This is a genomic window from Variovorax sp. PBL-E5, from assembly GCF_901827185.1.
Lineage (GTDB): Bacteria > Pseudomonadota > Gammaproteobacteria > Burkholderiales > Burkholderiaceae_C > Variovorax.
Genome location: NZ_LR594673.1, coordinates 277212 through 332028, shown reverse-complemented (window position 1 = coordinate 332028; position 54817 = coordinate 277212). Strand labels below are relative to the sequence as shown.

The following is a 54817-nucleotide window of genomic DNA, read 5'->3' as shown; positions in this document are numbered from 1 at the left end:
CGCCCGGCCGCAGCGCGCCCTTGCGCGCGGCGATGTCGAAGATGCGCGCTGGTGCCTCGCACACCAGCTGGCAGATGCGGCGCAGCGACAGCCCGCGCCGGTGGTAGCCCTCGTGCAGCAGCACGGGCAGGATGGTCGCGGTGCCCGGGAAGCCCTGCGAGGCGAGCCACAGCGTCTTGTCCTTGGTCGCGCGCTTGCGCGGGCAATGGTCGGAGGCGACGACGTCGATCGAACCGTCGGCCAGGCCTTCCCAGAGCGCGTCCTGGTCGTCTTTGCTGCGGAAGGGCGGGTTCGCCTTGCCCATGCCGCCGAGGTCCATGTCGGCGGTGTGGGTCAGGTAGTGCGGACAGGTCTCGACGAACACCTGGTCGTAGCGCCGGCGCCATTGGCGCACCTCGTCCAGGCCCATGCGCGAGCTCATGTGCGGGATGTAGATCTTCGCGCCGGCCTTCTCGGCCAGGAACATCGCGCGCACGCAGGCTTCGGCCTCGGTGATCGGCGGCTTGATGTCGGCCCACTGTTGCAGGTTGTCGAGGCCGATCTCCAACTGCGCGTTGCGGCGGCGATTGACGATCTCGATGTTCTCGGTGTGGCAGACCACCGTCACGTCGCCGATCGCCGCGGCACGTTCGAGCAGCGCCTGGAAGTAGCCGTCGTCGGTGCCGTCGAGGCCGAGGTAGCGGCCTTCCTCGCCCTTGAAGTTCATGAAGTACTTGAAGGAGGTGACGCCGTAGTCGCGCACGTAGCTCTCGAGTTCCTGCAGGTGCAGCTCGGAGGCGGTGCTGAAGTGGAAGCCGTAGTCGATGTGCGCGCGCGGCTTCGCATAGGCCTGCTCGCGCTTGAACACGTCGCTGTAGGCCTCGTTGTTGAGGAAGTAGCCGAGCACGGTGGTGAAGCCGCCGATGGCCGCGTGTGCGGTCTCGGTGCTGTACTCGGTGATCTTCTCGCCGAAGCCGAAATGCAGATGGGCCTCGATCAGGCCGGGGAACACGTGCAGGCCGTCGATGCGGCGCTCGCGCACGTGCGCCGCCACAGGCGTGCCGGGCGCGAGCAGGGCGCCGATGCGGCCGTCCTCGACCAGGATGTCCTGCGGCTCGGGGTCGCGCTCGGCGCTGACCATGGTGCCGCCGCGAAGAATGAAGGTATCGGGCATGGTGTGTGTTGCTTCAGGGGAGGGAGTGCGCGGGCGCGACGATGGCGTCGAGCTCCGCGCGATGGATGGATTCGCCGATGCACACGAGGAAGCCTTGCGGCACCGACGGCGGCCAGGCGGCCAGGCGTTCGGGCGGCGCGAAGAAGCCCTGCACGCCTTGCACGACCCATGGCGTGGCGCCGTTGTCGCCGAGCGCAAGCAGGCCCTTGCAGCGCAGCAGGCGCGCGCCAAGCCGTGCACTCAGGGCTTGCGTCCACGCGGCGTAGGTCGGCCAGTCGATGGGGCCGGGCACTTCGAGCACGTGCGTGCTGACCTGGCGAAAGGCGGTGCCGTGGTCATGCTCCACAGCGGCCGTATCGACGCCATCGCCGGCCTGCGCGTACTGCGGCCGCAGCGGGCCGCGCAGCCACGCCTCGGCGTGCACGGCCGTCGCGCGTGGCGCGGCACTGGCAGCCGGCGCGAAATAGCGCGACGGCGAATCGCCACGCTGCCGGCGCTCGACCTCGGCCGCGGGATTGAGCTCGCGAATCCGAGATGCCAGATCGCTCGCTTGCGCGGGTTCGGCGATGTCCGTCTTGCTGATCAACACGCGGTCGGCGAAGGCCACCTGCCGCTGCGCTTCGGCATAGCGCGCCAGCGTCGCGGCGCCATTCACCGCATCGACCAGCGTCAGCACCTGCGCCAGGACGCAGCGCGGCTTCAGCGCCGAATCGCCCAGCAGCGAGGCCACCAGCGGACCGGGATGGGCCAGGCCGCTGGTCTCGACGATGATGCGGTCGAAGGGCGGCACGCCGCCGCTGCTGCGGCGCGCGAACAGATCGATCAGCGTGTCGCGCAGCGTGCCCGATGCGACGCAGCACAGGCAGCCCGAGTCGAGCAGCAGCACCTGGTCGTCGGCGGCGGACATCAGCACGTGGTCCAGCCCGACTTCGCCGAATTCGTTGACGATGACCATCGCGCCGGCGAAGGACGCATCGCGCAGCACGGCATTGATCAGCGTGGTCTTGCCGCTGCCGAGGAAGCCGGTGACGAGGTCGACCGGAATGCGCGCTGCCGCCGTCATCGCTATCCTGCGTTCAATCGGCCGCCGTGCGCAGCGCGCGTTGCAGCGTGTCGAGGCTGCCGCCTTGCATCACCGCATCCCAGGCCGTGTCGCGCGCGGTCGCGCCGAGCACGGGCGCGACGTTGGCCGCGAACTTGGCGCGCACGGCGTCTTCGCCGGCCGGGCGCTGCGGGCTGCCGAACACCTGATCGACCGCATGGTGCAACTGCGTGCCGTCGGCCAGCATGATGCGCAGGTCGGCATCGAACTTCGCCGGGAAGCCGCTGTCCTCGCGTGGCGTCCATTGGATGCGTGCGGCCAGTGCGATCGCGTCCGCGTCGACGCCCGCGGCCGTCATCGAGGGGATGTCCACCGGGCGCCCGAGCAGCACGCGGGCGATGCAGTAGGGCAGGCTGTACTTGGCCTCGTTGCCGCTCGCGACCTGCTGCTTCGACGACCAGGGTTCGCAGATCACCGTGGCCGCGCCCGGCGCGACGCGGCAATGCACCTCGGCGATGTCGGCGACCGTGGCGATTCGTGCCGACAAGGCCTGTGCGCATTCGAGGAAGGGATGGATGTAGTGGCAGCAGGGAAAGAACTTGAAGGCGGCATCGGCCAGCCGCCATTGCGTGCCGAGATCGCGCAGGCCAACGGCCAGGCGACCGCCCGCGGCCGGGTCGTCGGCATAGGCGGCGAACAGGCCGTAGCGGCCTTCGATCACCGTGGTCGGCCCGGTCATGCCTGCGGCTGCGCAGCGCGCGGCCCACAGGCCTGCATGCGCGGCCCAGCCCGGATGCAGCGCCTTCACGTTGGAGCCGTTGCTCAGGAATTCGAAGATGCCGCCGGCCTGGCTCCCGGCGATGCCCATCGCGGCCACGCTCTGCGCCGGGCTCGCGCCGCGCGCCACCGAGGCGAGCAGCGCCGCGACCCCCACGCCGCCCACCGAGGTCACCTGGAAGCCGCGGCGCTGGAAGCCGCCGGGGCTCGCCTCGCCGAGGCGCACCAGCAACTCCCAGCCGATCACCACCAGGCGCACGGCTTCGTCGAGCGACAGCGCGTGCGTCTCGACCGTGGCCAGCACAGCCGGCACGATCACCGCGCTGCCGTGCACGATGGAGCCCATGTGCGTGTCGTCGTACTCGAGCGAGTGGATGGACGTGCCGTTGAGCAAGGCGGCCACCGGTGCCGATGCACCCGTCGAATAGCCCAGCACCGTGGCGCGGCCGCCGGTGTCCGACTCCTCGTGCAGGCCTTGCAGGAAACGGCGATGCGAGGGCACGGCCGAGGCGCCGAGCCCGACGCCGAGCGCATCGATCAGGTGAAGACGCGCGAGGCGCTGCACCGGCGCAGGCACATCCGCCAGCCGAAGCCCGTCCGCAAAGCTTGCAAACTGTTCAGCCAGCGTCATGCCGCGGCTCCGGCGCGGACCTTGGCCGCTGCGTCGCGGCCTGCGAGGTAGCCGAGCCCGACCGCAGTCAGCAGGCCATTGCCCGAGGCATAGCCGCCGGCACCCGCGCGCCCGCTGATGCCGGCCGCCGCGCCGCCGCCGGCATAGAGACCGGCGATGACCGAACCATCCTCGCGCAGCACGCGGCCTTCGGTATCGACCGCGAGCCCGCCCTGCGTATGGAACAGGCCCGGAGTGACGCGACAGATCCAGAGCCGGCCCGTCAATGGCGCCATGCCGAAGCGCGCGCGGCCTTGCGGATCGGGCGCGCGGCCGGCCGCGGCCTCGTTGAATGCGGCCAGCGTCGCGGCCAGCGTTTGCGGCGGCAGCTTGAACAGCGCCGCGAGTTCTTCCGCCGACGCCGCCTGCTTGAGCCCGCCATGCTCGACCAGCTCGCGGAACTCGTCCTCCTTCGAGGCCAGCGTCATGATGCGTTCGTCGAACACCGCATAGACGTTCGTGTCTTCGGCCAGCACATGGCGCGCATAGGCGGAGTAGCCGAGGTCCTCGTTGCCGAAGCGTTCGCCGCGCGCGTTGACGAGCACACCGCCTTTCTCGATCGTGGTCCACGACAGCAGCGAGCCATGCGGATAGGCCACGGCTGCGTAGCCCTGGTAGGCCTGCATGTTGGCCAGCCGCGCGCCGAGCGCGCGGCCCCACAGCACGGCCTCGCCTTCGCTGCCGAGCGCGCCGAAATACTCGGCGCCGGCAATCTCGCCGCAGTGCTGCTTGACGAGCTCGCGGTTCGCCGCGAAGCCGTTGGATGCCAGGATGACGCTGCGCGCGCCGATGCGCGAGGTCTGCACACCGGCGCCGCCGACCGCCACGCCGACCACCGCGCCCTCGGCGGACAGATAGAGCACCTGCACCGGGTTGTTCGTCGCCAGCGGGATCTCGCGCGTGGCCACCGCGGCCAGCAGATCGTCGACCAGGTCCTGGCCGCGGCGCGACACCGGCGCGTGCAGGCGCGCAATCGTGTGGCCGACATGGCAGTAGTCGGTGATCAACGCCATGCGTGCGCCGACGCTATCGACCAGCCATTCGCAGAGCTCGGCCGAGATCGCGGCCATGCGCCGCGTGAGTTGCGGCAGCTCGCCTTCGCCCGACAGGCGCAGCAGGTCGGCCACCATCACCTCGGGCGAATCGACGATGCCGGCCTCGCGCTGGAAGCGGCTGCCGGCGCCCGGCACGGAGCCGGTGCTGAGCGAGGAGTTGCCGCCCGGCCGCTCGCGTTTCTCGAGGATCGCGACCTGCGCGCCGGCATCGTGCGCGGCGATCGCGGCGGCCATGCCGCAGGCGCCGGCGCCGACCACCAGCACGTCCACTTCCAGGTCCCAGACCTGGCCTTCTTCGAGCTGTTGCACCAGGGCTTGCATCTCAGTGTTCCTTTGTTCGAGGGGTGAGGGCCGCCGCGTTCGCGGGCGCGTCCTCTGCAAAACATGCGTCGAGCCAATCGCGCCACGGCCTTCCGATGTCGGCATCGCCATCGCGCGATGCGGCGGCATCGGCCATGCGGCGCATCGCGGGCGCGAACGCGGGCGCATGCGGCGCGGCCAGCGTCGCCACCTTGTCCCACAGTGCCGCCGCGGGGAAGGGGCGGTCGGGACCGCCTTGCGCGCTCCAGCACAGGGCATCGAAGGACGCGCCGTCGTCGGCCGTCAGCGTCACGCGCGACGGCCGATCGTCGGGCCACGGCCGCAGTTCGGGGAAGGGCCGCAGCGTGGTGGCATTGCGCAGGCGTGCGATGCGCGCATCGTCCAGCGATGCGGCATCGAAGGACGTCGCGCCGCCGTTGCCGTGCACCAGCGCGGCCGCGGCCGCATGCGGCACCGAGAACTTGGCGCCGAGCGTGGTCCGCGGCGCGCGGTCGTCGAGCGCGTACGCCAGTGGATGCGCTTCGACGGTGATCGCCGTCACGCGCTCGCCGCCGCGCAGCGAGGGCTCGTTCGCGAGCAGCGTCTGGATCGCCTCGATCGTCGAGTGCGCGTACTGGCAGCAGGCATTCATCTTCTGATAGCCGGACTCCACCGCCCAGCCCTCGTCGGCGTGCGGCGCCAGCACGGCGAGCTCGGCCGTGGCGCCCAGCGCGACGGCATAGACATCGTGCGGGCTCGCGGCCCGGCCGCCGATGCCGCACTGCGCCCACTCGACCGCGTTCAGGCCGGCGACAGCGGCCTGCGGTGCCCAGGTGTTGCGCGCGAGGACGCCCTTCAATGCGTGGTCGAAGGGCCCGGCCATGCCCATCGTCGCGGCGCTCGCGACGGCCGAGAGGATCTGGTCCGCCGGCAGCCTTCGCAGGAAGGCGACGCCGGCTGCGGCGCCGACCGGCGCGAGCAGTGCATGCGGATGGATGCGCAGCGCCGGGAACTGCCAGGTGCGCGCGACGCGGGTCACGACTTCGTAGCCGAGCGCGAGGGCGCGCAGCAGGTCGCGCAGCGAAGCGTCCTCGGCCTCGGCCGTCGCGAGCAGCGCGGGCAGCACGTAGAGCCCGGCATGGCACACCGCCTTGCGAAAGCCTTCGTCCAGCTCGTTCCATCCCATTGCGAGCCCGTTGCCCATCGCGGCCTGCAGGATCGGCATGCGCGGCCGGCCCGCGGCGATCAGCGAGGCCGGGCCGCCTTGCAGCGCGGCCTCGCGCAGCCGCTGCTGCGCGAGCGCGACCTGCGGTTCATCGAGCGCGCTGAAGGTGGCCGCCATGTCGTCGGCCAGCACCCCCACCGTGCGCTCGCGCGCGCTCGGCGACAGATCGCTCCATTCGAGCGCCGCGACCCAGCGCACGAAGCGCGCGAAGGCGGCGCCGGCTTCCTCGGTTGAGGGCGATGTCAGAACAGTTCCCACAGGCTCTCCTGTGCCAGCAGTTCGCTGCTGGCGCCGTCGAAGATGATCCGGCCCGCCTTGATGACCACCGCGCGGTCGACGTTTTCCAGCGTGGCCTGCACGTTCTGTTCGACGATGACCAGCGTGGTGCCCTGCGTGCGGTTGATCTGCGTCACGCTGCGCAGTACGTCGCGCACGATCACGGGCGCCAGGCCGATGGTCGGCTCGTCGAGCAGCAGGATCGAAGGGCGCGTCATCAGCGCCATGCCGAGCGCGAGCATCTGCTGCTGGCCGCCGCTGAGCGAGCTGGCGATCTGCTGCGTGCGTTCCTGCAGCAGCGGGAACAGCGCATAGACCTCGCCCTGCGCCTGCTGCGCGTTGCGCAGGCCCGCGATCTCGAGGTTCTCCGCCACCGACAGATCGCGAAACACGTTGTGCCCCTGCGGCACGAAGCCCATGCCGTGGACCACGTTGCGGTGCGCCTCGCCGGGCGCGAGGTCCTGGCCGCGGTAGCTCACGCGGCCTTGGCATTCGTCGAGGTCGCCGACGCAGGCGCGCAGCAGCGTGGTCTTGCCGGCGCCGTTGTGGCCGAAGATGCCGACGCGCTCGCCGTCGTGGATCGACAGCGAGAAGTCGTGCAGCACGTGCAGCTTGCCGTAGTGGGCGTTGATTCCGTGGAGTTGCAGCATGGAGGGGTGCGGTGCGGCGGGTGCCGTCACTTTCCGAAATAGAGTTCGGCCAGCGCCTTGCTCTCGAGCAGGGTGCCGACATCGCCGCGCTCCACGATGCGTCCCTGCACCATGAAGACGGCGCTGGTGCAGAGGTCGCGGATGAAGGAGACGTTGTGCTCGACCACGCAGACGGCGCGGCCGGCCTGCGCCTCCTCGCGGACGATGGTCCGCATGGTCTCGTAGGCGCTGCCTTCGACGCCGCCCATCGGTTCGTCGAGCAGCAGGCAGGGCGCATCGCTCATCAGTGCGCGGGCCAGGCCGACCAGCTTCTGCTGGCCGAAGGTGATGTCGTTGACGCTGGCGGCGGCGAGCGATTCCATGTTCATGCGTTGCAGCACCTGCATCGCGTGCTCGCGCGCCGCTTGCTCGGCACGGCGCACCGCGCCACCGGCGAAGACCACGCGCAGCAGCGATTCGCCCGGATAGTGAGAGGGCCCGACCAGCATGTTCTCGAGCACGCTCATCGAACCGAACAGCCGCATGTGCTGCCAGGTGCGCGCGACGCCCAGGCGCGCGCGGCGGTACAGCGGCAGCGCATGGAGCCCGCGGCCGGTCAAGGCGATCTCGCCCGCATCGGGCATCACGACGCCGGAGATCAGGTTGAACAGCGTGGTCTTGCCGGCGCCGTTCGGGCCGATCAGGCCCATGATCTCGCCGGCGTGCAGCTCGAGGTCGATGTGGTCGGCCACGACCACGCCGCCGAATTTCTTGCAGACGTTCTGAAGGGAAAGCACGGTGCTCATCGAGGCTTCCTTCAGCGGGCACGCGCCGGCGCGACCAGACCCTGCGGCCGCAGGAACAGGAACACGATCACCAGCAGCGTGAAGATCACGCCCTGCAGCGGGCCCATGATCTCGGAGGGCAGGTTGAGGAAGGTGATGGCTTCGGGCAGCGCGATCAGCAGCACCGCGCCGACCACCGGCCCGTAGACCGAGCCCATGCCGCCGACCACCACCATCGTCAGGATCATCGCGGACTGCAGGATCTGGAACTGGTCGGGCGTGATGTACTGGTAGTAATAGGCGTAGATGCCGCCTGCGACGCCGGCCATGCCGGAGCCGATCGCGAAGATCGTCATCTTGATGTTCATCGCGTTGCGGCCGAGGGCGGAGAAGGCGAGCTCGTCGTCGCGCATGGCCTGGATCGCGCGGCCGTAGGGCCCGCGCACCAGCGCGCGGATGAAGAGCACGCTGGCGAGCGCCAGGCCCAGCGCGATCGCGGCGAAGGTCGCGCTGCGATGTTGTTCCACCACGTTCGGGATGCCGCTCAGGCCGCCGGCGCCGCCGATGAAATCGAGGTTCTTGATGATCTCGATCAGGCCGAGCTGGAAGCCGATGCTGGTGATCAGCAGGTAGTCGCCCGAGATGCGCAGCGAGGGCAGCGACAGCATGAACGAAGCCAGCAGCGCCACCAGCCCTCCGGCCGCGACGGCGAGGACGGGGTTGAGGTCGAACTGCACGCTCAGCGCACCGACCGTGTAGGCGCCGAGCGCGAAGAAGATCGGATGCGCGATGCTGATCAAACCGCCGAAGCCGATGATCAGGTTGAAGCTCGCGCTGAGGATCACGTAGAGGCCGATCAGCACCAGCAGCGAGATGACGTATTCCATGGCAAGGGTCCGTGTGGCTTCGGTGGCGGCGCCTCAGGCGGCGGGTTCGGCCGCGGGCGTGGCGGCGACCGGCTGCACCTTGGCGCGGCGCCGCAGGCGCACACCGTTCGGGAACAGCAGGATGGTGATGAAGAGCAGCGCGTAGAGGATCAGCCCCTGCCATGCCGAAGGAATGACGAGGATGCTGAACGCGCGCAGCAGCGTGAGGAACAGCGCCGCGCCGGCCGCGCCGAAGACGTTGCCCATGCCGCCGAGCAGCGCCGCGATGACGGCGAACAGCATCATCTCGAGCGGCGTGTTGGGCACCATCGAGGCCCGCGTGCCGAACAGGTACATGGCGGCCACGACCAGCACCGAGGCGATCGCGAAGGTGGCGGCATAGACCGGGCGCACGTTGATGCCGTACAGGCGCGACAGGTGCGGGTTGTCGGCGACGGCGACCATGAACTTGCCGTAGCGCGACTTCTTCAGCAGCAGGTAGAGCGCCGCCATCACCACCACGGCGACGCCCAGAGCCGTCAGGTCCCAGCGGCTGATCACGATGCCGCCGACCAGCGTCGAGGACGACATCAGATTGCCGGCCAGCGACACCGGCTCGGTGCCGAACACCATCGCCAGCATGTACTGCACGAACTCCGACACCACCAGCGTGAAGATGAAATAGGTGAGCGACGGCGAATGGCGCCGCCGGAAAGTCTGCAGTCCCCAGACCTCCATCGCGAGTGCCGCCGCGATGGTGATCACCAGGCTGGCGGCGATGCCCGCCAAGGCAGGCCAGCCGAGCCGGAAGATCACCACGTACATCGTGTAGTAGGCGATGCCCATCATCCCGGCCTGCGCGAAGTTCCAGACCTTGACCACCTTGAGCACGAGCGAGAACGCGGCGGCGAGCAGCACGCCGTAGGTGGCGGTGGCGATGCCGGTCCAGAGGATCTGGAGCAGCGTCTGTATGTCGACCATGGATCGATGACCTTTGCGGGCGCAGCGGCGGAGGGCCGCCGCGGCGGGTTGGCTACTTGACGGTCGCGACCGGCACGAACTTGCCGCCCTTGACCTCGAACAGGTAGACCGGCTTGTTCACGCGATGGTCCTTGGTGAATTCGAGCAGGCCGGTCAGCGGCAGGTCGAACTTGCCGACCTCGACCAGCGCCTTCTTCATGTTGGGACCGGTCAGCGGCTGATTCGTCTTGATCAGGTGCGCGTAGAGCTGGCCGATGAGGAAGGGCATGTCGTAGAGGTACTGCGTGTAGGGCAGGCCGTTGGGCACGCGCTTCTCGGTCTGCTGCCAGCGGTCCACGAACTTCGCCACATCGGCGTTCTGCTCGGCCGACGGCGCGAGCGCGGAGACCAGCATGCCTTCGGCCGCGGCACCCAGCTGCTCGACCACCTTCGGGTTGTAGCCCGCGGAGTAGGTCGACACCGGCTGCTTCAGGCCGAGCTGGCGCAGCTGCGCCACGACCTGCGGCAGGTCGGCCACCAGGCCCTGGATATGGATGATGTCCGGGTTGGCCGCACGCACCTTCAGGATCGCGCCGGTGTAGTCGGTCGCCTGGGCGTCGTAGGCTTCGTAGGCCACCACCTTGCCGCCCGCTTCCTGGAACGCATCGCGGTAGATGCGCGCACCTTCGATGCCGCTGTCGTTGTGGATGTAGAGCACCGCGGCCGTGGCCTTCTTCAGCGTGTCGTGTGCATAGCGGGCCTGCGCGCGCACGTCGACGTCGGCGAGCGGGTAGGTGGTGTAGACGTAGTCGCCCAGCTTTGCGATGTCGGGCGAGTTCGCGCCGACGCTCAGTTCCAGCACCTGGCTGCGGTTGGCGATCGGCGCCACCGACTTGACCACCGCGCTCCATGCGGTGCCGAAGACCGGCACCTTGTCGACGTTGACCAGGCGATTGACTGCGTTGATGCCCAGCCGCGGATCCGCCTGCGTGTCGAGCAGCACCATCTCGAGCGGATGGCCCTCGATGCCGCCCTTGGCATTGATGTCCTGCACGGCCCATTGCGCGGCCTTGACCTGGTCGGCGCCGAACAGCGCCTGCGAGCCGGTGAGCGGCATGGCCAGGCCGAACTTGAGCGGCTCCTTGGTGGGCGCGGGCGCGCCCTGGGCATGGGCCAGCAGCCCGCTGGCCAGCAACACGGCGGAGACGACGACGCAACGGCGGAGATGTTTCATTGGCAGGGTCCTCGGAGTTTTTGAAGGGGTCGACGGGCCATCGCGCCGCTGTCTGCAAAAGCGATGTTGTTACGTCAGACGATATACGATATCGCATAGCATTCCAGATGACAAGCGATTACGATGAACGTAACGTCGCATTTAAAGGCCAAACTCCATGCCCCGTTCCCCTGCTGCACGTCCTTCGCCGCCGAAACCGTCGACCCGGAAGTCGTTGCTGCCCGGCGAGAAAAAGCTCAACTCGGTGGAAGCGGTCAAGGTCGCAGTGCGCGTGCTGGACGAGCTCGCCCTCGCACAGCGCGCGATGGGCGTGACCGAGCTGGCCGAGGCGCTCGGCGAAACCAAGCCGCGCGTGCACCGCCATCTCTCGACCTTGCGCGAGGTCGGCCTGATCGAGCAGGACCAGGCCACCGATCGCTACCGCCTCGGATGGCGCGTGTTCCAGCTCGGCGAAGCGGCCGGCACGCAGTTCGACCTGCGCAGCCGCGCCGAGCCCTACCTGCTGCGGCTGCGCGACGAACTCAAGGAAACCTCCGTGCTCGCGGTGCCGATCAACGGCAGTCCGATGGTGATCGCGACCATGGACAACATCTATGCGCGCATCTGCATCAGCGTGAAGCCCGGCAACCGGCCGCTGCCGCATTGCTCGGCGCTGGGCCGGCTGACACTCGCGTTCTCGCCGGCCGTGGTGCAGGAGGAAATGCTGTCGGCCCCGATGACCTCGGAGACGCCGCAATCGATGACCGACCCGGCGCGCATCCGCAAGCGGCTCGGCCTGATCCACGAGCAGTTCTACGAAGTCTGCAACGGCGAGATGATGCTCGGCGTGAACACCATCGCCGTGCCCATCTTCCGCAACGGCGACGTGCTGGCCGGCGCGCTGTCGATCGTCGGCTCGATCCAGAACGTGCCCAATCCGCCGCGCCGCAAGCAGGTCGAGACGCTGCAGGCCTGCGCGGCCGAGCTGTCGGCCCAGCTCAACAGCGATGCCTACCAGCGCTGGCAGCTGCGCCGCAAGGCGCACGACATGCTCAATGCGCTGGTCTGAACCGGCGCGCGGGCAGGGCGCTCAGAGCGGCGCCAGGCCTTCCACCAGCCGCGCCTTCACGACCTTGCCGAGCGAATTGCGCGGCAGGTCGTCGACGAAGAAGATCTGCCGCGGCACCTTGTAGGGCGCGAGCCGCTCTCTGCACAGCGCGAGCAGCTCGCCGGCTTGCACGTCCTTGCTGCGCACGACGAAGGCCGCGACCTCCTCGTCGAATTCGCGCGAGGGCCAGCCCACCACCGAGGCTTCGGAGACGGCTGCGTGGCTCATCAGGGTGCTCTCGACTTCCATCGGGTAGATGTTGATGCCGCCGCGGATGATCATGTCCTTGGACCGGCCCTTGAGGAACAGGTAGCCTTCGTCGTTGAAAGTGCCGAGGTCGCCCGGATAGAAGAAGCCGTCGCGGAAGGCTTCGCGGCTGGCCTCGGGATCGCGATAGAAACCATCGGCGACCGCGGGCCCGCGGTAGCGGATGCGCCCGATGCTGCCGGGCGGTTGCAGCCGGTCGGCGTCGTCGACGATCTGCACTTCGACGCCGAACACCGGCCTTCCCACCGACTCGCCGTGGCGCAGCTGGTCCTGCGACGACAGCACCGAGACACCGCCGCCTTCGGTCGAGCTGTAGTACTCGATGAAGTTCGGGCAGACCGTCTCGCGGATGCGCACGCGTTCCTCGGCGGTGAGTGCGGAGCCGGAAGAGACCAGCGTCCTGAGCCGCTTGAGCGGCGCCAGCGTGGCAACGTCGCATTCGAGCAGCCGGCGCAGCAGCGTGGGCACGAGGAACAGCACGGTCGATCCGGTGCGCGCGACTTCGGCCGCGAGTTCTTCCGGCGTGTAAGGCGGCGGGCAGAGCACCACGGTGCCGCCGCAACAGAGCGTCGACAGGCTGAAGGCGCGGCCGCCGCCGAAGTAGAGCGGCGTCGCGTTGATGTAGGTCTCGCGGCTGCCGAAGCCGAGGTCCACCCAGTGCGTCCAGAAGCGGCTGGCGAACTTGCGGTGCGACACCAGCGGTCCCTTGGGCCGCCCCGTCGTGCCCGAGGACAGCGACATCACGAGGCCGCGGTCGCCATCGGGAAACGCGCGATCGGCATCGGCCGTCGCGACGCCGGCCAGCCAGGCTTCGTCGACCGCGATGCAGCGTGCGCCTTCGAATGCGCCGCCGGGCTCGACGATCGCCGCTGCCGGCTCGAAGTGCGCGGCCAGGCGCTGCTTCTCGAATTCCTTCCAGCGGCAATCCATCGGCAGGATCACAGCGCCGGCGCGCGCCACCGCGAAGAGCATGAGCACATGCTCGATGGAATCGCGCAGCGCGATGCCGACGATGCCGCCGGGTTCCACGCCCAGGTCCTGCAGCCGCGCGGCGCGCCGGCGCACCGCGAGATCGAGTTCGCGATAGTCCAGCACCGTACCGCCGTGCACGAGCGCCGGCTGGGTCGGCCGCTGGCGCGCATGCAGCGCCAACGGGTCGGCCAGGTTCGGGACGGCGGCCTCGTTCATCGCTTCGCGGCCCGCGAGCCGTCCTCGTTCAGCCCGTAGATGCGCAGCACGTTGTCGCGCAGCAGCTTGCGCTTGGGCACCGGGCGCAGGCCCAGCGCCTCGATCTCGTCGCGCGTGCGCTCGAAGTCGAGCACCGGGAAGTCGGTGCCGAAGATCACCTTGTCCTGCCCGAAGCTGTCGATGTACTTGACGAAAGCCTCCGGCCAGTACTTGGGGCTGTGGGCGTCGGTGCCGATGTACACGTTCGGATGTTTCCATGCCATCGCGATCATCTCGTCGGTCCATGGAATGCCGACATGGATGCCGATGAGCTTGAGTTCCGGGAAGTCGCAGGCCACCGCATCGAGCGAGATCGGGCGGCCCACGCTGCGCAGCCGGTGCTTCGGGTCGTAGAGCATCGACTGGCCGACCTGCAGCTGCACCGGCACGTCGAGCTCCACGCACTTGGCATAGAAGGGATACCACTTCGCATGGTCGGGCGCGAGCTCGAACCAGTGCGGATAGAAGTGCGCGCCGATGAAGCCGTGGTCCTTCACCGCGCGCTCGAGCTGGCGCACGCCGTCCATGCCTTCGGTCGGGTCGAGGCCGGCGAGTCCGTGGAAACGGTCGGGATGGCGCTCGACGGCTTCGGCCACCATCTCGTAGGGGATGTGGTAGCTCGACTTGTGCAGCAGCGGCCCGACCTTGGACGCGATCAGGAAGGCGCGCTCGATGCCGGCCGCGTCCATGCGGCGCAGCATTTCCTCGTGCGTGATGCCGGCGAGCGTGTCGTCCTTGACCTTCATCTTGCCGCCGAAGAAGGCGTCGCGATTGGGTCGGATGGCGTGCGTCTCGGGCGTCCAGATGTTGACCACCGCGTCGATGGCCTGGATGTCGTGCTTTGTCATGGGGAGCTTTCGTTCAGGAAGGCTTCGAAATGCCGCGCCGTCTCGGCCAGCGCATCGGGCGTCGCGGTGCCGCGGGTGATCAGCGGCCGGGCGTCGGGCATCAGGGCCTGCACGCGTTCGAAGTAGGCCAGCAGCATGTCGCCGGCGCCGCATGCCAGCAGCGTCGGCACGCGGACCAGCGGCAGCCGCGGCGCCTTGTCGTAGCCGATCGCCGACCGGTAGGCGTAGTGGTAGGTCCGCGTGGCCTTCAGCACCTCGACCACCTTGTCGTGCAGTTCGTCCGCCGGCGGCAGGCCGACCGAACGCGCATGGGCCGCATCGCGCCGGTACCAGGGCCAGAAGAGGTAGACGTCGCGCACGAAATTCCAGATCCAGTGCAGCTGGCTTCCGGCCTGGTCGATCTTCACGCCGGGCGCGTAGTGCTTGAGCATGTCCTCGCGCTCCTCGGCGCTGTAGAGCGACACGCCGTCGAGCACGAGCCGGCCGACGCGCTGCGGATGCGCGATGGCGATCTCGCAGGCGATGTTGGCGCCGGTGTGGCTGCCATAGAGATCGAAGGCCGCGATGCCCAGCGCGTCGAGCGCGCGCACATGGGCATCGGCGAAGTAGGCGATCGACGGCATGCCGCCCTCCGCGGGCAGGCGCGGCGCGGAGGAATCGCCGTTGCCCAGCGTGTCGGTGGCGATCACGTGCCGGTGCCGCCCCAGCTGCGCGACGAGGGGCTCCAGCATCCGGGCCGAGCCGGGCGATGCATGGAGCATCACCAGCGGCCGGCGCGCGCGGCTGCGCCGGCCGGCCTCGCGGAAGTGCACCTGGCCTTCCGCGACATCGGCGAAGCCGCGCCGCACGGTCGCCGGTGCTTGCACCGTATGCGGCGGACCGGGGGAAAGCAGTTCAGGCGTGGCGAGGGCCAGCGTCGTCATGCGCTCATTCCTTGATGCCCGCCGCCTTCACGGTGGCGGCCCAGCGCACGATGTCTTCCTTGATCTTCTGGCCGTACGCTTCGGGCGTGGTGCCTTCGATGTCGAGGCCGTTCTCGCGCATGCGGGCCGCGACCTCGGGCATCTTCAGGATCTGCGCGGTCTCGGATTGCAGCTTGTGGATGATCGCGGGCGGCGTGTGGGCCGGCGCCATCAGGCCGTACCACGAGTTGACCTCGAAGCCCGGCATCGTCTCGGCCACCGCCGGCACATCGGGCAGCACGGCCGTGCGCTTAAGCGTGCTCACCGCGAGCGCACGCAGCTGGCCGTCCTTGATCAGCGGCACGACGCCCGCGATGTTCACGAACGCCATCTGGATCTGGCCGGCGAGCAGGTCGGTGTTGATCTGCGCCGAGCCGCGGTAGGGCACATGCGTCATCTCGACGTGTCCCAGCTGCGAGAGCATGACGCCGGCCAGGTGCGTCGTGCTGCCGACGCCGACGGAGCCGTACGCGACCTTGCCCGGGTTGGCCTTGGCATACGCCATGAGCTGCGCCAGCGTCTTGGCCGGGAAGTCGGAGCGGACCACGAGCACCGTTCCGCTCGAGACCAGCTGAGTGATCGGCTCGAAGTCCTTGATGGGGTCGTAGGGCAGCTTCTGCGGCAGCGCGGGACTGATCGCGATCGGACCCACGTGCGAGAACAGCAGCGTGTAGCCGTCGGGCCGTGCGCGCGCCACGGCGGCGGCACCGATGGTGCCGTTCGCGCCGCTGCGGTTGTCGACGATGAAAGCCTGACCCAGGCGCTTGGCGAGCTGGTCCGTGATGGGCCGGATGATGGTGTCCGACGGACCGCCCGCGGCCCAGGGGTTGATCACCGTCACGGGCCGGTTCGGCCAGGGATCTTCGGCATGCGCGATGCAGGTCGCGACCATCGCGATGCCGATCAGCAGATGACGCGCCAGGCGCGCGGGGAACTTCAGGAACGAGGGCTGCATGGCGTCTCTCCGTGGCACGTGTGGCCAGCCAGTGGCGGAACATTCCGCCGATACCGTTTCCCTTCGGGTCGACGGTGCATAGAGATCAGGGGTCGGCCGCCGGCGCTATGCCAGGAGCTCGCGCGCGATCAGCATCCGCTGGATCTCCGACGAACCTTCGCCGATGCGGTAGTGCCGCACGTCGCGGTAGAAGCGCTCCACCGGCACACCGCGGATCAGCCCGCCGCCGCCGAAGATCTGCACCACGCGGTCGGCCACCCGGCCTACCATCTCGGAGCAATGCAGCTTGACCATGCTGGTCGCCGTGCCGGTGTCTTCGCCGGCGTCGATGCGGCGCAGGGCCTCGTAGGCCAGCGCGCGTGCCAGCGCGAGCTCGGTGGCGGAATCGGCCAGCATCCACTGGATGGCCTGGCGCTCGGACAGCGCGCTGCCGAAAGTCTGTCGCGTTTTGGCATGGTCCACCGCGAGTTCGATCAGCCGGTCGGCGGTGCCGATGCAGGCTGCCGACACGCCCATGCGTCCGCTCGCGAGCGAGCCCATCGCGATCGCAAAGCCGTGGCCCACCTCGCCGAGCACCGCGTCGTCGGGCACGAAGCAGTCGTCGAAGCGCAGCTCCGACAGCTGGATCGGATCCGAGCCGATGGTCTTGTCGACACGATCGATCGTCATGCCCGGCGTGTTCGCATCGACCAGGAAAGCCGTGATGCCGCCGCGCGCGCGCCGGGCCGCATCGTTGACTGCGAACACCAGGATCACCTGCGCCTTGTGCGCGCCACTGATGTAGTGCTTGAGCCCCGTGATCGACCAGCCGCCCTCGCGCTTCTCGGCCCGCGTGTGCAACGCGGACGCATCCGACCCGGCCTCGGGCTCGGTGAGGCCGAAGGACGCGAGCCAGCTGCCGTCCGCCAGCCGGGGCAGGTACTTCGTCCGCTGCGTTGCCGTGCCGTGGCGCGCGATGCCGATCGGCGTCAGGCCGCTGGAGGCATCGAGCATCAGCGTGAAGACGCGGTGCGAGCGCGCCACCTCTTCCATCACCAGGCAGTAGGTCGAGAGATCGAAGCCGCCGCCACCGGCCTCGGCCGGCAGGCGCATGCCGAGATAACCCTGCGAGCGAAGCTCGGCGAGCGCGGCCGCCGGTATTTCGCCGGTGGCATCGATCTGCCGCGCGAGCGGTTCCAGGCGCCGGGTGACGAAGCGACGGACGGCGGGCCGCATCTCGGCGAGATCGGGTGTGCAGTTCAGTTCCATCCAGGGTGAGGGTTTTGCTGTCTATTCGTTATACGGATAACAAATCCGTAGAATGGATTTATTGTGAATCCGCCCGGCACGTGCGTCAAGGGGCGCCCCTTAAACTCGTTCGCGATGGACAAGACCGACATGCAGGAAGAAGACACGAAGCATCCGATGTTCGTGACCGCGCTCGCGCGCGGGCTCGAGATCCTCAAGTGCTTCACCGCCGATCGCCAGGAACTCGGCACCACGGAGATCGCGCGCGAGACCGGCCTCGCGCAATCGACCGTCTGGCGCCTGTGCTACACGCTGACCACGCTGGGCTACCTGGTGCCGGGGCGCACGCCGGACCGCCTGCGCATCGGCGCGGGCGTGCTGCTGCTCGGGCACGCGGCGATCACGCACACCGGCATCGCGGAGTTCGCGCAACCGCTGATGAAGGAACTGGCCGACAGCTTCGAGGTCTCCGTCTCGCTCGGCGAGCGCTACCGCGACGGCATGGTCATCGTCCAGCGCAGCGAGGCGCGCGGCATCCTCAGCGTGAACCTGCATGTCGGCTCGTCGCTCGACCTTGCCAATTCGTCGCTGGGCTGGGCCTATCTGGCGGCCATCGGCGACGAGGCACGCGAGGCATTGATGGCCAAGCTGCAGGCGAGCGCGCCCGACGAATGGGAAGCGAAGTCGCGCGACATCGCCGAGGCGATCCGCAACTACCGGCGCAGCGGCTTCGTGTTCAATCTGGGCAAGTCGCACCGCGACATCAATGCCATCGGCGTGCCGGTGATTTCGGCCGACGGCAAGCGCGTCATGGCGCTGACTTGCGGCGGCGCGCGTTCCCACATGACGCGGGAGCGGCTGGTCAGCGTGCTGGTGCCCGAACTCCAGGCCCTGGCGCAGCGGATCGCGCCGCTGATCCCGGTCGACGAGCCGGGCGGCGCACGCCGCAAGAGATAGCGGCGCGCGCTATTCGAGCCGCGCGCCCACCGACTTGGCGACCCCGGCCCAGAGCTTGATTTGCGCCGCAAGGAAGGCGGCGAACTCCTGCGGCGTATCGCCGGCAGGTTCGGTGCCCACGGCCTTGAGCTTGTCCGAGATGTCCGGCGTGTCGAGCGCCTTGCGGACCTCGCTGTTGAGTTTCTGGACGATGGCCGGCGGCGTGCCGGCAGGCGCCATCAGGCCGTACCACTGCGTGACCACGGTGTCGGGGTAGCCGGACTCCGCGAAGGTCGGAACGTCCGCCGCCATCGACAGCCGCTTCGGCGCCGCAACCGCAAGCGCGCGCAGGTTGCCGGTGCCAAGATTGCCGCCGGCGCCCTGCAGGCTGATGAAGAGCGCGTCCACCTGCCCGCCGATCACGTCGGCCAGCGCCGGCCCGGCACCCTTGTACGGCACATGCAGCGCCTTGATGCCGGCCTGCCGGCTGAAGAGTTCCATCGCCAGATGCTGCAGGCCGCCCTTGCCGTTCGACGCATAGGTCAGCGCGCCGGGACGCTTCTTCGCCTCGGCGACAAAGTCGGCCAGCGTACGCGCCGGCATGTGCCGGCCCACGGCCAGCACCATCGGCTGCGTGGCCAGCAGCGAGATCGGCGCGAAGTCCTTCTGCGGGTCGTAGGGCAGGTTCGCCATCACCGCGGGATTGATCGCATGCGTGTCGGAGATCGCCACCAGCAGCGTGTAGCCGTCGGCCGGCGCGCGGCTCACGAAGTCGCTGCCGATCGAGCCCGAGCCGCCGCCCTTGTTGTCGACCACCACCGTCTGGCCGAGGCTCTTGCCGAGCTTGTCGGCCACCATGCGGCCGACCAGATCCGCCGAGCCGCCCGGCGGGTAGGGGATGACCAGCCGGATCGGCTTGCTGGGATAGTCGCTGGCGTCCGGTCCGGCGGCCGATGCCGCCAGCGCGAACAGGAGGGAAAGGACAAGGAGCAGTGATTTCTTGATCATGGTGATGTCTCTTTGTTGCAATGGAAGTCCGCGTCCTCGCGCGGCCAGGTTTCAGCCGCGTCGAAGCACGGCCTTCTGTTGCCGCAGCACCGACTGGATCGCTGCGCTGTCCAGCGCCGAAGGCGGCAGCTTGTCGCGTGCCGACAGCGCCGCGATCACGCCGGCGGCGTGGCCTGTCGCCATGCACACCGGCTGACCGCGCGCGGAGCCTGCGGCCTCGTGCGTGGCCGACAGCGCGCGACCCGCGACCACGAGGTTGTTCACGCCGCGCGCGATCAGGCAGCGCGCGGGGATGCCGTAGGAACGGCGGACCATCGACAGGTCGGTGCCGCCGCCCTCGACCTGGCCGCCGGCCGAGGCCGCGGCCGCGGCCTGGCCCACGTCGTGGATGTCGAGCGGGTAGGCGCCGCGCGCGACCTGATCGTCGAAGTCGCGGCCGGCGCGCACGTCGTCGGGCGTCAGCACGTAGCTGCCCCGGATGCGGCGCGTCTCGCGGATGCCGACCTGGAACGGGCTGGAGACGACGTAGCAGGCCTCGAAGCCCGGCACGTACTTGCGCAGGAAGCGCAGCGCTTCGAGGATCTGCAGCTGGGTCTCGATTTCCGCGCGCGTCAGGTCGTCCGGGTCCGTGCCGTCGATGCCGTGCACGCGCGTGATGTTGATGGTCGCCTCGCGCCGTCCGACCAGCGGATTGAAGCCCATGTCGTCGCGCGGGATGTGGTAGTCGCCGGCCGCGCGTGCCTTGCGGATCAGCGACTTGAAGCCCGCCATGCCGACGCCCGGCTTGCTGCGGAAGGCCGCGACGCTGTAGGCGTCGCCGACATAGCCGGGCGGCGCTTCGCCGTCTTCCGGATGCGCCTCGAGGTAGGCCCAGGTCTGGTCGAGATCGATGCCGCCGACCCTGAAGATCGCGGACACCGGCTGCAGCCGGCCGTCGGCCTCGCGGCCATGGACGACGTCGGCACCCGCGGCCTCGGCCAGATCGCCGTCGCCGGTGCAGTCGACGAAGCAGTGCGCGGGAATGATCTCGAGGCCGGCCTTGTTGGCGACGCGGACGGCCTGGATCGATCCGCGGTCCACCAGCGCGTCCGCCAGGAAGCTGTGCAGCAGGAGGTGAAGGCCAGACTCCTTCACCATCTCGATGAGCGTGAGCTTCATGGCTTCGGGATCCTGGCCCATGATCGAACCGTGACGCGGATGCTGCGAGACCACGGTCGTGCCGCCGAGCGCGCGCGCCCGCTCGATCAGCTCCTCGCCGATGCCGCCGAGCGCCTTGAAGCCCTCGCCGTCGTTGACGCCCTTGAGCGACATGCCCAGCGTCAGAACGCCGCCCAGGCTGCCGTACTGTTCCACCAGCAGCGTGCGGGCGCCGGTGCGTGCCGCCGCGATGCCGGCGATCGCGCCCGCCGTGCCGCCGCCTACCACGACAACGTCGTGGCCTTCTCGAATTCTCATGCGCTGTCTCCTGGTTGCGCCTCCGCCGGCCGTATGCAGCGGATGCCTCGAATCGTAGGAAGCCGGTGCGCCGGCGAAGGCGCCGGAACACAGCTTTGTCTCACAATATGGGCATGTCTTCGGCCTCGAATGCCGCTGCCGGCAACACGGAAGGCGCGCAAAGCGTGCGCCGCGCGGTCGCCGTGCTGCGCGCATTGGCCGCCGGCCAGGATCGCGGCGCGCGCGCGAGCGAAGTCGCGCTGCAGTGCGGCCTCACCCGCGCGACGGCGCACCGCATGCTGCAGGTGCTGGTCGAGGAAGGCCTGGCGGAGCGCACGCCATCGCCGCCGCGCTACGTGATCGGCAGGGAGGCTTCGCTGCTGGGCATCGCGCGTTCGTCGCCGCTGCCGATCCGCACCGCGGCAGCCCCTTTCCTGGAGAAGGTCTGCAGGGAGACCGGCGATTCGACCGTGCTGACCCTGCGCAGCGGGACCGATTCGATCTGCATCGAGCGGCTGACGGGCAGCTATCCGATCCAGGTCATCGGCGTCTCGATCGGCGCGCGACTGCCGCTCGGCGTCGGTGTGGGCGGCGTGGTGCTGCTCGCGTTCCTGCCGCGCGGCGAGCGCGAGGAACTGATCGCCCGGATCGCGCCCCGGCTCGCACGCCATCGCACGACGGTCACCGTGCTGCGCGAGCGCATCCGCCGCGCGCGCGAGCAGGGCCATGCATTCACCGACGCCGGCGTCATCCCCGGCACGCATGTGCTGGCGGTGCCGGTGCTGTCGCCGGACGGGCGCCCGCTCGCGGCGCTCAGCATCAATGCGATGGCCAACCGGCTGCCCGCGGCGCGCGCGAAACGGCTGGTGCCCTTGCTGCGGCAGCAGGCTGATGGCATCGGCGCGCGCTGGACGGCGCTCGGATGAATCGATCCAGGCGGTGGAAGCGCTTTGCCCTGTGGACATCGGCGGCTTTGAAGCGGTCGACGGCCGCCCGCCACAACGACCTCTTTTTGCCATTGTTCTAAGTATTTCAAAAATGTTTACAAAATTGATTCCAAAAATGATGACGTAAAGATATCATCGCGCTTCAACGGAGATTCACATGTCCAGTTCGCGCACCCAGGGTTCCGCTGGTCCGTCCAAATCAGGCATCAAGCTGGTCAAGCCGACCGTCAAGCAGGCTGTCAAACCGGCCGTCGTGCGCGTCGACGTGGCACAGGAACTGCGACGCCGCATCGCCAACCACGACCTCCCGCCCGGCAGCAAGTTGAAAGAGGTGGATCTGTCGATCGAGTTCGGCGTCCCCAGGCCCCGGATTCGCGAAGCGCTGTCCACCCTCGAAGAGCGCGGGCTGGTCGAGCGGATTCCCAACAAGGGCGCTGTCGTGATGCGCCTGGATCTCGCGCAGGTGATGTCGATCTACGAGGCGCGCGAGGCCCTCGAAGGACTGTGCGTGCGGCTGGCGACCGAGCGCAGCCCGAAGGGCCACTGGGATGAACTCTGCGTGCTCTTCGGTGACCCGATGATCGGGTATCTGCGAGCGGGCGACTTCGATGCGTTCATGGCCGGGTACGAGATGTTCCGGGCCCGCGTGTTCGACGCTGCGAAGAGCGAGGTTGCGCAGGACATGCTCGACAGCATTCTCGAGCGCACCCAGATGATCATTCGCCGATCGATCATGCTGTCCGGGCGCGCCGAGCGCGGTCTGGAGCAACACCGCGCGGTGCTGCAGGCCATGCAGCGCGGCGATGCCGCCGAGGCCGAACGGCTGCGGAAACTGAGCCTGCGCGACGCGGCCGAGTGCATTCGCCAGTACCACAAGGTCGTCATCTGAGCCTGCATTGCTCAATTTGCAAAGGGACAAGGATGAGTTCGAGAATCTATTCGGTGGTCAAGGCATTCGCCGCCTTGCTGATGGCATCCGCCTTCTGTCTTGCGCAGGCACAAGGCGCCTATCCATCCAAGCCGATCACCATGTATGTCGGTTTCGCCGCCGGGAGTGCCACCGATATCGTGGCGAGGGTCATTGCGCAGAAGCTTTCCGAGCGCCTCGGCCAGCCCATCGTTGTCCAGAACCTCACCGGCGCGGCATCGACCATCGCCACCGCCGCGGTCGCCCGAGCCGCCCCCGATGGCTACACGCTGATGACCGTCTCCGGTGCGCTGGCGATCGGTCCTGCCGTCTATCACAACCTCAAATTCGACGTCGAGAAAGATCTCACGTCCGTCGGCCTCATCGGCTCGCTGCCCACGGTACTGCTGATCAACGAGTCGCTTCCGCCACGGTCGTTGAGCGAGTTCGTGGCGTACGCAAAGACGCGACCGGGCCAGTTGAACTTCGGCTCCTCGGGCAATGGCGGATCGACGCACTTGTCTGCCGAACTCTTCAGCCATGCAGTCGGCATCAAGATGACCCATGTGCCCTATCGCGGCAACTCTCCGGCCGCTGCGGCACTGATGGCCGGCGAAGTCCAGGTGCTCATGGACACCGTCCTGCTGGCGTCGCAGTCGGTGAAGACCAGCCGGGTGCGCGCGCTGGCCGTGACGGGAAAGACCCGATCGCCCGTGCTCCCCGACGTGCCCACCTTCGCCGAGGCCGGCCTGCCGAACTTCGATGCATCGATCTTCTTCGGCCTCATGGGTCCCGCACAGCTGCCGAAGGACGTTGTTGACAAGCTCAACAAGGAACTGAACGAGGTGCTCAAGGATGCGAGCGTGCGAACGAGCCTGGCCACCCATGGGGGGCTCCAGCTTTCGGGTGGAACGCCTGATCAGATGGCGCAGGTGGTGCACGACGAAGTGGCGAAGTGGAAAAAAGTGGCCCAGCAAGCCGGAATCAAGGCCGAGTGATGACGAGTTGCTCAGAGCGAGAGAAGAGCGGCGGCCGCGGCCCCCTGAGCAGCTATCGGGTCCTGGAACTCGGCTCCACCGTCGCGGGTCCTTTCTGCGGACGCCTCTTCGCCGATTTCGGGGCCGAGGTCATCAAGGTCGAGATGCCCGAAGGCGATCCGGTCCGGACGATGGGCAGCGTCGAAGGCTCGGCGTCGCTGTACGCCGCCAGCATCTTTCGCAACAAGTCCTTGATCGCTGTCGACATGCGCACGGCACACGGCCAGGACATCGTTCGACGGCTGGCCGAGAAGTGCGACGTCGTGATCGAGAACTTCAGGCCTGGCACCCTGGAAAAATGGGCCCTTGGCTACGAGGATCTCCGCGCCGTCAATCCGGGCATCGTGATGGTCCGGATCAGCGGCTTCGGCCAGACCGGCCCCTACAGCGCCCGTCCGGGCTATGGCGTCATCGGCGAAGCCATGAGTGGTCTGCGCAATCTGACCGGCGATCCCGACCGTCCGCCGGCGCGCATGAACACATCGCTGGGCGACTATGTCGCCGGCCTCTACGCGGCATTCGGTGCCATGGTCGCGCTGGATGCGCGCGGGAGGTCGGGCAAGGGTCAGGTCGTCGACGCCGCCTTGTACGAGTGCGCATTCAGCTTCATGGAGCCGCATGTGCCGGCCTACAACCGGCTCGGCGTCATCGCGCAGCGAACGGGATCCGAGCTGCCCGGCTCGGTGCCGAACAATCTCTACACCTCGAAGGAGGGGCGGCACATCCATATCACCGCCATGGCCGACTCGGTCTTCAAGCGGCTGTGCCATGCGATGGGTCGACCGGAACTCGCAGCCGAGGGCATGTACAAGGCGGCCAAGGCGCGTGTCCTCGATGCCGCCGAAGTGGACCGGCACATACAGACCTGGGTCGGCGCCCACGCGCTGGAGGAGGTCGAAGCCGCGCTGGTGGAGGCCGACGTGCCGGCAACCCGCATCTTCACCATCGCCGATGTCTTCGCGGACCCGCACTTTCGCGCGCGCGAGATGCTCGCCTCGGTGCCATCGAGCGAACTTCGGGCCAATGTCACCGTTGCCAACGTCGTACCGAAGCTGAGTGACACGCCCGGGAATATCCGGCACGCGGGTCATCGCGTCGGCGAGGACACCAGGCAAGTGCTCGCGCAGTGGCTGGACCTTCACGACGACGAAATCGACAACCTGATCCGCGACTGCGCGGTGATGGCGGCGTAGCTTTTTGGAAATCACATGTCTCATCAGAACGAAATCACCGGCACCCTGGATTGGAGTCAGGAACTTGAGGAACTTGCGCAACGCGCGGCCTACGCCACGCAGATGGGCGGCGCTGCCGCGGTCGAGCGTCACCATGCAGCCGGGCGCCTGACGGTCCGGGAGCGGATCGGCAATCTGACGGATGCGGATTCGTTCCAGGAAGTCGGCAAGCTGACCGGCCAGGGCCACTACGAGCAAGGCGTTCTCACCGGCGTGACGCCCGCGCCCTATGTGATGGGCCTGGCGGCGATCGATGGTCGCTCGGTCGCGGTCGGCGGCGAGGACTTCACGATCCGCGGCGGCTCCAGCTGGAGCGGTGACCGGAAGAAGGGCGGGCAGGGCGGCTTCGTCGAAGAACTGGCGCTTCAATACCGGATTCCGCTGGTCAACCTGATCGACGGCGCCGGCGGCAGCGTCACCTCGCAGAAGAAGCGCGGCCATACGGTGTTCCCCGGCGTGTACGGGTTCGAAACCTCCGTCGCATTGATGGGGACCGTGCCGGTCGTCAGTGCCGTTCTGGGTACCGCAGCAGGCGGCCCTGCCGGCCGCGCGATCCTGTCGCACTGGTCGGTCATGGTGCAGAACACGAGCCACATCTTTGCGGCCGGCCCGCCGGTCGTCGAGCGGTCGCTTGGCCAGAAGATCACCAAGGAAGAACTGGGCGGGCCCAAGACGGCCGTCGACCAGGCCGGACTGGTCGACAACGTCGCCATCGACGAAGCGCAGTGCTTCGAGATGATCCGGCGCTATCTCTCCTACATGCCGTCCAACGTCTGGGAGTTGCCGCCGATGCTCGCCGGCACGGATCCGATCGGCCGGCGAGAGGAAGAGCTCGCGTCCATCGTGCCGAGGGATCGGCGCAAGCCCTACAACATGCGCAAGCTGATCGGACTGATCGTCGACACGGGTTCCGTGTTCGAGATCCAGCCGTCGTTCGGCAAGGCGGTCATCACCTCGCTCGCGCGCCTCAACGGCAAGGTGGTCGGCATCGTCGCGAACAATCCGATGGTCTATGGCGGCGCCATGGACATGAAAGCTGCACGCAAGCAGACCCATTTCATCGAGCTTTGCGACACCTTCCACATTCCGCTCATCTTCCTCGTCGATGTCCCCGGCTTCATGGTCGGCAAGGACGCGGAGATGGCCGGCACGCTGAGGGAAGGCATGCGCAGCGTCTATGTCAGCCTGCAGGCGACCGTGCCGATGGTGACCGTCGTCATCCGCAAGTGCTATGGCATGGCGGGCATGGCCACCACCGACAAGAACGGCATCGGGCTCAAGCTCGCGTGGCCATCCGCGGAGTGGGGCTCCTTGCCGATCGAAGGCGGCGTGGCGGCGGCATTCCGGCGTGAGATCGCCGAGGCGGCCGACCCGAAGATGAGGGAGCGCGAACTCGAGAACGAATTGCGCGCGCTGTCCTCGCCGATGCGCACCGCCGAGGCTTTCGGTGTGGAGGACGTCATCGATCCGCGGGACACCCGCGGCTACCTGTGCCGGTTCATCGATGCCGCGCAGTTGCGGCTGAAGACGAGCCTCGGACCCAAGCTGAGGGGCGGCGTGCGTCCCTGATTCGTCCGAGCGCGTGGCGTGATGGTGCGGCCGGTCGACGGGTCTTGATGGCCGGTGTCTTACGCCCTTCGCGGCGCCGCGAAAGGAAGCTCGAATCGTTGCGCCAGCGCCGTCAGGTCGTCCTGCACGGGTGCCGACAGCGCGATGCCGTGTTTGCGCGCTTGTTCTTCGAGCGTGGCGCCGCGCTGCCCAGGCAGCCGCGCGGCGCCGCGCGTACTCGACCCGATGAAGTAGCCGGTCCAGTCCGACATGCTCTCGTCGAATGCAGCACGGCTCCCGAAGGCATCCGGGTCGACGAACCAGAAGAACGCGCCGACCCGGCTGGTGCCGCCGCCCTCGCGCAACGACGGCGCGGCGCGTGCGTTCGACGCTTCGGTGGCCGACAGCGATGCAGCGAGCACCTGGACCATCATTGCGAGGCCCAGGCCTTTCGCGTCGCCGACCGGCAGCAAGGCGCCGTGCAGCGCCCGGCTCGCGTCGGTGGTGGGAGCGCCCTCGTCATCGACAGCCCATCCCGGTGGGATCGACCGGCCTTCGCGTGCAGCGAGCAGGATGTGTCCCCGCGCGGCCTTGCTGCATGCCATATCGAAAACGAGCGGCGGTGCGTCGGGCAGCGGGCAACCGAATGCCAGCGGGTTGTTGCCGATGGCGCGGCGCTCGAAACCCTCGAGCGCAAGCAGCCTCGGCGTCTGTTGCCCGGCCATGCAGAACAGGCCTGACTCCGCCGCCGCAAGGACGTGGACGCCGAGCGCGCCGAGGTGGCCGACGTCGCGCGCAACGACCAGCACGCTCGCGCTGTCGCGCAGCGCATGGCGGGCCGCACCCAGGATATCTCGCGCCGCTACCGCGCCCATGGCGCCGTCGGCATCGAAGACCACACCGCCGCGCAGCACCGTGTGATGCATGGCAGGCACGGGGTTGAAAAGTCCTTCGTCGAGCATGTCGACGTACGACTTGACGCGCGAGAGCCCGTGCGTCTTCCATCCACGCGCTTCGCTTCGAACCAGCGAAGCGGCGACGCAGCGCGCATCGTCGGAAGGCATGTCCTTGCGCTGCAGGATCGAGGCGACGAATTCCTCGAGCGCGGCCATGGCGAAATAGCCTTCGCTAAAGCATCCAGGGTTCATCGAGTCCTCTGATATCGAGATCGGTCGGCAAAGCCCTCGCGCCGACTCAATCCATCCGGATGTTGGCGACGCGCGCCACCTCGGCCCACTTGGCCGTGTCATTGCGCACGAAATCGGTGGTTGCGCGCGGTGAACTCGGGTCGGCGATGGCGCCGCGATCGACGATGCGCTTCTGCATCTCGGGCGCCTTGAGCACGGCCTGCACATCGGCGCTGATCTTTTCGACCAGACTTGCCGGCGCACCGGCCGGCATGAAGAGGCCTGCCCAGCCGATACCCGAGAAACCCGGATAGCCCAGTTCGGCGATGGTCGGCACGTCGGGCAACTGCGGCACGCGCTGGGGTGTCGTGACGGCCAGCGGACGAATCTTGCCCGAGATGACGTGTGGCAGCGACGAAGCCAGGCCGTCGAGCATGATCTTGATCTGGCCACCGAGCAGATCCGTCATCGCCGGTCCGCTTCCGCGATAGGGCACGTGCACCATGTTGATGTTGGCGACATGGCAGAAGAGCTCGGCCGTCATGTGCTGCGAAGTGCCGGTGCCCGCGGACGCGTAGCTCAATTGGCCGGGCGACTTCCTGGCGGCTGCGACCAGCTCACCCAGGCTCGAGATGCCGCTGTCCGGATTGGCCACCAGAATCAGCGGTGCCACGTAAAGACCTGTGATCGCCGAGAAATCCTTCAAGGGCTCATAGGGCATCTTGGAATAGATGTTCGGATTCACGGTCATGGCCTGGCTGCCGCCGACCAGCAGCGTGTAGCCGTCGGGCGGGGCAAGCTTGACCGACATCACACCCGGCACACCGCCGCCGCCGCCCTTGTTGTCGACGACCACGCCGTGGGTCCAATTCCGCGAGAGGCTCTCGGCGACGATGCGCCCGAAGATGTCGGCCCCCTGGCCCGGCGGATAGGGCACGACGAGCCTGACGGGCCGCGAAGGAAAGACGTCCTGCGCGAACGCCGCGCGAGTAAGGATCGTGGAGAACGCGCCGAGCGCGGCGATGGAGTGGCGACGATTGATCATGAACCGACTTCCTGGTGTGGATTGCAAAAAGTCCGGCTACATCGATATGCCGAAGCGACTGATGGCTGACTCACGCGTATCGAGCAGTTCCGAAGTCGTCATCTCGCCATTCGCGACCGAGATCGCGTAGTCGAGCAAGCGGGTGCCGATGTCCTTGATCGATTCGTTGCGCTCCAGCACGCCTGATACATCGAAGTCGATGTTGTCCGGCATGGCTGCGAGCGTATTGCGATTGCCGCTGACCTTGATGACGGTCGTCACCTGGTGACCGATCGGATTGCCGACGCCGGTCGAGAACAGGCACAACTGGCATCCTCCCGATGCGAGCCCAGTGATCGATTCGACCGCCGGCGCCGGACCGGCCATGAAATGCAGGCCGGTCTGCGTCGGCGTCTGGCCGTAGTTCAGCACGTCGATGACCTGGGATTTGCCCGATTTCGCGATGGCGCCGAGCGCCTTCTCTTCGATCGTGGTCAGGCCGCCACGTATGTTGTCGGGCGACGGGTTCGATCCGCGCAGGTCGATGCCCAGCGCCATGATGTCCTTCTCGTGGCCTTGGATGGTGTCGAGGATCTTCTGCCTGACCTCGGGCGTCGCGGCGCGTTCGGCAAACAAGGCCTCGGCACCGAAGAACTCGGACGTTTCCGTGATCGTCGCGGTGCCGCCTGCCATGATGATCGCGTCGGCCACCACGCCGATCGCGGGATTCGACGCCAGGCCCGAGGTCGTGTCCGAGCCGCCGCATTCGAGTCCGATGTGAAGACGCGACAGCGGAAACTCCTGGCGCCGCTGCTTCGATGCCTCGCGCGCCAGATGCAGCGCCGCCTGCGTGCCCGCGGCGATCGAATGGATCGTCCCGCCGGCGAGTTGCATGTCGACCGAGACGACCGGTTTGCCCGAGGGCTTGAGGAGCTCTACCAGTTCTGTCGTGGTGCGCGGCTCGAGGCCGATCACGACGACGCCTGCGATGTTCGGATTGCGGCAAAGTCCGGCCGTGACGTGCAGCGTGATCTCGCGATCCTTGCCGAGCTGCCCGCGGATAAAGGAACCCGGAAGGTAGACGGTGCCCTGCACTGCCTGCGCAACGGCACGTGTCACCGGATTGCAGTTGTCCATGACCGAGATCACCGCGATCAGGTTGCGAATCCCCACCGAGCCGTCGGGCCGTGCGTAGCCCCAGAATGTGTTGCGACTCATGCTGCCTCCTTGTCGCCGCGGCCGCGCAGCGCCTCGACGTTGTGCAGGTGCACGTGCTGACCCGTCCGGATGGACTGCGTCGCGCGCCCGATGACGATGCCGTATTTGAGAATCGGATCGCCTTTGCCGATATCGCGCGTGGCGACCTTGTGTCCGTAGTCGACTGGTGCGACAAGCCGGACGCTTCCTTTGCCTTCCCCACTCAGTGCGACCTCATCGCCTTCGCTGCCCGGGTCCACGAGCGTCGCGACGTTGTCGTCGGGATTCAAGATGATGGCTCTGGCCATTGATGTCTCCTTCCATGTGTTCACTTCGAAGCGCTTCACTGCTATGTAGCAGTTGAGATAGTATAGGTACGGATGGCAGCGGATGTACAGCCCCTGCATCACGAAATCGAGACCGCCCGATATCGGCACAACCAAAGAGCATTCACCATGGACCCATCCACGCAGCGCAGGAAAGACATCGATACCCGACGCAAGACTGTCGCCCTGATCGGCGAGATCTACCATTCCACGGCGCTTGACCTGCTGCGCGAACACGTCGACGTCGTAGTGCTCGACAACCCGAGTTCGTCCGAGATCGCCGAGGCGTTCATGAACGCTCAGGGTGCAATCGTCCGATACCCGTTTCCGGTCAATGACCTCGTGCTGGCCCAGGCGTCTCGTCTCGTCGTGGTCGCGTCCTCCGGCCGGGGGACTGACTCGATCGACATCGATGCGTGCACGCGCCATGGCGTGGCGGTGGTCAACAATCCCGGGCTCGGAACTCTCCCTGTCTCCGAACATGCGATGGGCGCAATGCTCGCGCTGGCGCGACGGCTGTTCGAATGCGCGCGCGCCGTGCGCGAACCGCAAGCCTGGCCACGGCGAACGCAGCTCGACATCATGGATCTGCACGGCCGAACGCTGGGCATCGTCGGGCTGGGACTCATCGGATCGGAAATGGCACGCAAGTGCAGGGCGGCGTTCGACATGAACGTCATTGCCTACGATCCGCATGTCTCGCCGCAGCTTGCTGAACATCTTGGCGTCACGCTGCTGCCCGATCTCCACGAGTTGCTCCGCCGATCCGACGTCGTGTCGCTTCATTGCGAGCTCAATGCGCAGTCGCGCGGAATGATCGGCGAAGCCGAACTGCGCCAGATGCAAGCGCGTGCGTTTCTCGTCAATACCTCGCGCGGCAAGGTCGTGCAGCAGGCGGCTCTCGTGCGCGCGCTCCAGGAGGGATGGATCGCAGGCGCAGCACTCGACGTCTATGAAGACGAGCCGCTGTCTTCGACAACGCCGCTTTTCGCCTTGCCGAATCTTCTGCTGTCGCCGCACATCGCAGGACTCTCCGGCGACGCGCTGTATCAGCTCGCGCATTCGGCTGTGCGGCAAGTGCTCGATGCGCTTTCTGCAAGGCGGCCTGCGCACCTGGTGAACCCGAACGTCTGGGACGAAGCCCGAACCAGGCTCGAACCGATTCACTGACCGACACGAGCCAGGCCGGCGTGGTGGCGAGGGTCTTATAGTCGGGGCCATCCTTCGATTCCGACATGGCAGATTCTCCTCCCGTCATCTCCAAAGCCCGCGCCATCGTAGATATCATCATTTCGGACATCGCCGCCGGAAGGCTCAAGAGCGGCGACCGCCTTCCCTCGGAGAGGGTGCTCGCTTCGAAATACGACATCAGTCTTGGCACGGTCCAGCGTGCGATGCAGGTGCTTGCACAGCGCGGTGCGATCACGCGAGAGCATGGGCGCGGCAGCTTCGTGCGCGGCCTCGGCGCGTCGATCGACACCCGCTATCTGCGTTTTCGCGACGCCAAGGATCGCAATCTTCCGCTGTACTGGCATCTGATCGACTGGCACGTTGGCACGGCCGCCGACGGCGTGGCGCAGTTCTTCGGTGCCGCGTGCTCCATCGTCTGCATCGAGCGCTGGGTCGATGTGGATGGCCGCTTCGCGCTGCTCAGCAAGCTCTTTCTTCGCCGCAAGGACTTCGATGCACTCTTTCGCGATGACGAACCGCGCGACGACACCAATCTGCGCGAGCTGATTTCACAGCGCCTTTCCCTGCCAACCATGCGCATCGAGCAGCGCATGGCGTTCGAGCCGCTCGACGCCGACGTTGGCCGATTCATCGGCAGCCGGGCGGGCGCCAAGGGATTCATGCTCGAACTGCGAGGTTACACAGTGCGCGATCGGCCCTTGTCGCTGCAACGCATCTACGGCGCATTGTTCTCGGAGCTCACTCTGGTGGTCGACGTGAAGGTGATCTAAAGGGGGCTCGAAGTGCGCGCAGTGCCGAGTGCGGCCGGCGCCTGGACGCGGTGCGCCGCCGGGTGAAGCGACGTCAAGGAGATGGTGGCAACGGCGTTCATGTCGGCGCCAGCAACTCAGCCCTCGATCACCGCGACGACCTGCCCATCCTCGACGGAGTCACCTTCCTTGACTCGAATTTCGACGACCCGGCCTGCAGCGGTGCTGACGACGGGGATTTCCATCTTCATGGATTCCACGATCAGGATCGAGTCATCGACAGCGACTTGAGATCCTTCGGGCATCTGGATCTTCCAGACCTTGCCGGTGATTTCCGATACGACTTCGGTGCGTGCCATGTGTTGTTTCCTTGGAGTTAAGCAGATTTCCGGGCCGCACGGGCCAGGATGTCGGCGCCGAGTCCGGTATGGACATGGCCTGCACGGAATTCCTCGCTGTCGACGACCCTGCGCACGAACGGAATGTTGTGCTTGACCCCTTCGATGGTCGTGGCGTCGAGCGCGCCGATCAGGCGCTCGATGGCCGAGGCGCGGTCGTCGGCATGCACGATCAGCTTGGCGATCATGGGGTCGTAGTAAGGCGTCACCTTGCAGCCCTCGGCGAAGCCGGTCTCGACACGGATGCCTTCGCCGGCCGGAAACCGAAGGGTCTTGAGCGTGCCGGGCGAGGGGAAGAAGCGCACCGGGTCTTCGGCGTAGATGCGGGCTTCGATCGCATGGCCTCTGGTCGCGATGACAGGTGGCAGCACCTCATCGAGCCCTTCCCCTGCGGCCAGGCAAACCTGTGCAACCACCAGATCGATGCCCGTGATTTCTTCGGTGACCGCGTGTTCGACCTGCAGGCGTGTGTTCATCTCTAGAAACTGGAAATCGGCGCCTCCGCCGAACAGCGTTTCCACCGTGCCGATCACGTCGTAGCGCAGCTTGCGCAGCACCTCGACGATGTCGTCGCCGGCACGGGTTGCGACCGGACGCGGAAGCAGCGGTGCGGGCGATTCCTCGATGACCTTCTGATGGCGCCGCTGGATCGAGCAGTCGCGCTCGAACAGATGCCGCACATTGCCATGGCGGTCCGCCAGGATCTGGAATTCGATGTGGCGCGGCTGGAGCATCAGGCGCTCGAGGTAGATCTCCGCATTGCCGAAGCTGCGCTCCGAGAGTGACCCGGCCCGCTCGATGGCCTGTACCAGCTCGGCCGCGTCATGGGCCGCCACCATGCCGATGCCACCGCCACCCGCCGCGGGTTTCACGAGCACCGGGAATCCGATGGCTTCGGCTGCTTTCAGCGCGGCGGCCGGGTCGCCGTTCAGCAGGCCGGAACTCGGCGCCATCGTCAGCCCGTGCCGGGCCATCAGATCGCGCGCGCGGGTCTTGTGCCCCATGGCTTCGATCCATTCCGGGCTCGGACCGATGAAGCGCGCGTCGCTGGCATTGACGCGCTGTGCGAAGCCGGCGTTCTCCGACAGGAAGCCATAGCCGGGATGCAGGCCATCCGCACCGGACTTCTTCAGCACGTCGAGCAGCGCATCCTGGTTCAGGTAGCTGGCCTTGGGCTCGGCCGGCCCGATGCAGAAGGTCTCGTCCGCTTCGGCCAGATAGGGCAAGCCTGCGTCGGCTTCCGAATAGACGGCGACCGATCGGATGCCGAGCTTCTTCAATGCGCGAATCACACGTGCCGCGACGGCGCCGCGGTTGGCGATGACGACCTTGTTGAACATGCGCTCCTCTGTGCGTGGTGCTTGGGTGGATGGCCGATGCCCTGTCGCGTGATGCCGTGGCAGATGGCTCCGGGAATTCTCATCGGGCTCGAATGATAACTTCGTTGCTTCATTTATGTAGTCATTATTGTAAACAAAGATGCTGCCAATTTCTGACATGCTCATTCTCCGAGGGAAGGCCGCGCTCGCGCACCGGCACCGCTTGCGGCTGCATCGTCTCGTGCGTTCGAAATGAGATGAGGCGCCGGTGCCCTCGGGCCGGCGGACGGCAAAACGGGCAAAGCCGCTATCCTTGAGGCATGAATTCTTCGAAGCAGCAGCCAACATGCAAGGGGCTTGCATGAGACATCCGGTGTCAACCCTCTTGAGAGATTTCGATGCGACAAGCGCTGGAATGGATGGCCGGGTCGTAGAGAGTGCCGTTGGTCCAGATGCGCCAGAGCACACGGGTCCAGGCGCGAGCCAATATGCGCACTGCGTGCGGATGATCGCAACCGCGCTTGCGCGCGGCGTTGTAGACGCTGGCAGCCCATGGGCTGGCATGACGAGAGTTGTCTGCAAGGCAGGTAATGGCTCGACGCAGGCGATGGTTGCAAGCCCATCGGAAGGTGACGGCGCGACTCTTGCCGGACTCGTAGGTGACCGGTACGACGCCTGCCTCGGAGCACAGCTGCTGGGCGCTGGCAAAGCGCTCAGGTACGTCACCCAATTCGGCCAGGATCTGGGCGGCGCAGATGCAACCGGCGCGCGGCAGCGACATCACCGAGATGGCCTGCGGCAGCGCGGTCATGGCTTGGGCAATGTGTGCATCCAGGGCCTTGATCTGGACGCTCAGGGGCTTGAGCACGGCCACCAAGGCCAAGGCGGCCGTAGCGTGGGCCTGGGCGAGCGTGGGTTCGCACAGGCTTGGCGCGGCAGCCTGAAGGCGCTCGAGCAAGACACCGGCCGAACGCCGGCCGCTGTAGCCATGGCGCTTGCAAAAGGCGGCGATCTGGCGGGCGGTGAGTTTGCGCGCGGTAGGCCACTGCTCGATGAAGGCCAGTGCAATGGGCGAATCGACGGCGGCAAAGATGCAGGCGGCGCCAGGCCAATAGGCATCAAGCAGTGCGGTGAGCTGGTTGGCCAGGCGAACGCGCGTGGTCACCAAATCGTCGCGTGTGCGCACCAGGGCGCGCAAGCCGCGGATAGCCGCCGACTGGGGCTGCAAAGCGTGCCAGCGATGACCGTCGGTACGCAGCAAGTCAGCCAGCATGAAGGCATCTCCCGCATCGCTCTTGGCGTTGGTGCTGCGGTAGCGTGGGCGGCTGGCCTTGACGGCGTTGGGGTGGATTGCAAAGACCTGATGGCCGGCTTCAACCAGGGCATCGACGATCAGGCCCGAAGGCCGTTCAATGGCGATGGGCAAGGCCTTGCCGAAGGCAGCGAGCGCGTGCCGCAGCTCGCCCAGTCCTTGGGCGTCGTGGCTGATGGTCAAGTGCTTGAGCACGCTGCCCTGAGCATCGATCACGCACACCGCGTGCGAGCGGTAGGCCCAATCCAGGCCGACAAAGACACTACGAGTCATGGACAACCTCCATCGGTTTGGGTTAAGACTGTCCGTGTCGGAAGGCATGGCGGGACGCTCATAAATTGGCGCTCTGGCTGGGTAGGCGTAGCGCTACATCCGGTGGCCCGTCGTGGCCTTCCGGCACCTCGGGTGCTGCAGGTCTCATGCGGGCTGTCGAACAGCCAGCGCCGCGGGCAGTCACCACGAGGGCACGGAAGTCGGATCGCCACCTCAGCACCTGTCCAAGGCAGCGTCAAGCAGGAGGTTGCCTTATGAGCGCCGCGCCGGGCCGCCCCAAGCAAGCTCGCACCGCAGCCCGCAGGGCGGAGGTTGCCTTATGAGCGCCGGCGAACGATTGCCCGGGACGCCGCAGCCCATGCACTACTGGACCGGCATGCAAGGCGTTCGCCTCGCCGGCGACTCGTGGGGCGATCCCTCCGGCCCGCTGGTGGTGCTTCAGCATGGCGGCGGCCAGACTCGCCACGCATGGAAGCGCACGGGCGAAGTCCTGGGCGCCGCGGGCTATCGTGCAGTCGCCTTCGACGCCCGGGGCCATGGCGACTCCGACTGGGCGGCGGACGGCGCCTACGGCCAGGACGTGATGGTGCAGGACCTGCAATGCGTGCTGGCCCAACTGGGCAACCAGCGCCCCGTGCTGGTCGGCGCTTCCATGGGCGGCGGCACCAGCCTGGTCGCGGCCGGCGAGCATTTCGTCGATGCCAGGGCGCTGGTGCTGGTCGACATCGCGCCGCGCATCGAGGCGGCGGGCGTCCAGAACATCAACGCCTTCATGTCGCGCAATCCCGAGGGCTTCGACTCGCTGGAGCAGGTGGCGGATGCCATCGCCAGCTACCAGCCTCATCGCGAGCGCCCCACGCACCTGCAGGGCCTGGCCAAGAACGTGCGGCTCGGCGCCGACGGCAAATACCACTGGCATTGGGATCCGCGGTTCAGGCAGGGACATCGCGACCTGAAGCTCAGGCAGACCCGGCTGGAGGCCTGTGCGCGTGCGCTCAAGGTGCCCTCGCTGCTGGTGCGCGGCGGCCAGTCCGACGTGTTGACGGACCAGGGCGTGCGCGAATTCCTGGAGATGGCGCCGGACAGCGAGTTCGTCAATGTCGGCTCCGCCGGCCACATGGTCGCGGGCGACCGGAACGATGCTTTCGGCAAGGCGGTCGTCGAATTCCTGACCCGCGTGGTGCCGGCCGCGGGCGCGAACCTCCAACCGCTGCAGCGCATGGAACTGATCGGCCGCCTCGATGCGACCGGCCTGAACGACGTGCCGTAGCGCCCGCCGCGCCGTTTGCATCCAAGGAGAACGCCATGCCGCCCGACGACCCGAAGACACCGTCCCAGCTCGCGCAGGAAGCGCAAAGAACCCGCCGCGAAGCCCTCGAGGCGCTGCAGGGCTATGCCCAGGAAAGCAAGCGGATCGGCCAGGACACGTTGCGCTCGCTCGGTGCCAACGCCGAGGACGCGAAGGCGACGGCGGCCGAGGCGCTCGACACGGTCAGAGGCCTCTCGAACGATGCGAAGGACATCGGCAAGGATGCCGCCGCGATCGGCAAGACCTATGCGAGGAATGCGGTGAACGCGGCCGGCGGAAAGATCAGGAGCTTCAGGGAGCGCGTGGACGACGCCAAGGCCGACTGCGCCCGCTACATCGCCGACGAGCCGGTGCGCGCCGCGCTCTGTGCGGCCGCCGCAGGTGCGGCACTCACCGCATTGCTGATCACGGCACTGCGCAGCGGCCGGCGATAGGCCTGGGCGCCGCGCGGATTCATCCCGGCGCGGGCCCGAGTTCGGGCGCGTTGCCGACCATCATCACGCTCAGCAGCCGGGCCAGGGCCGCGCGTTCCTGCGGCTCGAACATGCGCAGCAGGCGAAGCTCGGCGGCGGCGTGGCGGGGCATCGCCTCGTCGGCCAGCCGCTGACCCCTGGCGGTCAGCCTGACCAGCACGCCGCGTCCGTCCCTCGGATCCGTGGATCGCCGCACGAGGCCATCGCGCTCCAGCCGCTTGAGCAGGTTCGACAGGCCGCCGGAGGTGAACAGCAAGGTGGCCTGCAGACGCGACGGCGTCAGGCGATAGGGCGGTCCCGACACGCGCAGCGTCGCCAGCACCGCGTATTCCTGGTACTTCAATCCGAAGGGCTGCAGGACGGCGTTGAGCGACCGAAGCACGACTTCTTCCAGGCGGATCAGGCGGCCCACCACGGCCTTGCCGCTGCTGTCGAGGTCCGGCCGCTCGCTGGCCCAGAGCGCAATGCCGCGACCCACCAGATCGTTCTTCTCGTGTTCCATCCGCAGACCTTTCTCGGGCCGTCGCGGCGCCGATCCCGGATGCGGCGCGGCGTAACAACCCAGCGCGATCATAAATGTCTTGCACTTATCTTTTGCGAAAGATAAAGTTTGTCCCGCCGACCCGATTCCGGGCCGGCGCGTTCACATCGAAGCGGCCTGCGCTTCGACGGCGTCTTCACCAGGAGCTTCCATGAACCACGGGTTTTCACGTACGCTGGCCTTCGGGCTCGTCACCGCCTTTCTTTGCTGCGCAGCCCAGGCCGAGGATCTGGTGGTGGGCATCTTCGGCGGCTCCTTCGCCGACAACTCCAAGATCTGCCACATCGCTCCCTTCGAGAAGAAGACGGGCGCGAAGGTCACGTTGAAGCTCGGCAATTCGTCGCAGTTCGCGGCGGCCGTGCGCGCGACGGGCGGCAAGTCGGACTTCGACGTGGTCTACATCGACAACTCGCTGGCCGCGCAGCTCAAGAACGAAAAGCTGCTGGAGACCCTCGACAAGTCCAAGCTGAGCAATGCGCCCGACATCTCGCCCAAGGCCTTCGACAAGGACAACCAGTACGTGGCCTTCGAGACCAGCGCCACGCTGATCGTCTACGACCCGACGCAGATCAAGACGCCGCCCACGTCCTGGAACGACCTGTACAAGCCCGAGTACGCCGGCAAGCTTGCGATCGGCGACATCAGCGGCACCTCGGGCGCGCAGCTGCTGATCGCGCTCAACCGCATGAAGGGCGGCACGCTCACCAACATGGACCCGGGCTTCGAAGCGATCAAGCCGCTCGCCAAGGCTTCGGTCACGCTCTATACCCAGGCCGATCAGCTGGTGTCGATGTTCGAGCGCAAGGAAATCGCGATCGCCGTCTGGTATCCCGATCGCGCCGGCGCGGCCATGGACAAGGGCCTGCCGCTCGCGGTCGCCTATCCGAAGGAGGGCGCGGTCGGCATTCTTCCGGCGCTGGTGATCCCGAAGGGCGCGAAGTCGCCGGAGCTGGCGTTGAAGTACATCGACGAGGTGTTGTCGCGCGACGGCCAGGCCTGCTTCGCCGAGAAGAGCTATGCCGGCCCGGTCAACACCAAGGCGACGGTGTCGGACAAGGCGGCCAAGATCGTTCCCTACCGCGAGACCTTCGACAAGCTCTACCTGCCCGAACCGGAAGCGGTCGCCAAGGGCCTGCCGGAATGGTCCAAGCGCTGGCAGCGCGAAGTGGCGCGCTGAACATGCCATCTCTCACGCTGGACCGGCTTGAAAAACGATACGGCGAACAGCTGGCCGTCGCGTCTGTCTCGCTCTCGGTGCAGGACGGCGAATTCATCTCGCTGCTCGGGCCCTCGGGCTGTGGCAAGACGACGGTGCTGCGCATGGTGGCAGGGCTGATCCAGCCCACCAGCGGCCGCATCCTCATCGACGGCCAGGACGTGACGGCGCTGCCGACCAACAAGCGACGCATCGGGCTGGTGTTCCAGTCGTATGCGCTGTTCCCGCACATGAGCGTGTTCGAGAACGTGGCCTTCGGCCTGCGTCGTCAGGGCGTCGACGGCAGCGACCTGAAGCGGCGCGTCGAAGAGGCGCTCGCGAGCGTGCGGCTGGTGGGCTATGGCGCACGCCTGCCGCGCCAGCTCTCGGGCGGGCAGCAGCAGCGCGTCGCGGTCGCGCGCTCGATCGCGCCGCGGCCCAGCATCCTGCTGTTCGACGAGCCGCTGTCCAACCTCGATGCCTCGCTGCGCGACGAGATGCAGATCGAGCTCAAGCGGCTGCAGAAGGAAGTCGGCATCACCACGCTCTTCGTCACACACGACCAGGGCGAAGCGATGTCGATGTCGGACCGCGTCTGCGTGCTGGCGCATGGCGTGGTGCAGCAGTTCGCCAAGCCCGAGGAGATCTACCACCGTCCGGCCACCGGCTTCGTCGCCAGCTTCATCGGACGGCCGAACCGGCTGTCGGGTTCCCTCAAGCGGGTCGGCGCCGCGGGCGCGATGGTGGAACTGGCGGACGGCATCCGGCTGCCGACCGCCTTGTCCGATGGCATGGCCGACGGCGCTGCGGTGGACGTCGTGGTGCGCCAGGAGGACATTCGCTTCGCCGGCACCGGCGAGCCCGCCGCGCTCGAGGGAAGGGTTGCGCTGCGTTCCTTCGTCGGCGCGCGCGTGCAGTACGTGGTGTCGCTCGGCACCGTCGAGCTGATCGCCGAGGCGCCATCCAGCGGCATCCATGCCGCGCTCGATGTCGGCATGCCGGTGCGCCTCGCGGTCGATCCGATGCACGTGTACGTGAACGAGAAGCGCGCGGAGGCCGCATGAATCGGTCGAGACTCCCGGGCCTGCTGCTCGCGTCTCCCTTGCTCGTGCTGCTGCTGCTCGTCTTCGTCGCGCCGGTGCTCTTGATGCTGCCGCTGAGCCTGCACGACTATTTGCCGGGCACCGGCATCTCCGCGACGTGGACGCTGTCCAACTACACCAGCATCGTCACCGACAGCTATTACCGCGAGGTGGTGGTGCGCACGCTGGTGCTGGGCTTCGGCGTCACCGCCATCTGCCTCGTGCTCGGCTATCCGCTGGCCTATTACATCGCGAACGCGGGGCCGAGGATGCGGCTCACGCTGACGATGCTGGTCATCTTTCCGATGCTGCTGAACCTGGTGGTGCGTTCCTTCGGCTGGATCGCGCTGTTGGCCAACCGGGGACTCATCAACAATCTGCTGGTCGACGTCGGCCTGATCGAGCGGCCGATCAAGATGATGTTCAACCTGTTCGGCTTGCTGGTCGGTATGTCGCACATCTTCCTGCCCTTCATGGTGCTGATGCTGGTGCCGGCGATCCAGGCGATCTCGAAGGATGTCCAGGCCGCGGCCTACACGCTCGCGGCCAGCCGGGCGCGCGTGTTCTGGTCGGTGACGCTGCCGATGACCGCGTCCGGCATCCTGGCCGGCTCGATCCTCGTCTTCGTGCTGACCATCAGTGCGCTGGTCACGCCGCGCATGCTCGGCGGCCCGACCTATAAGGTGATGGCGACCATGGTCTACGACGACTTCCTGCAGACGCTCGACTGGCCCAGCGGCGCGGCGATGTCCTTCGCGCTGACCGCGATGACCCTGCTGGTGATCGGCCTGTCGAGCCGCGTGCTCAAGCGCTGGGGAGGCACGGCGTGAAAACGAGCGAGCGCGGCCCGGGACGCGTCCTCGCGACGGCGGCCTTCGGCGTGATCTTCTTTCTTCAACTGCCGGTGCTGGTCGTCATGCTGGCGGCCTTCAGCAAGACGGCGTACCTGACGATTCCGCCGCAGGGACTCACGCTGCACTGGTTCGACGTGGTGCTGCGCGACTCGGAATACCTCAGCGCGACCTGGACCAGCCTCTGGCTCGCCTGCGCGGCGACGGCAGCGGCGCTGGTGCTGGGCCTGGCGGCGGCCTATGCGCTGCATCGCAAGATGGTTCCGGCCGCAGCAGCGCTCACGTCCGTGATGATGGCGCCGCTGATCCTGCCCTCCGTCGTGCTGGGCGTGGCGCTGCTGCAGTACTACACGCTGACCGGCATGCGCGGCAACTCGATCGGGCTCTGGCTCGCGCACGTCGTCATCGCCGTGCCCTACGTGGTGCGTGCCTGCCTGTCGAGCCTTGCCTCGGTCGACGATGCGCTCGAGGATGCAGCCCAGGTGCTGGGCGCCGACGGCTTCACGAGCTTTCGGCTGGTCACCTTGCCGCTGGTCAAGTCGGGGCTGGTGGCGGGCGGGCTGTTCGCCTTCATCACCTCGCTGGACAACGTGCCGGTCTCGATCTTTCTCTTGTCCGCGAGCCAGACCACGCTGCCGGTCAAGATCTTCACCTCGGTCGAGCAGGGCGTGGATCCCAGTGTCGCGGCCGTCTCGACCCTGCTCATCGTCTTCACCGGCATCGTGCTGCTTCTGGCGGAACGCTGGACCGGCTTTCACAAACACGTCTGAATCCGAAGGAGTCTTCCATGTCCGTGACCAGCAAAGGCTTTCCCCTGATGCTGACCTTCGATCTCGATGCCGAGACGATGTGGACCGGGCGCGATCCCGCCAATGCCCAACGGCCGATCCTGATGTCGCAGGGCGCGTACGGCTGGAAGGTCGGCATGCCGCGCGTGATGGCGCTGCTCGATCGCTACGGCATCAAGGCGACCTTCTTCATCCCCGGCGAAGTCGCCGAGCGCCAGCCCGCGCTGGTGCGCGAGGTCGTCGAGCGCGGGCACGAGGTCGCCCATCACAGCTACAGCCATCGCTGGATCGTCAACCTGTCGCCCGACGAAGAGCGCGAGGAGATGCGCAAGGGCATGGAGATCCTCACCGCATTGACCGGCAGCCGCCCGCGCGGCTGGCGCTCGCCCGCGGCGGAGTTCAGCGCCATCACGCTCGACCTGATCAAGGAGTACGGCTTCGACTATTCCTCGAACTTCTTCGACGACGATTCGCCGTACCTGCTGGAGATCGGCGGCCAGCGCACCGACATCGTCGAGCTGCCGTTCCGCTGGGTGCTCGACGATGCGCCCTTCTTCCAGTACTCGATCGTGCTGCCGGGCCGCACGCTGCAGGCGCCGTCGGCGGTGCTCGAAGCCTGGAAGAGCGAGTTCGACGTGCTCTATGCGGAGGACCGGATGATGATGGTCGGCATGCATCCCGAGATCATCGGCCAGCCGTCGCGCATCAAGGTGCTGGAAGGGCTGATCGAGCATGCGCTGTCGCACCGGAATGTGTGGATCGATCGCTGCGACCGTATCTCCGACGACATGCGGCCGCGGCTGAAGGCCGCTGCGAAAGGCGCGGCATGAGCCTCGCGCATCAAGGGCAGCGCTTTCTGGTCAGCGGCGGCGCCAGCGGCATCGGCTTGGCCGTGGCGCGCCTCGCATTGGCACGCGGCGCGCGCGTCTGCCTGCTCGATCGCGACCGCGCCGCGCTCGAAGCGGTCTGCGGCGAACTCGGCGATGGCGCGTTCGCGGCCGTCTGCGACGTTGCCGATCCCTTGGCGGTCGGCGCGGCCGTCGCACAGGCGGCCGAGCAGCTCGGTGGCATCGACGCGCTGGTCAATTCCGCCGGCATCGATTCGCGCATGCCGCTGGAGCAGCTGTCCGATGCCGAATGGGCACGCACGCTCGCGGTCAACCTGACCGGCCCGATGCTGCTGTGCCGCGCCGCGCTGCCGCACCTGCGCGGCGCGGGCGGTGGCACCATCGTCAACGTGTCCTCGGGTGCCGGCCTGAGCCCGTTGCTGCATCGCACGGCCTACTGCGCGAGCAAGGCCGGCGTCATCATGTTCGGCAAGGCGCTGGCGATCGAGGTCGCACCCGACAACATCCGCGTCAATGCGGTGTGCCCGGGCGCGGTCGACACGCCGCTGTTCCGCACCAGCTACGAACAGAGCGCCGATCCCGAGCGCGATCTGGAACTCATCCGCCAGCGCTACGCCTTGCATCGCATCGCGCAGCCGGAGGAACTGGCCGAAGCGATCCTCTATCTCAGCGGACCGGGCTCGAGCTACATCACCGGCACCGCGCTGGCCGTCGACGGCGGCCGCACCTTCCATTGATCGAGAGGATGCAGATGAAATTCGACCATCGCATCGCCGTGGTCACCGGTGGCGGCCAGGGCATCGGTGCCGCGGCGGCCCTGCGCTTTCTGGACGAAGGCGCGCGGGTCGCAGTGCTGGACCTGGACTGCGCGCCGCTGATCGAGCAGCTCGCCGCCGTGCCCGATGCGGCGGCACGCTGTCTCTGCGTCGCCGGTGACTGCACCGATGCGGCCATCGTCTGCGCTTTCTTCGACCGCGTCGAAGCCGAGCTCGGGCCGGTGGACCTGCTGTTCAACAACGTCGGGCAGAGCGCGCGCGAACGCTCCGGCCCCTTCGTCGCCTCGGAAGAGGCCACCTGGCGCTTCGTGCTCGAGGTCTCGCTGCTGACGACGATGCGGGCTTCGCGCCGCGTCGCGCCCGGCATGCGCGAGCGCGGCTTCGGCCGCATCGTCAACATGAGCTCGGATGCCGCGCTGGTCGGCGACAGCGGCCTGGCCGACTACGCCACCGCCAAGATGGGCGTGATCGGCTTCACGCGCGCACTGGCGCGCGAACTGGCGCCGCACGGCGTGACCGTCAATGCCGTGTGCCCGGGCGCGATCCGCACGCGCGCCCACGACAAGCTCAAGCCCGAGGTTCTCGCGCGCATCGTCGCCGACACGCCGGCCGGCTTCATCGGCGCACCCGAGGACATCGCGGCGGCGGTGAGTTTTCTGGCGGGCGACGACGCGCGCTTCATCACCGGGCAGACCTTGCTGATCGACGGCGGTCGCTGGATGGTCTGAACGAACGACTGGCCGGACCTGGAGGAATCGAATGGATGTCATGAACCACAGCGCGCGCGAACTCGCGTCGCTGATCCGGCGCAGGAAGATCTCGCCGGTGGAAGCCGTGCAGGGCGCGCTCGACCGCATCGAGGCGCGGCGCGAGCTCAATGCCTTCATCACCGTCACCGCCGACCAGGCGCTGGCCGCGGCGCGGGTTGCCGAGGCGGCCGTGATGGCCGGCGCCGAACTGCCGCCGCTGCATGGCGTGCCCTATTCGGTCAAGGACCTGACGGCCACGGCCGGCGTGCGCACCACCATGGGCTCGGCGATCTACGAGAACTTCGTGCCGAAGGAAGATGCCATCGCCGTCGCGCGCGCCAAGGCGGCCGGCGCGATCCTGATCGGCAAGACCACCACGCCCGAGTTCGGCCACAAGCCGGTGGCGGTGGCGCCGATCTTCGGTCGCACGCTGCATCCGATCGATCCGCGCTTCACGCCGGGCGCGTCGAGCAGCGGTGCGGCGGTGGCGGTGGCGGCGGGCATGGGTCCGCTGGCGCTCGGCACCGACGGCGGCGGATCGATCCGCATCCCGTCCTCGTGCTGCGGCATCGTCGGGCTGAAGCCGACGCTCGGCATGGTGCCGCATCTGCAGGCGCCCGACCTGTTCTCCGTCAATTCCTTCGTCGGCCCGATGGCGCGCGACGTGGCCGACACGGCGCTGCTGTTCGATGCGATCCGCGGCTTCGACCGGCGCGATCCCTATGGGCTGGGCGCCGAAGCGCAGGGCCGGCCGGTGCCGTTGTCGCTCGCCGGATTGAAGGTCGCGTGGCTGCCCAGTGCCGGCAACCCGGTCGACCCGGAAGTGCTCGCAGCCACCCGCGCCGCGGTGCGCGCGATGGAAGGCGAGGGCGCGATCGTCGAAGAGATCCGGCTCGACTTCGTCTCGCTCGAACGGCACTTCCTCGTGCTGCTGCAGTCGCTGCTGGCCGCGCGCATCGGCGACAACCTCGAGCGCTTCGGCCAGCGCATCGATCCGACGCTGGTCGAAGCCGTGCTGAAGGGCCGCCAGCACAGCGCCATCGCATTGCACGAAGCCGGCTTCGCGAAGACGCGCTGCTTTGCCGAACTGCAGGCGCTGTTCGAGCGCTATGACGTGCTGGTGTCGCCGACGGTGTCTGCGCCGCCGCTCTCGATCGACGTCGATGTGAGCGGCGAGATCGAGATCGCCGGCGTGCCGGCGGGCACTGTGCGCGGTGCGTGGTATCCCTACACCTACCCGATGAACCTCACGGGACATCCGGCGCTGTCGATGCCGTGCGGCAAGAGTTCGCTCGGGCTTCCGATCGGGCTGCAGCTGGCGGGGCGCTGGTACGACGACCGCTACCTGCTGGGCATCGCCGCATTGCTGGAAGCCCGGATCGGCTGACCCTCGCCACCTCGAAGAACCGCGGTGCCAGCGCCGAAGCCGGTGCGAGGCGCGATGATCCACCGCGCCGCGATGGCTACCTCTGCGACTGTTCGGTCAAGGGCATTGCCAGGCGCTTGTATTCGCTGCGCTTCATGGCGAGATAGTCGTCCCGGTCCAATTCATGCAGTTGCCGGGCATAGCGCTCCGTGCTGTCGAACCACGTCGCGAGTCGCTGTGCGAGTTGTTTGGGGGCGTCCATGTAGGCATCGATGGCGAGGTAGTAGCGCATGGTGTTGCGCTCCACCACGCCGCGCACGCCGCCCACGTAGTCGGGCTGCCCGGCAGAATCCTTGCCCGTTGCGGTGAATCCCACCTTGTCGGCGCCGATGGTGGCGAGATAGCCTTGCATCGCGATGCGCGCTGCCATCCCGTAGGCATAGGCGTAGCCGAGATGGATGAAGGTGTTGCCGTTGCCGAGCGGCGTCGCCTCGAGTTCGATGCGGTAGTCGCGGGTCGACAGCGGCCCCTTGTCGGCTTTCAGTCGCACGCTCAGGTAGTCGGCGGCGACGGTCGGCGTCTGCCAGACGAAATCGACGCGCTGCGCATCCGAAAGCGGCTGGTCGAACTTGCGGCCGATCGAGACGGCGAGCGTTCTGACATCGCCTGTCTCGCGCACCGCACAGTACTTGGTGTTGAGGTGCAGCATCAGCACATCGCACCAGACGCCGGGCTGGCTCAGCGAACTGCTCACCTGATCGAAGGGATGACTCAATACCGCGAAGATATCGCCGCTCAACTGACCGGAGGCTTCCGTCGATTCGAGCACCAGCGGCCGCCCGAAGGCGTTGCGATCGAGCTGCGTCTGCACGGCGTCGTATTTGGCCTGCAAGGCAGCGGCACTGCCCAGTTGTGCCTGTGCCTGGGCGATCACCGGCAGACCCAGGACCAGGAACCAGCCCCACAGCACCCATCGGCGAAGTGTCGCGTGTTTCATGATGAGGCGGATTTTCATGCTGCGTCGGTCGCTTGGCTAGGCCTGTTCACACATAAATCACCCCCGCGCCGGGCCGGCGACTTGCATGGCGGCCGCGAGTCGCTCTTCCAGTCGTTGCCGGTCAGCCCAGAGCCGTCCGGCCACCAGGGTCACGACCTCGAATCCGAAGGCCGGGTTCTGGAAATAGAGCGTCTTGAAAGTCATCTCGTCCATCTGCAGCACGGTGCAGTTCGTCACGCAGCGGGCGGTCAGGCTGCGGCACTTGGTGGGCGCAAAGAACGCGATCTCGCCGAACAGCCGGCCGGGCGCCATCGTTTCCCCGATTTCCACGAACTCGATGCGTCCGTCGACGAGGAAATACAGATGCGTGGCCGCATCGCCCTTGCGGAAAAGCACGGCATCCTTCTTCAGCCGCCGCCGGCGCATGTAAGGGCGCAGCCAGACGCCGGACAGGTCATTCGACGCCGCGGCTTCCTGTACGCGGCGCGTCAGGCGCGCCATTTCGGCCGCGCGGAAGATGTTGATGGGCAGCAGCGCGCCGTGCAACACCACCATGATCAGCGACGGATGCAGCGCGCCATAGATCAGAAAGCCCAGGTTGCCGCCGACCGCGAGGCAGCGCAGCGGGATCATGGTCTTCACGAAGGAACTCACGATCACCAGCATGCCGGCGACGCCCGCAGAGCAGAGCGCGATGATGCCGGAGGGCGTGGCCACGGCCGAGCTCAAGGCGGCAACGGCGGCGTCGAACAATGCGAGCGTTGACATGGGCGTCCTCTCCAACCGGTCCTGGTCGGGCAATGATGGACCAACTGGGGGTTGCCGGGCGTTCAATCGCATCCCAGGGACCGCCGGCCGAGGTCGACGCCGATCCGGTGGCGCCGCCAACGGAATTGGCGCAGCATTGCGGCACGCGATGACCATCACCTGTGTCGGCTGCGGCGGCGAAGTGCCGCCCGCGTCCTCCTTCTGCCAGCGCTGCGGGCGTCGGCTGGCCGGGCCTTGCCGGGCCTGCGGCTTCGCGTGCGAGGCTGAATTCGCGTTCTGTCCGCGCTGCGGCGCGGACTTGGGGCCGGGTCGTGCGCCGAGCACGGTGGCGCCGCCGCCGCCGCCGCCGCCGCCAGCGGCCGACAGCGTCGATCACGAGGCGGATCGGCGCCTGGTCACCGTGCTGTTCGCCGATCTGACGGGCTTCACCTCACTGGCCGAACGGACCGACCCGGAACGCCTGCGCGCCTTCCAGAACGCCCTGTTCGAGACCATGGCGCAGGCCGTCGCCCGCTACGAGGGCTTCGTCGAGAAGTTCGTGGGCGACGCGGTGATGGCGGTGTTCGGCGCGCCGCGTGCGCACGAGGACGATCCTGTGCGCGCCATCCAGGCCGCGCAGGAGATGCTGCAGGCCATGCAGCGGCTCAGTCTGCAATGGGCCGGCCGCCTGGGTGGCCCGGTGACCCTTCACATCGGGATCCACACCGGGCCGGTCGTGGCCGGCAGCCTGGGCGGTGTCGCCGGCGGTGCCGGCGCTGCCTACGCCGTCACGGGCGACACCGTGAGCACGGCCTCGCGGCTGCTGTCGGCTGCCGCGCCCGGCGCTGTGTTGGTGTCGGAGACGACCCAGGCCTTGGCGCGGCACCGCTTCAGCTTCCTGCCGGCCAAGACCCTGGCATTGCGCGGCAAGGCGCAGCCGCTGCGGGTTCACCAGCTGGCCGGCGCGCGCGATGACGTGCTTTCGGCACGCGGCCTGGCCGAACTGGGCCTGGCCGCGCCGCTGGTCGGGCGCGCCGAGGCGATGGCGTGCCTGCTGGCTGCATTCGATCGCATGCACAGCGGCCGCGCCCAGGTCGTCAGCGTGGTCGGCGAAGCCGGCGCCGGCAAGTCGCGCCTGCTGGCCGAACTGTTCGCGCGGCTGGAACGCGATGGCCGGCTTGCGGCGACGGCGGTGCGCCGTACCAGCTGTTCGTCGCTCGGAGAGCCGACTTACGGCACCTTCGGCGCGCTGTTCCGCGAGGCCTATCGCGTCGACGCAGGGGATCCGCTCGAACTGGCTCGGCGCAAGCTGCACGACGGGCTGCTGGCGCTCGGCGCCGACGCCGACGAAACCGATGCGATCGCGCAGGTACTGCCCTACCTGCTCGGCCTGCAGGATGATGCGCGGCCGCGCGATATCGAGCCCGAGCAGTTGCAGCGTCAGATCACGCTGGCGGCGCGCTCGCTGATCGAGCGCCGGTTGGCGCAGCGGCCGCTGATGGTGGTGGTCGACGATCTGCATTGGGCCGACGCGGCGTCGGTCGATCTGCTGCGCGAGGTGGCCGACCAGCTGGCCGACCGGCCCTTGATGCTGCTGGTCCTGCAGCGCCCCGATGCGCGTGCACTGCGCCCCACCCGCGCCCAGCAGGCGGTGGTCGAGCTGGGTCCGCTGGGCAACGCAGACGCACAGGCGCTCGTGGATCACCTCCTCGGCACGCCGGCGGACGCCGCCCTGGCGCCGGTGCGCGATTTCGTCGCAGCGCGCGCCGGCGGCAACCCGCTGTTTGTCGAGGAAATCGTTCGCAGCCTCGCGGGCAACGGCCTGCTGGTGCGCCAGGAGGATCGCTGGGTGTGCGAGGCGCCGTACGAGGCGATGGACGTTCCCGCCACGCTGTATGGCCTGCTGCTGTCGCGCATCGACCGGCTGGACAGCGACGACCGCCGAACGCTGCAGGAAGCCGCGGTTCTCGGCGCCGAGTTCGACAGCACCCTGCTGCTGCGCATCGCGGGCGATGTGCCCCAAGCCACGGCGGCAGCGCTGGCCCGGCTGGCCGCGGCCGACCTGATCCGCAGCGAGGGTGACGGCGGTGCGCAGCGCTGGCGCTTCACGCACGCGCTGCTGCACGAGGTGACCTACCAGAACCTGTTGCTGACGCGGCGCGCCGAATTGCACCGCCGCACCGCCCTCGCGCTGGAAGCCGCGCTCGGCGCACGAGCGCAGTCGACGATCGGAGACGAAGCCTCCAGTCCGGGCCGTCTGGCCGAACTGGAGGCGCTGGGCCACCATTGGAGCCTGTCGCCGGACAAGGTGCGCGGCGCGCGCTACCTGCTGGACGCCGGCGACTGGGCACGCGCGGTCTATGCCAACGACGACGCGCTGCGCCACTACGAACGCGCGCTGCGCACACTGGCCGAAGTCTCGGCGGAAACGTCGGCGCCGGCGGCCGCCGTCGAGGCCGCGGAACTCGACGCGCGGGAGCGCATCGCCGATCTGCTGGGCCTCAAGGGGCAGCACGCCGAGGCGCTGGCGCATTACGACACCGTGTATCAGACCGTGGAACAGCGGAACGATCCGGTCCGCGCCGCACGCTTGCTGCGCAAGATGGGCGGCCTGCATTGGCAGGCAGGAGAGCGCGATCGTGCCAGCGCCTGCTTCAGCGCCGGACTGGAACGCCTGGGCGACGACGGCGATGCCATCGAGCGCGGGCACCTGCTCCAGGAGATGGGCCGGTTCGCGTTCCGTGCCGGCGACAACGCCACCGCCGTGGCGTTCGCACAGCGCGCGCTGATGGCGTTGCCGGCGGCCGACGACAGCCTTCCCGAGCGCGCGCGCGAGGCCACCGTCGTGCGCGCCGAGGCATGCAACACGCTGGGCGTTGCGCTGGCGCGTCTGGGCAGGCCCATCGAGGCGGTGACACAGATCGAAAGCAGCGTCGCCCAGGCCGAAGCCCAACACCTGCTGCAGGCCGCCTGCCGCGGCTACACCAATCTCGGGGTGCTCTATGCATCGCTCGATCCGCAGCGCAGCATCGAGACCTGCCTGCGTGGCCTCGAAACCGCCAGGAAGGTCGGGGATCTCGGCTTCCAGTCGCGGCTCTACGCCAACCTGGCGGTGGCCTACTGCGCGCTGACCAATCGCTGCGAGGCCGAGGGCATCGCGGCGGCACAGGCGGCGGCAAACCTGGACCGCCGCCTCGGCCTGCTGGATCACCTCGCCGTGCCGCTGATCGTTCTCGGCCAGATCCACCAATGCCACGGCGATCATGCGCAAGCGTTCGCGTGGTACCAGGAAGCCTTGCAACTGGCCGAGCAGATCGACGAGCCGCAACTGCTGTTTCCTTGCTACGATGGTTTGGCAACGCTGTACCTTGACACGGGCCGCCCGGCACAGGCCGAGACCTATCTCGCCAAGGCGCAGGCCGTGTGCGAGCGCGCCGGACTCGAGCCCGACGCTTTGATGGTGCTTCCATTCCTCTGCTGATTTTTGTTGGAAGGAGTCCGGACATGACAACCTCAACTGCGGCGATGCTTCCGCCCATGGCGCCGGGAGACGCGGCCCCTGACTTCGCGCTGCCGGCGGTGGCCGGACCCGAGGTCGTTTCACTCGACCAATACCGCGGACGCAGTCCGCTGTTCCTGGCGCTGCTGTTGGGCCTGTGGTGTCCGTTCTGCCGGCGGCAGCTCGTCCAGCTCGGCAACTTCGAGAGCAGGCTGAAGGCGCTGGGTGTCGAGACCGTCGCCGTGGTGGCCACCGAGCCGGAGAACGCGCGGCTGTACTTCAAGTTCCGGCCGACGCGGCTGCGCCTGGCCGCCGACCCCGATCTGACAACGCACCGTGCCTACCGGGTGCCCAAACCGGAACCCACGCCCGACATGCTGCAGGCCATGGCCGAGACCCGCATCAATCCATTCGGCGACCTGCCTGAACCGTTGCCGATCGCCGAGGTGGCCAAGCTGATGCAGGAACGCGATGGCTACGCCTACACGCCGACCGACCAGGGCGAGGTCGAGCGGCAGTGGCCGCAGCTGAAGGCGCTGTTCCTGATCGATCGCGAGGGCATCGTGCGCTGGGCGAACATCGAGTGCGGCGCCGAGGGCCTGGCCGGCATCGGCAAGTTTCCGTCCGAGGAGGTGATCCTCGACGCGGCACGCGCCTGCGTTGCCTGACAAAGCCCGGCGGGACGCGACTGCTGCGCCGTCCCGCTCAGGACGAGCTTGCCCTTGGGCATCCATCTGCTCGCCGGCGACGGCGCATGCACAGCCAGCGAACCAGGCCCACTGCGGCGGCGATGGCAACACCCGCCAACAGGGCCATGCCTTCGTAGCGATCGAGGTCGGCGATCAGCCAGTGCAGCGTCTGACCGAACAGATAGCCCAGGCCCGTGAACAGCGGCGCCCAGAGCGCGGCGCCGAGCATGTTCAGCCGCGCAAACCGGAAGGCCGACACGTCGGTCATGCCGATCGCGAAGGGCCCGATGAGGCGCAGGCCATACATGAATCGCACGCCGATGATCAAGGCCGCCTGGTGACGTTCAATCAGCGGCGTGACGAGCCGGATGCGCGCCGCCATGGCCGGCGACCGGCGCAGCATGACGGCGCCATAGCGGCGGCCCAGATGAAAAAGAATCTGATCGCCCAGCGTCCCGCCGCAGAACGCCAGCGCCACGACCGGGATCAACGAGAGATAGCCGCGATGGGCCGCAAGACCCGCCAGCAACAGCACGGACTCGCCCTCGAGCAGGCTGCCGGCGAACACGGCGGCATACCCGTAGTGGGAGACCAGATGCGCCAGGTACATACCGGATTCCCTTCCGAACATCACCGCCATTGTCCATCGACAATTGTCTATCGGTATCAGCGCGTGGCGGAGCTCTTGAATCAGGCGTTGCAGATGCGCCCGAGAAGCGATGGCGCAGAGACCCGGCGCACCGCTCGCGAGCGATCGGCGCTCAGGCGAGCCGGTCGCGCAAACGGTAGTACGACATCATCATTTGCACCCCTGCGCGATGCAGGCGGTGCAGTGGAATCGGGCGCAGTGCGGACACCGGGTAGGGCAGCCGCCGGTCGCCGTCGTCCAGGCAGGCCTGTGCGAGCACGCGGCCCATCGCGGCGGTCATTGCAACGCCCCGGCCATTGAAGCCGAGCGCGGTCGTCAGGCCCGGCGCCAGGCGGTGCAGGTGTGGCATGAAATCGGGCGTCATCGCGACGCGGCCGGCCCAGCGAAACGGAAACGCGACTTCATCGAGCTGCGGATAGAGACGCCTGGCCATCGCGATCAGCCGGCGCGCGTCGTGGGCGCTCGGGTCCGGCCGGAAAGGCCCGCGCGCGCCGATCACGAAACGCCCGGCCGCGTCGCGCCGGAAGTAGTGAACGAGGTGCCGGTCGTCGGTCATCGTCTGCCGGCGCGGCAGGATGCTCGCGCCGAGCGCGGCGGGCAGCGGATCGGTGGCGATCTGCATCGAATACAGCGGCACGATGGATTCGCGAAGACCGGGCCACAAGCGCGTGGAGTACCCGTTGGTCGCGAGCACGACGCGGCGCGCATGAAGCTCGCCTTCCGGCGTGGCGACGCGCCATGCGCCGTCCACGGATTCGAGGCGGACCACCGGCGAACCGACGAACAGCGAAGCGCCGCGGCCGACGGCCGCGCTCGCCAGGCCACGCGCGTACTTGAGCGGATTCACGCTGCCGGCGTTGCCGAGCAACCAGCCCGATCGGAAATGCGTGGTGCCGGACAGCTGCGCGATCTCGTCGGCGTCCAACGGCCGCGCGTCGGCGCCGACCTTGCGCCAGGCCAGGCAGCGCCGATGCAGCACCTGCCCGCTGGCGGCGTTGCGGGCACCCTGGATCCAGCCCGTGCGCTCGGCGTCGCAGGCAATGCCGTACTTGTCGATCAGCGCGAAGACATCGTCGGCCGAGCGCATGACCATGTCGATCATGTCGCGTCCCGCTTCCTCGCCGAAGCGCGCCATGATGGCCTGGGGTTCATGCTTGAACACCGGAATCACCTGGCCGCCATTGCGGCCGGAGGCACCAAAGCCGGGTTCGCGAGCGTCCACGATGGCCACCTGAACGCCGTGCTCGATCAGCGCCAGCGCCGTGGCGAGCCCCGTGTATCCCGCGCCGACCACCACCACCTCGGCACGGTGGCTGCCGCGCAGCACCGGCAGCGCCGGCGCTGCCGGTGCGGTCCGCGCCCACAGCGATCGGTCCAGTCCGTCGCCCGGCCGCTCCACCGATGTCTGGACCGATTGGCGTATCGCGATCGAATGACTGTCAGACATAGGACTCGCCGGCATCGCGGGCCGTCAGGGCCGGGTCGCGCTCGCTCGCCGGACCCCACCCCCCGCCGCCCGCGCTTTCCAGCCGCACCACATCACCTCGACGCAGCCCGACGCCGATCGCCTTCGTCGACAGCGAGCGGGCGTCGGGCCGACCGGGGTTCAGGACCGCCGAAGCCGGCCGGCCGGCTTCGCCGCCGAATGCGCCCCAGGGCGCCGTCGCTGCATTGCCTTGCTGGAAGAAGACGCTGACCATGAGGTCGTCGGCCAGCATCTCGTAATCGCGGCGCATCGCGAGTCCGCCGCGCTGCCGCCCCGGGCCGCCCGACCCCTGAACGAGTTCGCTGCACCGCACGCGCACAGGGCTGATCGTCTCGACGATCTCCGCCGACAGGACGCCGCAGTTGCCGCCGTGCGTGTCCACCGCGTCGAGCCCGTCGCCGCCATCGAAGCCGCCCATGCCGCCGCCGATGATGTCGTGCAGGATGAAATAGCGCGGCGGCTCGGCGGGGCCGCCGCGCGGATCGAAGCCGCCGGCCCGCAGGCCGGGAAAGGAAATCTGCGAGCCGGCCGACGAGCGCTCGGGCACCACGTCGACCAGTGCCTTGAGGACCACGTCGGCCACCGCCTGCTGCGCGAAGTGGCGATTGCCCACCGCTGCCGGCCGCGTCGGATTGAGGAACGATCCCTCGGGTACGCGAATGCGCACCGCTCGGTTGCCGCCTTCATTGCGCGGGCCGTCGGCCGCCGTGAGGCCGCGAATGGCGTACAGCGCCATCGAGTGGGTGGAAGACAGCGGGCAATTCAGGGCATTGCGCCGCTGCCGGTCGGTGCCGGTGAAATCGATGGTGATGTCCGCCTCGCCGATCGTCACTTCGACGGCGATGCGCAGGGGTTCCGGGCTGCTGACGTCGTCCTCCATCAGCAGCTCGGCGCGGCGTACCACGCTGGGCAGCGCCCGCAGGGCGTTGCGGACATAGCGCTCGCCGTAGTCCAGGCATTCGCCGGCCAGCTCGAGGAATCGCTCGCGCCCGTAGCGGTCGCTCAGCTCGGCAACGCGCCGCTCGCCGGTGCGGCAGCCCGCGATCTGGGCCGACAGGTCGCCGATGCAAGCCCGCGGATTGCGCACGTTGCCTTCGATGAACCTGAAGATGGTTTCGTTGCGAACGCCGCCTTCCACGAGCTTCATGGGCGGGAACAGCAAGCCTTCGGCGAACACCTCCAGGTTGTCGGGCGCCGTCGTGCTGGGAAGCTTGCCGCCGATGTCCACATGATGGGCAATCGTCGAGGCGATCGCGACCAGC

The 54817-nt window shown here is 67.8% G+C and carries 52 protein-coding genes (2 of these 52 only partly in view); 22 read left to right on the top strand and 30 right to left on the bottom strand.

Translation table 11 applies throughout. From position 1 onward, the window contains the following. The 10 genes in view from WDLP6_RS33490 to WDLP6_RS33445 are tightly spaced (at most 52 nt apart) and all read right to left on the bottom strand, a layout consistent with a single transcriptional unit that may run on beyond the window. Positions 1–1153, bottom strand: partial view of a dihydroorotase gene (locus WDLP6_RS33490; RefSeq protein ID WP_162595594.1) — the 5' portion only. It extends 227 nt beyond the left edge of the window; the window shows 1153 of its 1380 coding nt (coding positions 1–1153); it begins with the start codon at positions 1151–1153; the stop codon falls past the left edge of the window. Positions 1154–1166: 13 nt separating this feature from the next. Further along, positions 1167–2216, bottom strand: a complete 1050-nt coding sequence (locus tag WDLP6_RS33485; protein ID WP_162595593.1) for a CobW family GTP-binding protein — start codon at positions 2214–2216, stop codon at positions 1167–1169. 13 nt (positions 2217–2229) lie between these two features. Continuing rightward, a complete protein-coding gene (locus tag WDLP6_RS33480) occupies positions 2230–3603 on the bottom strand; it encodes an MmgE/PrpD family protein (protein WP_162595592.1) in 1374 nt (457 codons plus the stop codon). Further along, on the bottom strand, positions 3600–5018 hold the full coding sequence (locus WDLP6_RS33475) for an FAD-dependent oxidoreductase (RefSeq protein WP_162595591.1): 1419 nt from the start codon (positions 5016–5018) through the stop codon (positions 3600–3602). The genes WDLP6_RS33480 and WDLP6_RS33475 overlap by 4 nt, the downstream gene beginning before the upstream one ends. A 1-nt stretch (position 5019) precedes the next feature. Then, entirely contained in the window at positions 5020–6480 is a 1461-nt protein-coding gene (locus tag WDLP6_RS33470) for an MmgE/PrpD family protein (RefSeq protein ID WP_162595590.1), read from the bottom strand. Continuing rightward, entirely contained in the window at positions 6465–7148 is a 684-nt protein-coding gene (locus WDLP6_RS33465) for an ABC transporter ATP-binding protein (protein WP_162595589.1), read from the bottom strand. The genes WDLP6_RS33470 and WDLP6_RS33465 overlap by 16 nt, the downstream gene beginning before the upstream one ends. 26 nt (positions 7149–7174) lie before the next feature. Next, on the bottom strand, positions 7175–7933 hold the full coding sequence (locus tag WDLP6_RS33460; protein WP_162571957.1) for an ABC transporter ATP-binding protein: 759 nt from the start codon (positions 7931–7933) through the stop codon (positions 7175–7177). An 11-nt stretch (positions 7934–7944) separates the two neighbouring features. Further along, complete coding sequence (locus WDLP6_RS33455) at positions 7945–8799, bottom strand: branched-chain amino acid ABC transporter permease (RefSeq protein WP_162571956.1); 855 nt, start codon at positions 8797–8799, stop codon at positions 7945–7947. Positions 8800–8832: 33 nt separating this feature from the next. Beyond that, positions 8833–9759 carry a branched-chain amino acid ABC transporter permease gene (locus WDLP6_RS33450; protein WP_162595588.1) on the bottom strand — a complete coding sequence of 309 codons (927 nt, stop codon included), beginning with the start codon at positions 9757–9759 and terminating at the stop codon, positions 8833–8835. A 52-nt stretch (positions 9760–9811) separates the two neighbouring features. Continuing rightward, the gene (locus WDLP6_RS33445) at positions 9812–10972 is read right to left on the bottom strand and encodes an ABC transporter substrate-binding protein (RefSeq protein ID WP_162571954.1); all 1161 of its coding nucleotides are present in this window, start codon (positions 10970–10972) and stop codon (positions 9812–9814) included. A 157-nt stretch (positions 10973–11129) separates the two neighbouring features. Here WDLP6_RS33445 and WDLP6_RS33440 point away from each other — a divergent pair, with 157 nt between their 5' ends. Further along, the gene (locus tag WDLP6_RS33440; protein WP_162595587.1) at positions 11130–12020 is read left to right on the top strand and encodes an IclR family transcriptional regulator; all 891 of its coding nucleotides are present in this window, start codon (positions 11130–11132) and stop codon (positions 12018–12020) included. 21 nt (positions 12021–12041) lie between these two features. Here WDLP6_RS33440 and WDLP6_RS33435 read toward each other — a convergent pair whose 3' ends face one another. The 5 genes from WDLP6_RS33435 to WDLP6_RS33415 form a co-directional block, all read right to left on the bottom strand. After that, positions 12042–13514, bottom strand: coding sequence for a class I adenylate-forming enzyme family protein (locus WDLP6_RS33435; protein ID WP_162595586.1), 1473 nt, complete (start codon positions 13512–13514; stop codon positions 12042–12044). Continuing rightward, positions 13511–14401 carry an amidohydrolase family protein gene (locus WDLP6_RS33430; protein WP_162595585.1) on the bottom strand — a complete coding sequence of 297 codons (891 nt, stop codon included), beginning with the start codon at positions 14399–14401 and terminating at the stop codon, positions 13511–13513. The genes WDLP6_RS33435 and WDLP6_RS33430 overlap by 4 nt, the downstream gene beginning before the upstream one ends. Further along, on the bottom strand, positions 14398–15324 hold the full coding sequence (locus tag WDLP6_RS33425) for an alpha/beta fold hydrolase (protein WP_162595584.1): 927 nt from the start codon (positions 15322–15324) through the stop codon (positions 14398–14400). The genes WDLP6_RS33430 and WDLP6_RS33425 overlap by 4 nt, the downstream gene beginning before the upstream one ends. Positions 15325–15328: 4 nt before the next feature. Further along, a complete protein-coding gene (locus tag WDLP6_RS33420) occupies positions 15329–16318 on the bottom strand; it encodes a Bug family tripartite tricarboxylate transporter substrate binding protein (RefSeq protein ID WP_162595583.1) in 990 nt (329 codons plus the stop codon). 105 nt (positions 16319–16423) lie between these two features. Continuing rightward, complete coding sequence (locus tag WDLP6_RS33415; protein ID WP_162595582.1) at positions 16424–17566, bottom strand: acyl-CoA dehydrogenase family protein; 1143 nt, start codon at positions 17564–17566, stop codon at positions 16424–16426. A 114-nt stretch (positions 17567–17680) separates the two neighbouring features. On the opposite strand from WDLP6_RS33415, the gene WDLP6_RS33410 reads away from it, so the two are divergent. Next, entirely contained in the window at positions 17681–18502 is an 822-nt protein-coding gene (locus WDLP6_RS33410) for an IclR family transcriptional regulator (protein ID WP_162595581.1), read from the top strand. 9 nt (positions 18503–18511) lie between these two features. On the opposite strand, the gene WDLP6_RS33405 is transcribed toward WDLP6_RS33410, so the two are convergent. Together WDLP6_RS33405 and WDLP6_RS33400 are read right to left on the bottom strand one after the other, a co-directional pair. Beyond that, complete coding sequence (locus WDLP6_RS33405) at positions 18512–19489, bottom strand: Bug family tripartite tricarboxylate transporter substrate binding protein (protein ID WP_162571946.1); 978 nt, start codon at positions 19487–19489, stop codon at positions 18512–18514. Positions 19490–19540: 51 nt separating this feature from the next. After that, positions 19541–20944 (bottom strand): FAD-dependent oxidoreductase, encoded by a 1404-nt coding sequence (locus WDLP6_RS33400; protein ID WP_162595580.1) that lies wholly within the window; start codon positions 20942–20944, stop codon positions 19541–19543. A gap of 113 nt (positions 20945–21057) precedes the next feature. On the opposite strand from WDLP6_RS33400, the gene WDLP6_RS33395 reads away from it, so the two are divergent. The 6 genes from WDLP6_RS33395 to WDLP6_RS33370 are packed head-to-tail and all read left to right on the top strand — an operon-like array spanning position 21058 to position 26615. Then, entirely contained in the window at positions 21058–21849 is a 792-nt protein-coding gene (locus WDLP6_RS33395) for an IclR family transcriptional regulator (protein WP_162595579.1), read from the top strand. After that, positions 21815–21997: a hypothetical protein gene (locus WDLP6_RS33390; protein WP_162595295.1), complete on the top strand. Its 183-nt coding sequence runs from the start codon at positions 21815–21817 to the stop codon at positions 21995–21997. The genes WDLP6_RS33395 and WDLP6_RS33390 overlap by 35 nt, the downstream gene beginning before the upstream one ends. A 30-nt stretch (positions 21998–22027) precedes the next feature. After that, on the top strand, positions 22028–22759 hold the full coding sequence (locus WDLP6_RS33385; protein WP_162595578.1) for a GntR family transcriptional regulator: 732 nt from the start codon (positions 22028–22030) through the stop codon (positions 22757–22759). A 32-nt stretch (positions 22760–22791) separates the two neighbouring features. Beyond that, positions 22792–23775, top strand: coding sequence for a Bug family tripartite tricarboxylate transporter substrate binding protein (locus tag WDLP6_RS33380; protein WP_232077698.1), 984 nt, complete (start codon positions 22792–22794; stop codon positions 23773–23775). After that, positions 23775–25007 carry a CaiB/BaiF CoA transferase family protein gene (locus WDLP6_RS33375; protein ID WP_162595577.1) on the top strand — a complete coding sequence of 411 codons (1233 nt, stop codon included), beginning with the start codon at positions 23775–23777 and terminating at the stop codon, positions 25005–25007. The genes WDLP6_RS33380 and WDLP6_RS33375 overlap by 1 nt, the downstream gene beginning before the upstream one ends. A 15-nt stretch (positions 25008–25022) precedes the next feature. Then, positions 25023–26615 (top strand): acyl-CoA carboxylase subunit beta, encoded by a 1593-nt coding sequence (locus WDLP6_RS33370; RefSeq protein ID WP_162595576.1) that lies wholly within the window; start codon positions 25023–25025, stop codon positions 26613–26615. A 59-nt stretch (positions 26616–26674) separates the two neighbouring features. On the opposite strand, the gene WDLP6_RS33365 is transcribed toward WDLP6_RS33370, so the two are convergent. The 4 genes from WDLP6_RS33365 to WDLP6_RS33350 all read right to left on the bottom strand — a co-directional run bounded on the left by WDLP6_RS33365 (position 26675) and on the right by WDLP6_RS33350 (position 30250). Continuing rightward, on the bottom strand, positions 26675–27706 hold the full coding sequence (locus WDLP6_RS33365) for an Ldh family oxidoreductase (protein ID WP_232077696.1): 1032 nt from the start codon (positions 27704–27706) through the stop codon (positions 26675–26677). A gap of 82 nt (positions 27707–27788) precedes the next feature. Further along, positions 27789–28766, bottom strand: coding sequence for a Bug family tripartite tricarboxylate transporter substrate binding protein (locus WDLP6_RS33360; RefSeq protein WP_162595574.1), 978 nt, complete (start codon positions 28764–28766; stop codon positions 27789–27791). Positions 28767–28802: 36 nt separating this feature from the next. Next, the gene (locus WDLP6_RS33355) at positions 28803–29963 is read right to left on the bottom strand and encodes a UxaA family hydrolase (protein WP_162595573.1); all 1161 of its coding nucleotides are present in this window, start codon (positions 29961–29963) and stop codon (positions 28803–28805) included. After that, positions 29960–30250: a UxaA family hydrolase gene (locus tag WDLP6_RS33350; protein ID WP_162595572.1), complete on the bottom strand. Its 291-nt coding sequence runs from the start codon at positions 30248–30250 to the stop codon at positions 29960–29962. Before WDLP6_RS33350 ends, WDLP6_RS33355 begins: the two co-directional genes overlap by 4 nt. 147 nt (positions 30251–30397) lie before the next feature. Here WDLP6_RS33350 and WDLP6_RS33345 point away from each other — a divergent pair, with 147 nt between their 5' ends. After that, on the top strand, positions 30398–31438 hold the full coding sequence (locus WDLP6_RS33345) for a hydroxyacid dehydrogenase (protein ID WP_162595571.1): 1041 nt from the start codon (positions 30398–30400) through the stop codon (positions 31436–31438). 65 nt (positions 31439–31503) lie between these two features. Further along, positions 31504–32229: a GntR family transcriptional regulator gene (locus WDLP6_RS33340; protein WP_162595570.1), complete on the top strand. Its 726-nt coding sequence runs from the start codon at positions 31504–31506 to the stop codon at positions 32227–32229. Between the two features lie 116 nt (positions 32230–32345). On the opposite strand, the gene WDLP6_RS33335 is transcribed toward WDLP6_RS33340, so the two are convergent. From WDLP6_RS33335 to WDLP6_RS33325, 3 genes are all read right to left on the bottom strand, one after another. Beyond that, on the bottom strand, positions 32346–32567 hold the full coding sequence (locus WDLP6_RS33335) for an acetyl-CoA carboxylase biotin carboxyl carrier protein subunit (protein ID WP_162595569.1): 222 nt from the start codon (positions 32565–32567) through the stop codon (positions 32346–32348). A gap of 17 nt (positions 32568–32584) precedes the next feature. Further along, the gene (locus tag WDLP6_RS33330; protein ID WP_162595809.1) at positions 32585–33946 is read right to left on the bottom strand and encodes an acetyl-CoA carboxylase biotin carboxylase subunit; all 1362 of its coding nucleotides are present in this window, start codon (positions 33944–33946) and stop codon (positions 32585–32587) included. 355 nt (positions 33947–34301) lie between these two features. Beyond that, positions 34302–35510, bottom strand: coding sequence for an IS110 family transposase (locus WDLP6_RS33325; protein WP_174259955.1), 1209 nt, complete (start codon positions 35508–35510; stop codon positions 34302–34304). A 319-nt stretch (positions 35511–35829) separates the two neighbouring features. Between WDLP6_RS33325 and WDLP6_RS33320 the strand changes: the two genes are divergently transcribed. After that, positions 35830–36780 carry an alpha/beta fold hydrolase gene (locus tag WDLP6_RS33320; RefSeq protein ID WP_162571930.1) on the top strand — a complete coding sequence of 317 codons (951 nt, stop codon included), beginning with the start codon at positions 35830–35832 and terminating at the stop codon, positions 36778–36780. Positions 36781–36815: 35 nt separating this feature from the next. Beyond that, a complete protein-coding gene (locus WDLP6_RS33315) occupies positions 36816–37253 on the top strand; it encodes a hypothetical protein (protein ID WP_162595568.1) in 438 nt (145 codons plus the stop codon). Positions 37254–37272: 19 nt separating this feature from the next. On the opposite strand, the gene WDLP6_RS33310 is transcribed toward WDLP6_RS33315, so the two are convergent. Next, complete coding sequence (locus tag WDLP6_RS33310) at positions 37273–37794, bottom strand: MarR family winged helix-turn-helix transcriptional regulator (protein WP_232077693.1); 522 nt, start codon at positions 37792–37794, stop codon at positions 37273–37275. 190 nt (positions 37795–37984) lie between these two features. Between WDLP6_RS33310 and WDLP6_RS33305 the strand changes: the two genes are divergently transcribed. The 8 genes from WDLP6_RS33305 to WDLP6_RS33270 are packed head-to-tail and all read left to right on the top strand — an operon-like array spanning position 37985 to position 45509. Further along, positions 37985–39010, top strand: a complete 1026-nt coding sequence (locus WDLP6_RS33305; protein ID WP_162571927.1) for an ABC transporter substrate-binding protein — start codon at positions 37985–37987, stop codon at positions 39008–39010. A 2-nt stretch (positions 39011–39012) separates the two neighbouring features. Beyond that, positions 39013–40092 carry an ABC transporter ATP-binding protein gene (locus WDLP6_RS33300; protein WP_162571926.1) on the top strand — a complete coding sequence of 360 codons (1080 nt, stop codon included), beginning with the start codon at positions 39013–39015 and terminating at the stop codon, positions 40090–40092. Beyond that, complete coding sequence (locus WDLP6_RS33295; RefSeq protein WP_162595565.1) at positions 40089–40940, top strand: ABC transporter permease; 852 nt, start codon at positions 40089–40091, stop codon at positions 40938–40940. The genes WDLP6_RS33300 and WDLP6_RS33295 overlap by 4 nt, the downstream gene beginning before the upstream one ends. Next, positions 40937–41731 (top strand): ABC transporter permease, encoded by a 795-nt coding sequence (locus WDLP6_RS33290; RefSeq protein ID WP_162571924.1) that lies wholly within the window; start codon positions 40937–40939, stop codon positions 41729–41731. Before WDLP6_RS33295 ends, WDLP6_RS33290 begins: the two co-directional genes overlap by 4 nt. 17 nt (positions 41732–41748) lie before the next feature. Then, positions 41749–42579, top strand: a complete 831-nt coding sequence (locus WDLP6_RS33285) for a polysaccharide deacetylase family protein (RefSeq protein WP_162571923.1) — start codon at positions 41749–41751, stop codon at positions 42577–42579. Continuing rightward, positions 42576–43334, top strand: coding sequence for an SDR family NAD(P)-dependent oxidoreductase (locus WDLP6_RS33280; protein WP_162595564.1), 759 nt, complete (start codon positions 42576–42578; stop codon positions 43332–43334). Before WDLP6_RS33285 ends, WDLP6_RS33280 begins: the two co-directional genes overlap by 4 nt. Before the next feature lie 14 nt (positions 43335–43348). Beyond that, positions 43349–44101, top strand: coding sequence for an SDR family NAD(P)-dependent oxidoreductase (locus WDLP6_RS33275; RefSeq protein ID WP_162595563.1), 753 nt, complete (start codon positions 43349–43351; stop codon positions 44099–44101). Between the two features lie 31 nt (positions 44102–44132). After that, positions 44133–45509: an amidase gene (locus WDLP6_RS33270; RefSeq protein WP_162595562.1), complete on the top strand. Its 1377-nt coding sequence runs from the start codon at positions 44133–44135 to the stop codon at positions 45507–45509. A gap of 76 nt (positions 45510–45585) precedes the next feature. Here WDLP6_RS33270 and WDLP6_RS33265 read toward each other — a convergent pair whose 3' ends face one another. Both WDLP6_RS33265 and WDLP6_RS33260 read right to left on the bottom strand, forming a co-directional pair. Then, positions 45586–46485 carry a hypothetical protein gene (locus WDLP6_RS33265; RefSeq protein WP_232077691.1) on the bottom strand — a complete coding sequence of 300 codons (900 nt, stop codon included), beginning with the start codon at positions 46483–46485 and terminating at the stop codon, positions 45586–45588. A 57-nt stretch (positions 46486–46542) separates the two neighbouring features. Then, entirely contained in the window at positions 46543–47253 is a 711-nt protein-coding gene (locus tag WDLP6_RS33260; RefSeq protein WP_162595561.1) for a Crp/Fnr family transcriptional regulator, read from the bottom strand. 148 nt (positions 47254–47401) lie between these two features. Here WDLP6_RS33260 and WDLP6_RS33255 point away from each other — a divergent pair, with 148 nt between their 5' ends. Beyond that, the gene (locus WDLP6_RS33255) at positions 47402–50713 is read left to right on the top strand and encodes an ATP-binding protein (RefSeq protein WP_162595560.1); all 3312 of its coding nucleotides are present in this window, start codon (positions 47402–47404) and stop codon (positions 50711–50713) included. 23 nt (positions 50714–50736) lie between these two features. Beyond that, a complete protein-coding gene (locus WDLP6_RS33250; protein WP_232077689.1) occupies positions 50737–51399 on the top strand; it encodes a redoxin domain-containing protein in 663 nt (220 codons plus the stop codon). Between the two features lie 37 nt (positions 51400–51436). Here WDLP6_RS33250 and WDLP6_RS33245 read toward each other — a convergent pair whose 3' ends face one another. The 3 genes from WDLP6_RS33245 to WDLP6_RS33235 form a co-directional block, all read right to left on the bottom strand. Beyond that, entirely contained in the window at positions 51437–52030 is a 594-nt protein-coding gene (locus tag WDLP6_RS33245; protein ID WP_162595559.1) for a DedA family protein, read from the bottom strand. Between the two features lie 151 nt (positions 52031–52181). Beyond that, the gene (locus WDLP6_RS33240) at positions 52182–53516 is read right to left on the bottom strand and encodes an NAD(P)/FAD-dependent oxidoreductase (protein WP_162595558.1); all 1335 of its coding nucleotides are present in this window, start codon (positions 53514–53516) and stop codon (positions 52182–52184) included. Next, positions 53509–54817 carry the 3' portion of a hydantoinase B/oxoprolinase family protein gene (locus WDLP6_RS33235; protein ID WP_232077687.1) on the bottom strand. The gene runs 338 nt beyond the window's last position, so only the last 1309 of its 1647 coding nucleotides appear in the window; the start codon falls outside the window, past its right edge; its stop codon occupies positions 53509–53511. The genes WDLP6_RS33240 and WDLP6_RS33235 overlap by 8 nt, the downstream gene beginning before the upstream one ends.

Bases quoted from the DNA above. Each gene is read 5' to 3' on its own strand.
- WDLP6_RS33395 (WP_162595579.1), top strand. From the start codon at position 21,058: ATGTCTTCGGCCTCGAATGCCGCTGCCGGCAACACGGAAGGCGCGCAA.
- WDLP6_RS33340 (WP_162595570.1), top strand. From the start codon at position 31,504: ATGGCAGATTCTCCTCCCGTCATCTCCAAAGCCCGCGCCATCGTAGAT.
- WDLP6_RS33405 (WP_162571946.1), bottom strand. From the start codon at position 19,489: ATGATCAAGAAATCACTGCTCCTTGTCCTTTCCCTCCTGTTCGCGCTG.
- WDLP6_RS33360 (WP_162595574.1), bottom strand. From the start codon at position 28,766: ATGATCAATCGTCGCCACTCCATCGCCGCGCTCGGCGCGTTCTCCACG.
- WDLP6_RS33255 (WP_162595560.1), top strand. From the start codon at position 47,402: ATGACCATCACCTGTGTCGGCTGCGGCGGCGAAGTGCCGCCCGCGTCC.
- WDLP6_RS33285 (WP_162571923.1), top strand. From the start codon at position 41,749: ATGTCCGTGACCAGCAAAGGCTTTCCCCTGATGCTGACCTTCGATCTC.
- WDLP6_RS33320 (WP_162571930.1), top strand. From the start codon at position 35,830: ATGAGCGCCGGCGAACGATTGCCCGGGACGCCGCAGCCCATGCACTAC.
- WDLP6_RS33480 (WP_162595592.1), bottom strand. From the start codon at position 3,603: ATGACGCTGGCTGAACAGTTTGCAAGCTTTGCGGACGGGCTTCGGCTG.
- WDLP6_RS33415 (WP_162595582.1), bottom strand. From the start codon at position 17,566: ATGGAACTGAACTGCACACCCGATCTCGCCGAGATGCGGCCCGCCGTC.
- WDLP6_RS33455 (WP_162571956.1), bottom strand. From the start codon at position 8,799: ATGGAATACGTCATCTCGCTGCTGGTGCTGATCGGCCTCTACGTGATC.
- WDLP6_RS33265 (WP_232077691.1), bottom strand. From the start codon at position 46,485: ATGAAACACGCGACACTTCGCCGATGGGTGCTGTGGGGCTGGTTCCTG.
- WDLP6_RS33345 (WP_162595571.1), top strand. From the start codon at position 30,398: ATGGACCCATCCACGCAGCGCAGGAAAGACATCGATACCCGACGCAAG.
- WDLP6_RS33485 (WP_162595593.1), bottom strand. From the start codon at position 2,216: ATGACGGCGGCAGCGCGCATTCCGGTCGACCTCGTCACCGGCTTCCTC.
- WDLP6_RS33305 (WP_162571927.1), top strand. From the start codon at position 37,985: ATGAACCACGGGTTTTCACGTACGCTGGCCTTCGGGCTCGTCACCGCC.
- WDLP6_RS33440 (WP_162595587.1), top strand. From the start codon at position 11,130: ATGCCCCGTTCCCCTGCTGCACGTCCTTCGCCGCCGAAACCGTCGACC.
- WDLP6_RS33295 (WP_162595565.1), top strand. From the start codon at position 40,089: ATGAATCGGTCGAGACTCCCGGGCCTGCTGCTCGCGTCTCCCTTGCTC.
- WDLP6_RS33370 (WP_162595576.1), top strand. From the start codon at position 25,023: ATGTCTCATCAGAACGAAATCACCGGCACCCTGGATTGGAGTCAGGAA.
- WDLP6_RS33245 (WP_162595559.1), bottom strand. From the start codon at position 52,030: ATGTACCTGGCGCATCTGGTCTCCCACTACGGGTATGCCGCCGTGTTC.
- WDLP6_RS33355 (WP_162595573.1), bottom strand. From the start codon at position 29,963: ATGAGTCGCAACACATTCTGGGGCTACGCACGGCCCGACGGCTCGGTG.
- WDLP6_RS33275 (WP_162595563.1), top strand. From the start codon at position 43,349: ATGAAATTCGACCATCGCATCGCCGTGGTCACCGGTGGCGGCCAGGGC.
- WDLP6_RS33400 (WP_162595580.1), bottom strand. From the start codon at position 20,944: ATGAGAATTCGAGAAGGCCACGACGTTGTCGTGGTAGGCGGCGGCACG.
- WDLP6_RS33240 (WP_162595558.1), bottom strand. From the start codon at position 53,516: ATGTCTGACAGTCATTCGATCGCGATACGCCAATCGGTCCAGACATCG.
- WDLP6_RS33410 (WP_162595581.1), top strand. From the start codon at position 17,681: ATGGACAAGACCGACATGCAGGAAGAAGACACGAAGCATCCGATGTTC.
- WDLP6_RS33450 (WP_162595588.1), bottom strand. From the start codon at position 9,759: ATGGTCGACATACAGACGCTGCTCCAGATCCTCTGGACCGGCATCGCC.
- WDLP6_RS33380 (WP_232077698.1), top strand. From the start codon at position 22,792: ATGAGTTCGAGAATCTATTCGGTGGTCAAGGCATTCGCCGCCTTGCTG.
- WDLP6_RS33445 (WP_162571954.1), bottom strand. From the start codon at position 10,972: ATGAAACATCTCCGCCGTTGCGTCGTCGTCTCCGCCGTGTTGCTGGCC.
- WDLP6_RS33335 (WP_162595569.1), bottom strand. From the start codon at position 32,567: ATGGCACGCACCGAAGTCGTATCGGAAATCACCGGCAAGGTCTGGAAG.
- WDLP6_RS33460 (WP_162571957.1), bottom strand. From the start codon at position 7,933: ATGAGCACCGTGCTTTCCCTTCAGAACGTCTGCAAGAAATTCGGCGGC.
- WDLP6_RS33435 (WP_162595586.1), bottom strand. From the start codon at position 13,514: ATGAACGAGGCCGCCGTCCCGAACCTGGCCGACCCGTTGGCGCTGCAT.
- WDLP6_RS33270 (WP_162595562.1), top strand. From the start codon at position 44,133: ATGGATGTCATGAACCACAGCGCGCGCGAACTCGCGTCGCTGATCCGG.
- WDLP6_RS33300 (WP_162571926.1), top strand. From the start codon at position 39,013: ATGCCATCTCTCACGCTGGACCGGCTTGAAAAACGATACGGCGAACAG.
- WDLP6_RS33315 (WP_162595568.1), top strand. From the start codon at position 36,816: ATGCCGCCCGACGACCCGAAGACACCGTCCCAGCTCGCGCAGGAAGCG.
- WDLP6_RS33280 (WP_162595564.1), top strand. From the start codon at position 42,576: ATGAGCCTCGCGCATCAAGGGCAGCGCTTTCTGGTCAGCGGCGGCGCC.
- WDLP6_RS33325 (WP_174259955.1), bottom strand. From the start codon at position 35,510: ATGACTCGTAGTGTCTTTGTCGGCCTGGATTGGGCCTACCGCTCGCAC.
- WDLP6_RS33330 (WP_162595809.1), bottom strand. From the start codon at position 33,946: ATGTTCAACAAGGTCGTCATCGCCAACCGCGGCGCCGTCGCGGCACGT.
- WDLP6_RS33475 (WP_162595591.1), bottom strand. From the start codon at position 5,018: ATGCAAGCCCTGGTGCAACAGCTCGAAGAAGGCCAGGTCTGGGACCTG.
- WDLP6_RS33390 (WP_162595295.1), top strand. From the start codon at position 21,815: ATGGCATCGGCGCGCGCTGGACGGCGCTCGGATGAATCGATCCAGGCG.
- WDLP6_RS33465 (WP_162595589.1), bottom strand. From the start codon at position 7,148: ATGCTGCAACTCCACGGAATCAACGCCCACTACGGCAAGCTGCACGTG.
- WDLP6_RS33430 (WP_162595585.1), bottom strand. From the start codon at position 14,401: ATGACAAAGCACGACATCCAGGCCATCGACGCGGTGGTCAACATCTGG.
- WDLP6_RS33310 (WP_232077693.1), bottom strand. From the start codon at position 37,794: ATGGAACACGAGAAGAACGATCTGGTGGGTCGCGGCATTGCGCTCTGG.
- WDLP6_RS33350 (WP_162595572.1), bottom strand. From the start codon at position 30,250: ATGGCCAGAGCCATCATCTTGAATCCCGACGACAACGTCGCGACGCTC.
- WDLP6_RS33420 (WP_162595583.1), bottom strand. From the start codon at position 16,318: ATGCAGCCCTCGTTCCTGAAGTTCCCCGCGCGCCTGGCGCGTCATCTG.
- WDLP6_RS33375 (WP_162595577.1), top strand. From the start codon at position 23,775: ATGACGAGTTGCTCAGAGCGAGAGAAGAGCGGCGGCCGCGGCCCCCTG.
- WDLP6_RS33260 (WP_162595561.1), bottom strand. From the start codon at position 47,253: ATGTCAACGCTCGCATTGTTCGACGCCGCCGTTGCCGCCTTGAGCTCG.
- WDLP6_RS33365 (WP_232077696.1), bottom strand. From the start codon at position 27,706: ATGGCCGCGCTCGAGGAATTCGTCGCCTCGATCCTGCAGCGCAAGGAC.
- WDLP6_RS33425 (WP_162595584.1), bottom strand. From the start codon at position 15,324: ATGACGACGCTGGCCCTCGCCACGCCTGAACTGCTTTCCCCCGGTCCG.
- WDLP6_RS33385 (WP_162595578.1), top strand. From the start codon at position 22,028: ATGTCCAGTTCGCGCACCCAGGGTTCCGCTGGTCCGTCCAAATCAGGC.
- WDLP6_RS33250 (WP_232077689.1), top strand. From the start codon at position 50,737: ATGACAACCTCAACTGCGGCGATGCTTCCGCCCATGGCGCCGGGAGAC.